At 62.7% G+C, this 52,359-nt stretch carries 63 protein-coding genes and 1 riboswitch (2 of these 64 running past the window's edge); of the genes, 39 read left to right on the top strand and 24 right to left on the bottom strand.

All coding sequences use genetic code 11. The features are described 5' to 3' along the window. A protein-coding gene (gene lnt / locus ACVC7O_RS06300) for an apolipoprotein N-acyltransferase (RefSeq protein ID WP_458325237.1) crosses the window boundary here: on the top strand, positions 1-1,066 show its 3' portion. It extends 470 nt beyond the left edge of the window; 1,066 of the gene's 1,536 nt are visible here — the last part of the coding sequence; its start codon lies beyond the left edge, outside the window; it ends in the stop codon at positions 1,064-1,066. A gap of 38 nt (positions 1,067-1,104) precedes the next feature. Continuing rightward, positions 1,105-1,154, top strand: a riboswitch (SAM-SAH riboswitch). Positions 1,155-1,158: 4 nt separating this feature from the next. Further along, positions 1,159-2,340, top strand: coding sequence for a methionine adenosyltransferase (metK, locus tag ACVC7O_RS06305; protein ID WP_458325238.1), 1,182 nt, complete (start codon positions 1,159-1,161; stop codon positions 2,338-2,340). A gap of 52 nt (positions 2,341-2,392) precedes the next feature. On the opposite strand, the gene ACVC7O_RS06310 is transcribed toward metK, so the two are convergent. Further along, positions 2,393-3,277: a response regulator gene (locus tag ACVC7O_RS06310; protein ID WP_458325239.1), complete on the bottom strand. Its 885-nt coding sequence runs from the start codon at positions 3,275-3,277 to the stop codon at positions 2,393-2,395. Between the two features lie 120 nt (positions 3,278-3,397). Between ACVC7O_RS06310 and trmB the strand changes: the two genes are divergently transcribed. The 7 genes from trmB (at position 3,398) to ACVC7O_RS06345 (ending at position 9,193) form a co-directional block, all read left to right on the top strand. Further along, positions 3,398-4,090, top strand: coding sequence for a tRNA (guanosine(46)-N7)-methyltransferase TrmB (gene trmB / locus ACVC7O_RS06315; protein ID WP_458325240.1), 693 nt, complete (start codon positions 3,398-3,400; stop codon positions 4,088-4,090). Positions 4,091-4,172: 82 nt separating this feature from the next. Beyond that, positions 4,173-5,525, top strand: a complete 1,353-nt coding sequence (gene aroA, locus ACVC7O_RS06320; RefSeq protein WP_458325241.1) for a 3-phosphoshikimate 1-carboxyvinyltransferase — start codon at positions 4,173-4,175, stop codon at positions 5,523-5,525. Next, positions 5,522-6,136, top strand: coding sequence for a (d)CMP kinase (locus ACVC7O_RS06325; RefSeq protein ID WP_458325242.1), 615 nt, complete (start codon positions 5,522-5,524; stop codon positions 6,134-6,136). The genes aroA and ACVC7O_RS06325 overlap by 4 nt, the downstream gene beginning before the upstream one ends. An 89-nt stretch (positions 6,137-6,225) precedes the next feature. Beyond that, a complete protein-coding gene (locus ACVC7O_RS06330) occupies positions 6,226-6,762 on the top strand; it encodes a hypothetical protein (RefSeq protein WP_458325243.1) in 537 nt (178 codons plus the stop codon). A 321-nt stretch (positions 6,763-7,083) separates the two neighbouring features. After that, a complete protein-coding gene (locus ACVC7O_RS06335) occupies positions 7,084-7,788 on the top strand; it encodes a VPLPA-CTERM sorting domain-containing protein (RefSeq protein ID WP_458325244.1) in 705 nt (234 codons plus the stop codon). Beyond that, entirely contained in the window at positions 7,785-8,501 is a 717-nt protein-coding gene (locus ACVC7O_RS06340; RefSeq protein WP_458325245.1) for a VPLPA-CTERM sorting domain-containing protein, read from the top strand. The genes ACVC7O_RS06335 and ACVC7O_RS06340 overlap by 4 nt, the downstream gene beginning before the upstream one ends. Beyond that, positions 8,498-9,193 carry a VPLPA-CTERM sorting domain-containing protein gene (locus ACVC7O_RS06345; protein WP_458325246.1) on the top strand — a complete coding sequence of 232 codons (696 nt, stop codon included), beginning with the start codon at positions 8,498-8,500 and terminating at the stop codon, positions 9,191-9,193. The genes ACVC7O_RS06340 and ACVC7O_RS06345 overlap by 4 nt, the downstream gene beginning before the upstream one ends. 104 nt (positions 9,194-9,297) lie before the next feature. On the opposite strand, the gene ACVC7O_RS06350 is transcribed toward ACVC7O_RS06345, so the two are convergent. Then, positions 9,298-9,723 (bottom strand): BLUF domain-containing protein, encoded by a 426-nt coding sequence (locus ACVC7O_RS06350; RefSeq protein ID WP_458325247.1) that lies wholly within the window; start codon positions 9,721-9,723, stop codon positions 9,298-9,300. A 293-nt stretch (positions 9,724-10,016) separates the two neighbouring features. On the opposite strand from ACVC7O_RS06350, the gene rpsA reads away from it, so the two are divergent. Continuing rightward, positions 10,017-11,693, top strand: a complete 1,677-nt coding sequence (rpsA, locus tag ACVC7O_RS06355) for a 30S ribosomal protein S1 (RefSeq protein WP_458325248.1) — start codon at positions 10,017-10,019, stop codon at positions 11,691-11,693. A 76-nt stretch (positions 11,694-11,769) separates the two neighbouring features. Here rpsA and ACVC7O_RS06360 read toward each other — a convergent pair whose 3' ends face one another. Then, positions 11,770-13,413, bottom strand: a complete 1,644-nt coding sequence (locus tag ACVC7O_RS06360) for an NAD(P)-binding domain-containing protein (protein WP_458325249.1) — start codon at positions 13,411-13,413, stop codon at positions 11,770-11,772. A gap of 460 nt (positions 13,414-13,873) precedes the next feature. Here ACVC7O_RS06360 and ihfB point away from each other — a divergent pair, with 460 nt between their 5' ends. The 6 genes from ihfB to ACVC7O_RS06390 are packed head-to-tail and all read left to right on the top strand — an operon-like array spanning position 13,874 to position 17,779. Beyond that, positions 13,874-14,158, top strand: coding sequence for an integration host factor subunit beta (gene ihfB / locus ACVC7O_RS06365; protein WP_138661496.1), 285 nt, complete (start codon positions 13,874-13,876; stop codon positions 14,156-14,158). Beyond that, positions 14,158-14,508, top strand: coding sequence for a lipopolysaccharide assembly protein LapA domain-containing protein (locus tag ACVC7O_RS06370; protein ID WP_458325250.1), 351 nt, complete (start codon positions 14,158-14,160; stop codon positions 14,506-14,508). Before ihfB ends, ACVC7O_RS06370 begins: the two co-directional genes overlap by 1 nt. Positions 14,509-14,552: 44 nt before the next feature. After that, entirely contained in the window at positions 14,553-15,197 is a 645-nt protein-coding gene (locus ACVC7O_RS06375) for a phosphoribosylanthranilate isomerase (RefSeq protein WP_458325251.1), read from the top strand. Further along, positions 15,194-15,643 carry a GNAT family N-acetyltransferase gene (locus ACVC7O_RS06380; protein ID WP_458325252.1) on the top strand — a complete coding sequence of 150 codons (450 nt, stop codon included), beginning with the start codon at positions 15,194-15,196 and terminating at the stop codon, positions 15,641-15,643. Before ACVC7O_RS06375 ends, ACVC7O_RS06380 begins: the two co-directional genes overlap by 4 nt. Before the next feature lie 14 nt (positions 15,644-15,657). After that, entirely contained in the window at positions 15,658-16,890 is a 1,233-nt protein-coding gene (gene trpB / locus ACVC7O_RS06385; RefSeq protein ID WP_458325253.1) for a tryptophan synthase subunit beta, read from the top strand. A 55-nt stretch (positions 16,891-16,945) separates the two neighbouring features. Continuing rightward, on the top strand, positions 16,946-17,779 hold the full coding sequence (locus ACVC7O_RS06390; protein ID WP_458325254.1) for a hypothetical protein: 834 nt from the start codon (positions 16,946-16,948) through the stop codon (positions 17,777-17,779). 5 nt (positions 17,780-17,784) lie between these two features. On the opposite strand, the gene ACVC7O_RS06395 is transcribed toward ACVC7O_RS06390, so the two are convergent. The 4 genes from ACVC7O_RS06395 to ACVC7O_RS06410 form a co-directional block, all read right to left on the bottom strand. Next, complete coding sequence (locus ACVC7O_RS06395) at positions 17,785-18,159, bottom strand: DUF2237 family protein (protein ID WP_458325255.1); 375 nt, start codon at positions 18,157-18,159, stop codon at positions 17,785-17,787. Positions 18,160-18,236: 77 nt separating this feature from the next. Next, entirely contained in the window at positions 18,237-19,286 is a 1,050-nt protein-coding gene (locus tag ACVC7O_RS06400; RefSeq protein ID WP_458326045.1) for a DUF2332 domain-containing protein, read from the bottom strand. 2 nt (positions 19,287-19,288) lie between these two features. Continuing rightward, positions 19,289-19,972 carry an aminoacyl-tRNA hydrolase gene (gene pth, locus ACVC7O_RS06405; protein ID WP_458325256.1) on the bottom strand — a complete coding sequence of 228 codons (684 nt, stop codon included), beginning with the start codon at positions 19,970-19,972 and terminating at the stop codon, positions 19,289-19,291. 104 nt (positions 19,973-20,076) lie between these two features. Continuing rightward, positions 20,077-20,730 carry a 50S ribosomal protein L25/general stress protein Ctc gene (locus ACVC7O_RS06410; RefSeq protein ID WP_458325257.1) on the bottom strand — a complete coding sequence of 218 codons (654 nt, stop codon included), beginning with the start codon at positions 20,728-20,730 and terminating at the stop codon, positions 20,077-20,079. Between the two features lie 158 nt (positions 20,731-20,888). Between ACVC7O_RS06410 and ACVC7O_RS06415 the strand changes: the two genes are divergently transcribed. Next, the gene (locus tag ACVC7O_RS06415; RefSeq protein ID WP_458325258.1) at positions 20,889-22,043 is read left to right on the top strand and encodes an MFS transporter; all 1,155 of its coding nucleotides are present in this window, start codon (positions 20,889-20,891) and stop codon (positions 22,041-22,043) included. A 157-nt stretch (positions 22,044-22,200) separates the two neighbouring features. On the opposite strand, the gene ACVC7O_RS06420 is transcribed toward ACVC7O_RS06415, so the two are convergent. Then, positions 22,201-23,367, bottom strand: coding sequence for an alpha-hydroxy acid oxidase (locus ACVC7O_RS06420; RefSeq protein WP_458325259.1), 1,167 nt, complete (start codon positions 23,365-23,367; stop codon positions 22,201-22,203). A 132-nt stretch (positions 23,368-23,499) separates the two neighbouring features. Here ACVC7O_RS06420 and ACVC7O_RS06425 point away from each other — a divergent pair, with 132 nt between their 5' ends. Both ACVC7O_RS06425 and ACVC7O_RS06430 read left to right on the top strand, forming a co-directional pair. Next, positions 23,500-24,606 (top strand): Acg family FMN-binding oxidoreductase, encoded by a 1,107-nt coding sequence (locus ACVC7O_RS06425; RefSeq protein ID WP_458325260.1) that lies wholly within the window; start codon positions 23,500-23,502, stop codon positions 24,604-24,606. Continuing rightward, positions 24,599-25,054, top strand: a complete 456-nt coding sequence (locus tag ACVC7O_RS06430) for a MarR family winged helix-turn-helix transcriptional regulator (RefSeq protein ID WP_458325261.1) — start codon at positions 24,599-24,601, stop codon at positions 25,052-25,054. Before ACVC7O_RS06425 ends, ACVC7O_RS06430 begins: the two co-directional genes overlap by 8 nt. Positions 25,055-25,167: 113 nt before the next feature. Here the strand turns inward: ACVC7O_RS06430 and trpA are convergent, their stop codons facing one another. Next, positions 25,168-25,959, bottom strand: a complete 792-nt coding sequence (gene trpA, locus ACVC7O_RS06435) for a tryptophan synthase subunit alpha (protein ID WP_458325262.1) — start codon at positions 25,957-25,959, stop codon at positions 25,168-25,170. Between the two features lie 142 nt (positions 25,960-26,101). Here trpA and ACVC7O_RS06440 point away from each other — a divergent pair, with 142 nt between their 5' ends. Both ACVC7O_RS06440 and ychF read left to right on the top strand, forming a co-directional pair. Continuing rightward, positions 26,102-26,305, top strand: coding sequence for a hypothetical protein (locus ACVC7O_RS06440; protein ID WP_458325263.1), 204 nt, complete (start codon positions 26,102-26,104; stop codon positions 26,303-26,305). Between the two features lie 47 nt (positions 26,306-26,352). Further along, entirely contained in the window at positions 26,353-27,450 is a 1,098-nt protein-coding gene (ychF, locus tag ACVC7O_RS06445) for a redox-regulated ATPase YchF (RefSeq protein WP_458325264.1), read from the top strand. 58 nt (positions 27,451-27,508) lie between these two features. Here the strand turns inward: ychF and ACVC7O_RS06450 are convergent, their stop codons facing one another. Beyond that, a complete protein-coding gene (locus tag ACVC7O_RS06450; RefSeq protein WP_458325265.1) occupies positions 27,509-27,916 on the bottom strand; it encodes a hypothetical protein in 408 nt (135 codons plus the stop codon). Positions 27,917-27,929: 13 nt separating this feature from the next. After that, the gene (locus ACVC7O_RS06455; protein WP_458325266.1) at positions 27,930-29,132 is read right to left on the bottom strand and encodes a pyridoxal phosphate-dependent aminotransferase; all 1,203 of its coding nucleotides are present in this window, start codon (positions 29,130-29,132) and stop codon (positions 27,930-27,932) included. A gap of 88 nt (positions 29,133-29,220) precedes the next feature. On the opposite strand from ACVC7O_RS06455, the gene ACVC7O_RS06460 reads away from it, so the two are divergent. The 3 genes from ACVC7O_RS06460 to ACVC7O_RS06470 all read left to right on the top strand — a co-directional run bounded on the left by ACVC7O_RS06460 (position 29,221) and on the right by ACVC7O_RS06470 (position 30,485). Continuing rightward, positions 29,221-29,628 (top strand): helix-turn-helix domain-containing protein, encoded by a 408-nt coding sequence (locus ACVC7O_RS06460; RefSeq protein WP_458325267.1) that lies wholly within the window; start codon positions 29,221-29,223, stop codon positions 29,626-29,628. Continuing rightward, complete coding sequence (locus ACVC7O_RS06465) at positions 29,612-29,878, top strand: succinate dehydrogenase assembly factor 2 (RefSeq protein ID WP_458325268.1); 267 nt, start codon at positions 29,612-29,614, stop codon at positions 29,876-29,878. Before ACVC7O_RS06460 ends, ACVC7O_RS06465 begins: the two co-directional genes overlap by 17 nt. Positions 29,879-29,972: 94 nt before the next feature. Then, positions 29,973-30,485 carry a MarR family winged helix-turn-helix transcriptional regulator gene (locus ACVC7O_RS06470; RefSeq protein ID WP_458325269.1) on the top strand — a complete coding sequence of 171 codons (513 nt, stop codon included), beginning with the start codon at positions 29,973-29,975 and terminating at the stop codon, positions 30,483-30,485. Here ACVC7O_RS06470 and ACVC7O_RS06475 read toward each other — a convergent pair. Genes ACVC7O_RS06475 through ACVC7O_RS06485 form a run of 3 tightly spaced genes read right to left on the bottom strand, consistent with a single transcriptional unit; the run spans position 30,479 to position 32,321 of the window. Next, the gene (locus ACVC7O_RS06475) at positions 30,479-31,201 is read right to left on the bottom strand and encodes a DUF1194 domain-containing protein (protein ID WP_458325270.1); all 723 of its coding nucleotides are present in this window, start codon (positions 31,199-31,201) and stop codon (positions 30,479-30,481) included. The two genes, ACVC7O_RS06470 and ACVC7O_RS06475, sit on opposite strands and share 7 nt — an antisense overlap. Beyond that, positions 31,198-31,848, bottom strand: a complete 651-nt coding sequence (locus ACVC7O_RS06480) for a DUF1194 domain-containing protein (RefSeq protein ID WP_458325271.1) — start codon at positions 31,846-31,848, stop codon at positions 31,198-31,200. Before ACVC7O_RS06480 ends, ACVC7O_RS06475 begins: the two co-directional genes overlap by 4 nt. Before the next feature lie 44 nt (positions 31,849-31,892). Continuing rightward, positions 31,893-32,321 carry a VOC family protein gene (locus tag ACVC7O_RS06485; protein ID WP_458325272.1) on the bottom strand — a complete coding sequence of 143 codons (429 nt, stop codon included), beginning with the start codon at positions 32,319-32,321 and terminating at the stop codon, positions 31,893-31,895. A 182-nt stretch (positions 32,322-32,503) separates the two neighbouring features. Between ACVC7O_RS06485 and thyX the strand changes: the two genes are divergently transcribed. From thyX to ACVC7O_RS06505, 4 genes are all read left to right on the top strand, one after another. Further along, positions 32,504-33,418 (top strand): FAD-dependent thymidylate synthase, encoded by a 915-nt coding sequence (gene thyX, locus ACVC7O_RS06490; RefSeq protein WP_458325273.1) that lies wholly within the window; start codon positions 32,504-32,506, stop codon positions 33,416-33,418. Positions 33,419-33,539: 121 nt separating this feature from the next. Next, positions 33,540-34,049, top strand: coding sequence for a hypothetical protein (locus ACVC7O_RS06495; protein ID WP_458325274.1), 510 nt, complete (start codon positions 33,540-33,542; stop codon positions 34,047-34,049). A gap of 699 nt (positions 34,050-34,748) precedes the next feature. Next, positions 34,749-35,075, top strand: a complete 327-nt coding sequence (locus ACVC7O_RS06500) for a TraR/DksA family transcriptional regulator (RefSeq protein WP_458325275.1) — start codon at positions 34,749-34,751, stop codon at positions 35,073-35,075. A 256-nt stretch (positions 35,076-35,331) separates the two neighbouring features. Beyond that, on the top strand, positions 35,332-35,622 hold the full coding sequence (locus ACVC7O_RS06505; protein ID WP_458325276.1) for a hypothetical protein: 291 nt from the start codon (positions 35,332-35,334) through the stop codon (positions 35,620-35,622). A 114-nt stretch (positions 35,623-35,736) separates the two neighbouring features. Here the strand turns inward: ACVC7O_RS06505 and ACVC7O_RS06510 are convergent, their stop codons facing one another. After that, a complete protein-coding gene (locus tag ACVC7O_RS06510) occupies positions 35,737-35,943 on the bottom strand; it encodes a cold-shock protein (RefSeq protein ID WP_263842769.1) in 207 nt (68 codons plus the stop codon). A 187-nt stretch (positions 35,944-36,130) separates the two neighbouring features. Between ACVC7O_RS06510 and ACVC7O_RS06515 the strand changes: the two genes are divergently transcribed. Continuing rightward, a complete protein-coding gene (locus ACVC7O_RS06515) occupies positions 36,131-36,448 on the top strand; it encodes an arsenate reductase family protein (protein WP_458325277.1) in 318 nt (105 codons plus the stop codon). Positions 36,449-36,455: 7 nt separating this feature from the next. On the opposite strand, the gene ACVC7O_RS06520 is transcribed toward ACVC7O_RS06515, so the two are convergent. The 5 genes from ACVC7O_RS06520 to thrS all read right to left on the bottom strand — a co-directional run bounded on the left by ACVC7O_RS06520 (position 36,456) and on the right by thrS (position 41,174). Beyond that, positions 36,456-37,004: a DoxX family protein gene (locus tag ACVC7O_RS06520; RefSeq protein WP_458325278.1), complete on the bottom strand. Its 549-nt coding sequence runs from the start codon at positions 37,002-37,004 to the stop codon at positions 36,456-36,458. After that, positions 37,005-37,760, bottom strand: a complete 756-nt coding sequence (locus tag ACVC7O_RS06525) for an HvfC/BufC family peptide modification chaperone (protein WP_458325279.1) — start codon at positions 37,758-37,760, stop codon at positions 37,005-37,007. After that, on the bottom strand, positions 37,757-38,611 hold the full coding sequence (gene bufB / locus ACVC7O_RS06530) for an MNIO family bufferin maturase (RefSeq protein WP_458325280.1): 855 nt from the start codon (positions 38,609-38,611) through the stop codon (positions 37,757-37,759). The genes ACVC7O_RS06525 and bufB overlap by 4 nt, the downstream gene beginning before the upstream one ends. 95 nt (positions 38,612-38,706) lie before the next feature. Continuing rightward, positions 38,707-39,009, bottom strand: a complete 303-nt coding sequence (locus ACVC7O_RS06535; RefSeq protein WP_458325281.1) for a BufA1 family periplasmic bufferin-type metallophore — start codon at positions 39,007-39,009, stop codon at positions 38,707-38,709. A 206-nt stretch (positions 39,010-39,215) separates the two neighbouring features. Beyond that, entirely contained in the window at positions 39,216-41,174 is a 1,959-nt protein-coding gene (gene thrS, locus ACVC7O_RS06540) for a threonine--tRNA ligase (RefSeq protein WP_458325282.1), read from the bottom strand. Positions 41,175-41,369: 195 nt separating this feature from the next. On the opposite strand from thrS, the gene ACVC7O_RS06545 reads away from it, so the two are divergent. Beyond that, positions 41,370-41,615, top strand: a complete 246-nt coding sequence (locus tag ACVC7O_RS06545; RefSeq protein ID WP_458325283.1) for a hypothetical protein — start codon at positions 41,370-41,372, stop codon at positions 41,613-41,615. Between the two features lie 21 nt (positions 41,616-41,636). Here the strand turns inward: ACVC7O_RS06545 and ACVC7O_RS06550 are convergent, their stop codons facing one another. Together ACVC7O_RS06550 and ACVC7O_RS06555 are read right to left on the bottom strand one after the other, a co-directional pair. After that, positions 41,637-42,050: an MAPEG family protein gene (locus tag ACVC7O_RS06550; RefSeq protein WP_458325284.1), complete on the bottom strand. Its 414-nt coding sequence runs from the start codon at positions 42,048-42,050 to the stop codon at positions 41,637-41,639. 3 nt (positions 42,051-42,053) lie between these two features. Then, positions 42,054-42,815 carry an ArsR/SmtB family transcription factor gene (locus ACVC7O_RS06555; RefSeq protein WP_458325285.1) on the bottom strand — a complete coding sequence of 254 codons (762 nt, stop codon included), beginning with the start codon at positions 42,813-42,815 and terminating at the stop codon, positions 42,054-42,056. A gap of 117 nt (positions 42,816-42,932) precedes the next feature. Here ACVC7O_RS06555 and ACVC7O_RS06560 point away from each other — a divergent pair, with 117 nt between their 5' ends. The 6 genes from ACVC7O_RS06560 to ACVC7O_RS06585 all read left to right on the top strand — a co-directional run bounded on the left by ACVC7O_RS06560 (position 42,933) and on the right by ACVC7O_RS06585 (position 47,575). Then, positions 42,933-43,694, top strand: a complete 762-nt coding sequence (locus ACVC7O_RS06560) for an alpha/beta fold hydrolase (RefSeq protein WP_458325286.1) — start codon at positions 42,933-42,935, stop codon at positions 43,692-43,694. After that, positions 43,694-44,128 carry a VOC family protein gene (locus ACVC7O_RS06565; protein ID WP_458325287.1) on the top strand — a complete coding sequence of 145 codons (435 nt, stop codon included), beginning with the start codon at positions 43,694-43,696 and terminating at the stop codon, positions 44,126-44,128. Before ACVC7O_RS06560 ends, ACVC7O_RS06565 begins: the two co-directional genes overlap by 1 nt. Before the next feature lie 17 nt (positions 44,129-44,145). Continuing rightward, positions 44,146-44,760, top strand: coding sequence for a hypothetical protein (locus ACVC7O_RS06570; protein WP_458326046.1), 615 nt, complete (start codon positions 44,146-44,148; stop codon positions 44,758-44,760). A 114-nt stretch (positions 44,761-44,874) separates the two neighbouring features. Further along, complete coding sequence (locus ACVC7O_RS06575; RefSeq protein WP_458325288.1) at positions 44,875-45,963, top strand: hypothetical protein; 1,089 nt, start codon at positions 44,875-44,877, stop codon at positions 45,961-45,963. 17 nt (positions 45,964-45,980) lie between these two features. Beyond that, positions 45,981-46,748: a substrate-binding periplasmic protein gene (locus ACVC7O_RS06580; protein ID WP_458325289.1), complete on the top strand. Its 768-nt coding sequence runs from the start codon at positions 45,981-45,983 to the stop codon at positions 46,746-46,748. A 116-nt stretch (positions 46,749-46,864) separates the two neighbouring features. Then, entirely contained in the window at positions 46,865-47,575 is a 711-nt protein-coding gene (locus ACVC7O_RS06585) for an alpha/beta fold hydrolase (RefSeq protein ID WP_458325290.1), read from the top strand. A gap of 6 nt (positions 47,576-47,581) precedes the next feature. On the opposite strand, the gene phaZ is transcribed toward ACVC7O_RS06585, so the two are convergent. Beyond that, on the bottom strand, positions 47,582-48,862 hold the full coding sequence (phaZ, locus tag ACVC7O_RS06590) for a polyhydroxyalkanoate depolymerase (protein WP_458325291.1): 1,281 nt from the start codon (positions 48,860-48,862) through the stop codon (positions 47,582-47,584). Positions 48,863-48,971: 109 nt separating this feature from the next. Between phaZ and ACVC7O_RS06595 the strand changes: the two genes are divergently transcribed. From ACVC7O_RS06595 to phaR, 3 genes are all read left to right on the top strand, one after another. Then, positions 48,972-50,777, top strand: a complete 1,806-nt coding sequence (locus ACVC7O_RS06595) for a PHA/PHB synthase family protein (protein WP_458325292.1) — start codon at positions 48,972-48,974, stop codon at positions 50,775-50,777. A 140-nt stretch (positions 50,778-50,917) separates the two neighbouring features. Continuing rightward, positions 50,918-51,364 carry a phasin family protein gene (locus ACVC7O_RS06600; protein WP_299676895.1) on the top strand — a complete coding sequence of 149 codons (447 nt, stop codon included), beginning with the start codon at positions 50,918-50,920 and terminating at the stop codon, positions 51,362-51,364. Positions 51,365-51,498: 134 nt separating this feature from the next. After that, on the top strand, positions 51,499-52,053 hold the full coding sequence (phaR, locus tag ACVC7O_RS06605; protein ID WP_458325293.1) for a polyhydroxyalkanoate synthesis repressor PhaR: 555 nt from the start codon (positions 51,499-51,501) through the stop codon (positions 52,051-52,053). 3 nt (positions 52,054-52,056) lie between these two features. Here the strand turns inward: phaR and ACVC7O_RS06610 are convergent, their stop codons facing one another. Continuing rightward, positions 52,057-52,359 carry the end of a DegT/DnrJ/EryC1/StrS family aminotransferase gene (locus tag ACVC7O_RS06610; protein ID WP_458325294.1) on the bottom strand. The gene runs 885 nt beyond the window's last position, so 303 of the gene's 1,188 nt are visible here — the last part of the coding sequence; its start codon lies beyond the right edge, outside the window — the gene reads right to left on this strand; it ends in the stop codon at positions 52,057-52,059.

Genomic DNA, 52,359 nt, shown 5'->3' on the forward strand with positions numbered 1-52,359 from the left:
GCAGGCGCTAGTGAACGGCGCTGCGGGTCAGGCGCTGGCCTGGGTCGGGCCGCATGGCCTGACGCTCTGGCTCATGTCGCTGGCCTGGATCCTGTCGTTCCCGGCCATCTATCGCCGTCGCGGCGTGATGCGTCTGGGGCAGGCGGCTGTGCTCGGATGCGCCGCGCTCGCCTTCTACCTGCCGCCCTCCGCGCCGCCCGCGCCGCTCACACCGCATGTGGTGCGCCTGGTCCAGCCCAACGCCGAACAGCACCTGAAGTGGCAGCCCGACTTTGCCCGGATGTTCTTTGAGCGGCAGCTTGAGTTCACATCCGCCCCGCCCGCGCCCGGGGCCAAGGCACCCGACCTCACGATCTGGCCCGAAACGGCCGTTGCCTGGGCCTACGAGGACGCAGGTGACACGCTCGACATGATCTCGGCGGCGGCGGAGGGGCGAATGGTCGCGCTGGGGCTGTTGCGCCGGACCGAGCAGGCGCTGTTCAACAGCATGGTTGTGCTGGAGCAGGCGGGCAGGCCCGCGCAACTCTATGACAAGCATCACCTTGTCCCTTTCGGCGAATACATTCCCCTCGCGCCAATCGCTGAGCGTCTTGGATTGACCGGCCTTGCCCAGGTCTCGGCCATCGGCTTCCAGCCGGGCCCGGGCGCGCGCACACTGGATTTCGGCGCGCTCGGACGTGGGTTGCCGTTGATCTGCTACGAGGCTGTCTTCGCCCATGACGTGAACGCAGCACCCGAGCGCCCGGATTTCATCATCCAGATCACCAATGACGCCTGGTTTGGCCGCGACGTGGGCCCGCAACAGCACCTCGCGCAGGCGCGGATGCGGGCCATCGAGCAGGGCTTGCCGCTGATGCGCGCGGCCAACACCGGCATTTCGGCCATGATCGACCCGCAGGGCCGCACCTTAACCAGCCTTCCCCTGGGCGTTGCGGGGTTCATCGACGCGCCGCTGCCCCGTCCCCTCGCACCCAGCCTCTACAGCCGGACCGGAGACCTGCCATCGGCTCTGCTGTTGCTGGTCGGCCTCGCGTTTGCGGTGTTGCGCCGCACGCATGTCAGATAGCGATTGACGCCCCTCAACCGCGCACGTATGCAGCGCCGAATGCGTCACAACGGCTTCCTGACGTGGCGTCTTATGACCTAATGGAGCATCTCATGTCCCGTAAGAACTATGTTTTCACCTCCGAATCCGTGTCGGAAGGCCACCCCGACAAAGTGTGCGACCGTATCTCGGACGCTGTGCTCGATGCCTTCCTCGCTGCCGAGCCCGAGGCGCGCGTTGCCGCCGAGACCTTCGCGACCACCAACCGGGTGGTGATCGGTGGGGAAGTCGGCTTGTCGGACGGCGATGCTCTGAAAGACCACATGGGCCGGATCGAGCAGATTGCCCGCGAATGCATCAAGGATATCGGCTACGAGCAGGACAAGTTCCATCACGCCACCTGCGAGGTCACGAACCTGCTGCATGAGCAATCTGCGCATATCGCGCAAGGGGTCGATGCGCGCGACAACAAGGATGAAGGCGCGGGCGACCAGGGCATCATGTTCGGCTTTGCGACCAACGAGACACCAGAGCTCATGCCCGCACCCATCCACTATGCGCACGCCGTGCTGCGACGCCTCGCCGAAGTGCGCAAGGACGGGACCGAGCCGACCCTGCGCCCCGATGCCAAGAGCCAGCTCTCCGTGCGGTACGAAGATGGCAAACCGGTGGGCGTGACCTCCATCGTGCTGTCGACACAGCACGCGGACGAAAGCCAGACCTCCGATGACATCCGCGCCATTGTCGAGCCTTACATTCGCGACGTGCTGCCCGCAGGCTGGATCACGCCCGAGACGGAGTGGTGGGTCAACCCGACCGGGACCTTTGTCATCGGTGGGCCCGATGGCGACGCGGGGCTGACCGGGCGCAAGATCATTGTCGACACCTACGGTGGTGCGGCCCCGCATGGCGGCGGCGCGTTTTCCGGCAAGGATCCGACCAAGGTGGACCGGTCTGCTGCTTATGCCGCGCGTTACGTCGCCAAGAACGTGGTGGCCTCGGGCATGGCGCAGAAATGCACGATCCAGCTCAGCTACGCCATTGGCGTCAGCAAGCCGTTGTCGATCTACTGCGATACGTTCGGCACGGGCGAGGTTGACGACGCGGCCATCGAGCAGGCGATTGGCAAGACGATGGATCTGACGCCACGCGGCATTCGCGAGCATCTGCAGCTGAACCGGCCAATCTATGCCCGTACCGCTGCCTATGGCCACTTCGGTCGCGCAGCGGAGCCTGATGGGGGCTTCAGCTGGGAAAAGACCGATCTGGTCGACGCGCTGAAATCCGAGGTCTGATCACGCGATCCGCGCGCGGGGCCCGCTGGTCGATCATCCCATCCGGCCTTGCTCAGGTGGTTCTGCCAAACAGGCTGGGCCGTGGTTTGCGGCCTGTGGCCGCCACTGCCACGATGTCTTTGCCCGCCGATTTCAAGCGACGCGGACTTGGCTCAGCCGCAGGACCATCCGGCGCGTCCATCTCGTTCATGAGCACGGGTTTTGCAGCCGTCCGGGGGGCCGCTGGTTTGGCCATGGTCTCTGGCGAGATATCCGTGCCTTCATACTGCTCCAGATCGTCGAGAAATTCCCACAGACGCATGCAGGAATTCTCGATCCGGCCAAAACGCTCCTTGGCCTGATCCTCGCTCAAGTTGCGCGCCTCGCGCAGGTCGCGCAGCTGCCGCATCAGTCGGCTCAACACCGGCTTGATCTCATTTGCACATTCGGTCGAGAACCGCTCCAGCACCGCCTCGATCTGCTGGCGTTTGACGTCTTGCGTCTCCATGCCGATGGCGAGCGAGGATTTCTGTAGCGCGTTGATCGTCGCGCGTTTGAAGGACGCCGCTGACAGATCATCCTTGGTGATGTAATCACTGCACCCGCGCTTCAGCGCCTCGATCGCGATCTCGCTCTGGCCGTCCCCGGCCACCATGATGATCGCGGCCTGACGATTCTTCTCATCGAGGCGGATCGCATCGAGCGCCATCAACCCGTTGCCGTCGGGCAGGTTGTAATCGATCAGGATCAGGTCGAACTTGTCCCGCTGCAGCATCGTGCCCATGGTTTCCAACCGGTCGGCCTCCACCACATGGGTCTCGATCTCCAGCGCGCCGATCAGGCGTTTCAACCGTGTCCGGTCGAACCGCTGATCATCCACCACAAGAATGCTGATCAGCTTGGGCAGCGGCGTGGCCTCTGGCCGGATGCGGGCGTGTATCTTTCCAATCGCGGCCATGATGACCTCTCCTCGTGAACCGCGTCATGTGTAGCGCCTCTCCCTTAATTCTTGATGAAACGCAGGAGTTTGCGGCCCGCGGCGTTGCATGCGTGTTGTGTCCGGGCTAAAGCGCGCCGCATGAAACGCCCGCGCAGAAATTTTTACGGTCGCCTGAAAGGCAAGTCGCTGAAAGCCTCGCAAAAGGGGTACCTCGACGAGGATCTCGAGGCGCTCTCGCCCGGGGCCGTGTCGTGGGAGGCCAATCCGGACCGGACCCCGCTGGATCTTGGCGCCCTTTTCGACGGCAAACCCGTCTGGCTCGAGATCGGCTTTGGTGGGGGCGAGCATATGGTACATCAGGCGGCGCAGAACCCGGATGTCGGCATTATCGGGGCCGAGCCTTACATCAACGGCGTGGCGATGCTACTCGGCAAGATCCGCCGGGCAGGGGTGACCAATCTCGCCGTACACCCGGGCGATGTGCGCGACCTCTTCGACGTGCTGCCCGACGCCGCCATCGACCGCGCCTTCTTGCTCTACCCCGACCCTTGGCCCAAGACGCGCCACCATCGCCGCCGCTTTGTGACACCGGAGCATCTGGAGCCCTTGGTCCGCGTGCTGAAACCCGGTGCGATTTTTCGCGTGGCAACCGACATTGAAGACTACGTGCGCCAGACGCTGGAGCAGGTGCCGCGTCACGGCTTTGACTGGCTGGCGGAGCGCCCTGCGGACTGGCAACAGCCATGGGACGACTGGTTCTCGACCCGCTATGAACAGAAGGCCCTGCGCGAGGGGCGCACCCCGCATTACCTCACCTTCCGCAAGCGCTAACATCCTGGCCCGCTTGGGGCTGGACCCCGGCCAGCACAGCCGCTAAGCCTGCGCCGACTTTGCACTGACCCCGAGAGCTTCCATGTCCAGCCACGGCACCCCCATTCCGATGACGTCCCGCCTCTGCGGCCCCCTGAAAGGCGAGGCGCGGGTGCCGGGCGACAAGTCGATCTCGCACCGGTCGCTGATTCTTGGCGCACTCTGTGTGGGCGAGACCCAGATTACGGGGCTGCTGGAAGGGCAGGACGTTCTGGATACGGCCAAGGCCATGCGCGCCTTCGGGGCTGAGGTCACTGATCATGGCGGCGGCAACTGGTCGGTGCATGGGGTAGGCGTCGGCGGTTTTGCCGAGCCCGATCAGGTGATCGATTGCGGCAACTCGGGCACCGGCGTGCGGCTGATCATGGGGGCGATGGCGACCTCGCCGATCACGGCGACCTTCACGGGAGACGCCTCGCTGAACGGGCGCCCCATGGCGCGGGTGACCGACCCGCTGGCGCTCTTTGGCACCCAAGCCGTAGGCCGCGCCGGGGGGCGGTTGCCGATGACGCTTGTGGGTGCGGTTGATCCCGTGCCCGTGGAATACACCGTCCCGGTTCCTTCCGCGCAGGTGAAATCCGCCGTGCTGTTTGCCGGGTTGAACGCGCCGGGCAAGACCGTGGTCATCGAAGCGGAAGCCACGCGTGACCACACCGAACGGATGCTCGCAGGCTTTGGCGCCGAGATCACCGTCGAAGAGACCGACGCGGGCCGCGTCATCACCCTGACCGGTCAGCCGGAACTCACACCGCAGAAGATCGATGTGCCGCGCGATCCGTCCTCTGCAGCTTTCCCGGTCTGTGCCGCGCTGATCGTGCCGGGCTCGGATGTGCTGGTGCCCGGCATCGGGCTTAACCCGACGCGCGCCGGGCTCTACGCTACCCTGCGTGAGATGGGGGCTGACCTCACCTATGAGAACGAACGCACCGAAGGCGGCGAGCCGGTGGCCGACCTGCGCGCGCGCTTCTCACCGAACCTCAAGGGCATAGAAGTCCCGCCCGAGCGCGCGGCGAGCATGATCGACGAATACCCGGTGCTCTCTGTCGTCGCGAGCTTTGCGACGGGGGACACCGTCATGCGCGGCGTGAAAGAGTTGCGCGTGAAGGAGAGTGACCGCATCGACGCGATGGCCGTAGGTCTGCGCGCGAATGGCGTCACCGTCGATGAGGGCCCGGACTGGTGGATGGTCACGGGCCTCGGCCACGGCAATGTGCCCGGCGGCGCCACCTGTGCGAGCCACCTCGATCACCGTATCGCCATGTCGTTCCTGATCCTCGGCATGGCGGCACAAAAGCCGGTAAGCGTCGATGACGGTGGCCCCATCGCCACCTCCTTCCCGATCTTCGAGCCGCTGATGGGCGATCTCGGTGCCCATCTGGTGCGCACCAACGCATGAGCGCGCCCTTCACCATCGCCATCGACGGCCCCGCCGCTGCGGGCAAGGGTACGATCTCGAAGGCGGTGGCGGCGCATTACGGCTTTGCGCATCTCGACACCGGGCTGCTCTACCGCGCGGTTGGCGCAAAGCTGCTGCTGGGCATGGACCCCATCGCCGCCGCACAGACGCTGAGCGCAGATGATCTGGAGGCTGATGGCCTGCGCAGCCCCGAGGTTGCCCAGGCCGCCAGCAAGGTCGCCGTGATCCCGCAGGTTCGCGCGGCGCTGCTCGACTTCCAGCGCAGCTTCGCCCGGCGCGTGGGCGGCGCGGTGCTCGACGGGCGCGACATCGGTACGGTGATCTGCCCCGAGGCCGAGGCCAAGCTCTTCGTGACCGCCAGCGCCGAGGTGCGCGCGGACCGCCGCTTTGCCGAACTCAGCGCAAAAGGCGACGCGGTCAGCCGCGCCCAGGTGCTCGCGGATGTGAAAGAGCGTGATGCGCGCGACCGGACCCGCGCCGAGGCCCCGCTTTTACCAGCCAGGGATGCGGTCGAAATCGACACCTCCGAGATGGGCATTGACGCTGCCATAGCTGCCGCAATCGCCGCCATCGACGCCCGCCGCGGCTGATTATTGCAAGAGCTTCACCAAAGGGTGCTTGGTGTTTGACGCCACCCGGGCGTAGCCTGTCTGCACGAATTGGACGAAAGGGCATTCGCATGGCACGATTTCTTCTGGCGCTGACATTGATCACCTTCGGCACCCTGAGCCTCGCACAGGACAGCGAGACACCGGCACCCGCCGAGCCGCCGATGACCCTTGACCGGCTGGCCGAGATCATCCTCGTGATCGACGAGGAGGCGCAGCGGCGCGGCGCCACGATCCAGTTCACAGTGCAGGACATCCCGGTGATGGTCGTGGCCGACCCGCGTGCGGACCGGATGCGTGCGATGGTCCCGATCCGCTCTGCCGACAGCCTCGATGCCGGAGAGCTGATGCGCCTGATGCAAGCCAATTTCGACACGGCCCTCGATGCGCGCTACGCGGTGGCCCAGGGCCGCCTCTGGGGGGTGTTCATCCACCCGCTGTCGCCGCTGGAGCAGGACCAGTTCCTCTCCGCCATCGCGCAAACGGTGAACGTCGCACGCACCTACGGCCAGACCTATTCGGGCGGCGCGCAGGTCTTTGGCGGCGGCGATTCCAACGAGATCTACCAGGACCTGCTGGACGAGCTGCGCAAGGGCCAGGCACTCTAACACCGCCGTCCCGGTCGATCAGGCGACCTTATACCGAGGCCTCCGCCTTTAATTGGTCGGACCGCGTGAACCACGTCATGGTGACCCCGTGGCGTAGGGACCTTTGCGCTGCGCTTCACAGACCAGGACATTTCAGGACCGCGTCCCCTGGCGGCCCTGAAACTGGACGAGCCAAGACACCGATGCGCGGTTTTTTTCCTGTTTTTCGGCCGCGCACACGGTCGTACGCGCGGCCATTTGCCCCGCTCTGGATGCTCTGGTTGTGAAGACGCCAAAGGCCCCTGCGCTGCGCTTTTGTCATTGATCAGCTTGGGTAAGACTATGAAACATCTCATTGCATCAGCAATTTTCTCCGCGGCTCTCGTGACGGCGTCCACGCCGCTTGCCGCCAAAACCATCAGCTTCACAGGTGAGCTTGACCTCTACAACTACGGAGGCCCAGAGGAACCTTTCGGGGGCGTGCCAGGGTCCATCGACGTTTTCATCGAGGTTGATGAGACCGCAGAACCCGACAGCATCGAGGACGGCGGCCTGGCCCAATTGGCCAACTACTTCACAGCTGTCCAGTCCTTGACCTACGAGGTCTTCGACGGGGCGGGCGATCAGCTCGGCAGCTGGTCGGCCTTCGACGTCCAGATCCAGATGCTCGATTTTGGCGGGGGAGACGGCATCCAGTTCTTCTCGACGGATATCAGCGGGCCGGAGCCGCTCAACCGCATGCAACTTCTCTTTGAAGGGGCGCCGGGCGTCTGGTCCAACATGACGTTGGATGAAGTGACCCAAGATGCGCTCCAGAACATGACCAACGCCTGGATGGACATCAACATCCTGGTTGGTGAGGGCGCGTTCGGCGCTCGTTTTGCAATCGACTCTGATAGCATCGAGGTCGCCGAGCAAAACGATCCCATACCGTCGCCAGTGCCACTGCCTGCGGGGCTGCCGCTGCTGCTCGCTGGTCTCGGGGCCTTCGGGTGGGTGCGCCGCGGGCGCGTCGCCCGGACATCGGACAAGGCGTTGCAGGCATGACACGTTACACCACGCTTTGCGCGGCCCTGGTGGCCGCGCTGACGGCCCTCAGCACACCTCTGGCCGCCAAAACCATCAGCTTCACCGCAGCGCTTGAGTCAGAGAGCTACATGGGCACCCCCAGCCCATTCTCGGAACAACCCGCCACTCTGGACGTCGTGATCGAACTCAACGACGATCCGGGGCCGGTTGACGGCAAAGCAGACGGCAACGGCATTTCGGCCAGCTATACCGAAGCGGTCGCCTCATTCGCCTACGAGGCTTTCGGAGCGCTTGGCAATTCCATCGGAGCCTGGTCAGCCTCCAACGTCGTCTTGACCATTGATGATTTTCTGACCGGCGACAGTGCGCAGTTTTTCTCTCAGGAAACGACGGGTCCGGAACCGCTGGACTGGATGTTGCTGCTCTTTGAGGGGGATGCAAACCTCTGGGCCTCAAACGCCGTCGACAACCTCACGACCGATACACTGAAGGCAATGACGACCACGTGGATTGATCTCTATACCATCGCCGGGGATGGTGCGATCGGCGCGCGATTTGCCGTCAACCCCGACAGTATTGTTGTCACGGACCCCAATGACCCAATTGATCCAAACCCGGCGCCAGTGCCACTGCCTGCGGGCCTGCCGCTGCTGCTTTCTGGTCTCGGCGCCTTCGGGTGGGTGCGGCGCGGGCGTGTCGTCCGGACATCGGACAAGGCGGTGCAGGCATGACACGTTATCCCACGCTTTGCGCGGCCCTGGTGGCCGCGCTGACCGCCCTCAGCACACCTCTAGCCGCCAAAACCATCAGCTTCACCGGGCTCTTTGACGCCGAAAACTATCAAGGTGAGCCCAGCCCCTTCAGCGAACAACCCGTTGAACTGGGTGTGGTCATCGAGATCGATGACAGCGCGCCCGCCGATGACTTCAACGAGACGCCGGGCAACGGCTCGGCCTCGGCGTATTACAGCGCGGTCAGCTCTCTCAGCTATGAAGCCTTTGGGCCTGGCGGCGGGTCCTTGGGACAGTGGTTCGCGTCAGATGTGGAGCTTGCGATTGCGGATTTGCCCGGCACGAACATCGACACCGTCCAATTCCTATCCAATACAGCTGGCGGCCCCGGACCGATTTCAGATCTGTGGATCAGGTTCGAAGGCGACACTAACATCTTTTCGGGCAGCGGGTTGGACGTGCTGACAACGGACGCGCTACAGGCGATGCACACGGGCTCCGCCTGGCTCTTTACCGAGTTCAACGGCGCCGCTTTCGGCATCAGCTTTGACATCGACTTCAACAGTATCGAGGTTGTCGCCGATCCGCTGCCTGGTCCGGACCAGCCGACGCCCGTGCCCCTGCCTGCTGGCCTGCCTTTGCTGCTCGTCGGGCTCGGGGCGCTGGGGATGATCCACCGCAAGACGGCTTGAGGCGAGCGAGCGGCCTCTCCGTTCATGAGGCGATCACACCAGGGGCAGGCTGATGTCTGCCCCTGAGGCTCGCGCAGCCCCCGGTTCGTGGTGATTTGATCCCGTCAGCTGACCGCCTGGCGATGGCGCAGCCCGTCCGCATTGGCCGCCAGGAAGACAACCAGATCAAAGGGATCAACCCCTTTCAACTCCAGCCGGTCTTCAGACGTTTCCAGCAGTTCGGCCAGTGACAATTGATCTTGGTCCACAAAGCCCATCTGCCAGTCGGGCAGGGTGCGGCTGTCGCGCTTGCCTTCGGAGAGGATGCTCATCTCCGAATGGCGCGGGTCCTGCCGGATCCGGTTGATCGTCTCATGCAGAGCGCCTTTCGGCCCCTCGATGTATTGCAAAAAGAAGTCCCCCTCGCGATGGAGAAACCCAGTCAACTCCGCTGCGCGATTGTTGACCTGCGAGCGTTCGAGAATGTCGTTGTGCACCTTCGGATCGGCCGGGCCCTTGGCCTTGCTCTGATAAATCACGTAATGCAGCATCGCGCGTCCTCACCTTCTGGTTCCACGGGTTCAGCAAAGATTATGGCTGGGGGTCTTGAGGCACGGTTAACGCGGCCCAGGTGCACAGGCGTTCTCTGCTTGCGCCGCATGGGCAACTTGGGTATAGACGCGGCGTCGAAGCAGCGGTGACGGCTGTATGACACTAGGCGAGCAGGGTCGGTCTACAACCGGCCCTTCGTTTTTTGTCTGACCGCGCCACATATGACCAACCCGAAAGACCGGCGGAGACAACCGCGCGGCCAGAAACATCAACGTTAGGAAACACGCGCCATATGGCAAACATGATGGAAGAGTTTGAAGCACTCTTGAACGAAAGCTTCGAAATGGACACGCCCCAGGAAGGGTCTGTTGTCAAAGGCAAGGTCATCGCGATTGAAGCGGGCCAGGCCATCATCGACGTCGGCTACAAGATGGAAGGCCGCGTCGAGCTCAAAGAATTTGCAGATCCCGGCGAAGCGCCCAAGATCGACGTGGGCGACGAAGTGGAAGTCTTCCTGCGCCAGGTCGAAAGCTCCCGTGGCGAAGCGGTCATCTCCCGCGAGATGGCGCGCCGCGAAGAAGCCTGGGATCGTCTCGAAAAAGCCTATGCGGATGAAGAGCGCGTCGAAGGCGCCATCTTTGGTCGTGTCAAAGGTGGCTTTACCGTTGATCTTGGCGGCGCCGTGGCCTTCCTGCCCGGCTCGCAAGTGGATGTGCGCCCCGTGCGCGATGCGGGCCCGCTCATGGGTCTGAAACAGCCGTTCCAGATCCTGAAAATGGACCGCCGCCGCGGCAACATCGTGGTCTCGCGCCGTGCGATCCTCGAAGAGAGCCGCGCCGAGCAGCGCGCCGAAGTGATCGGCAACCTCTCCGAAGGTCAGACCGTGGACGGCGTCGTCAAGAACATCACCGAATACGGCGCCTTCGTGGACCTCGGCGGTGTCGACGGCCTGCTGCACGTGACCGACATGGCATGGCGCCGGGTCAACCACCCGTCGGAAATCCTGTCGATCGGCGAGACCATCAAGGTGCAGGTCATCAAGATCAACAAGGAAACTCACCGCATCAGCCTCGGCATGAAGCAGCTGCAGGAAGACCCGTGGGATCTGGTGGCCGCGAAATATCCGCTCGATTCCGTGCACACAGGCCGCGTGACAAACATCACCGATTATGGTGCGTTTGTTGAGCTGGAAGCCGGTGTCGAAGGCCTCGTGCACGTCTCCGAGATGTCCTGGACCAAGAAGAACGTGCATCCCGGCAAGATCGTTTCCACAAGCCAAGAAGTCGAAGTCATGGTTCTGGAAATCGACGGTGCCAAGCGCCGCGTGTCCCTGGGCCTCAAGCAGACCATGCGCAACCCGTGGGAAGTCTTCGCCGAGACACATCCCGAGGGCACAGAGGTCGAAGGCGAGGTCAAGAACATCACCGAGTTTGGTCTGTTCGTGGGTCTCGACGGCGACATCGACGGCATGGTGCACCTCTCCGATCTCAGCTGGGACCAGCGCGGCGAAGAGGCGATCCAAGACTACCGCAAGGGCGATATGGTGCAAGCGGTTGTCTCCGAAGTGGATGTCGAGAAAGAGCGCATCTCGCTCTCGATCAAGGCCGTGGGTGGCGACAAGTTCGCCGAAGCCGTGGGCGGCGTGAAACGTGGCTCCATCGTGACCGTGACCGTGACCGCCATCGAGGACGGCGGCGTCGAGGTGGAATACGAAGGTATGAAATCCTTCATCCGCCGCTCCGATCTGTCGCGTGACCGGGCCGAACAGCGCCCCGAGCGCTTCTCGGTCGGCGACAAGGTCGACGTGCGCGTCACCAATGTGGACAGCAAGGCCCGTCGTCTGGGCGTGTCGATCAAGGCGCGCGAGATCGCCGAAGAGAAAGAGGCCGTGGAACAGTATGGCTCCTCGGACTCCGGTGCATCGCTGGGTGATATCCTGGGCGCGGCGCTCAACAAGGGCGACGACTAAGGCTCAGGCCTGATACGGAATTAAGAAGGCCCCGCGGAGCACTCCGCGGGGCCTTCTTCTTGTCTGCCGGGGTCGGTTACTCCGCCGCGGTCTGCGTCGCGGTGCCTGTCCCGATCCCCTGTTCGCTGAGAAATGCGGTGATCTGGCGCCGCGCCACCTCCGACGGGGCCAGCGTCTCGCCCGCGTCCTGGAAGCTCATGCGCAGCACGGTCGCGATGTCCTGACCGCGATCTTCACGCGGGCGCCAATCGGCGTCCAGATGGTCGGCCAGATGCACCTCAGCCACCTGCACCCCATCGCGGATATGCCGGATCACCGGGTGAATGAAGGCATCGGGGGTGTCGCCAAACACGTTGTGCTGCCGCTTCACATGCATCGAGTCGCCGCCGAAATCGCCATACTCCAGCGTCACCATCAGGTGATCGCGCCCGACCGCATCGGTCTCCTGCACCCAGGCCACCGGCACATCCTGGAACCTGCGCCCCGGCTGCGCACCACCCAGCTCGATGACATCGCAAAGGAACCCCGGCTGCAGGAATACGCCGGAACAGGTGCTGATCCGCTCGATGATCGCCGTGGTCAGCGCCTCGGACTCGAGCGGCATCTGCGTGCTGGGGTACGGCGTGCCTTGTACCCGGCCCGCCACGAACTCCGCCAGGCATTTCACATTGTGCCGGAACCCGTGCACAAAGCCCGACATCGTCTTGCGATAGTCGCGCGACTGCATAATCGTGCCCGCAAAGAACAGCCCCTCGGTGCTCTCGCTCTCCCACTCCGCCGTCATCGCCGGGAACTTGTCGAAATGGCGCAGGGTGGGGCGGATGTCTTCGGCAAAGATATCGGCATCAAAGCGGAATCCCGTGCAGGCAATCACCCGATCGTAGGTCAGCACGATTTCGTGGCCTTCTGCCGCGCGCATCTCGGCTGTCACGGTATAGACGCCATCCTTGTGTTCGATCTTCGTGGCCTTTGCATCGATCACCGCGTTCTGGGATTTCAACTGATAGGTGTCGAGGAAGTTGTTGTTCACCGCCCGCAGGTGCCCCACGAAATGTGTCTGCCAGGCAAAGCGTACCGGGTTCGGGCTCATCACATGGATCGAGGCGGCGTGCTCGATCAGCGAATCCGCCGTCTCAAAGGCCGAGTTGCCCTTGCCGAGGATCAGCACCCGTTCGTTCTCGAACTGCTCGGGCGTCGGGTCGAAGTCAAAGTAATTGTCGACCAGATCAAACCCTTCGATGCCCGGATCCCAGGGCTGGGACACGCCGGTTGCCACGATCACATTGCGCGCATGATGAACGGTGCCATCGGCGCAGCGTAGCGCGAAGATGCCATCGGCCTTCGAGATCTCCACCACGTCACTGTCGCAAAGAATACGGTCTTCCATCTGCGCCGCGAAGGTCTCGGCATAGGCCACGAAATCATCCGCCGCCGGGAAATACTTCCGGCTCCAATCCTTGAAGAGCAGCCCCTCGTCGTTCAGCAGCGAATTCCAGTCATGCCGCAACCGCGTTTCCGCGTTGGACAACCCGGTATGCACCTTGTTGATCGAAATGAACTGGCGATGGCGCGGAAAGCTGCGGAAAAAACTGCACACCTTCGCTCCGCGCTCGAGGATCACGAAGTCGAGCCCCTTTTTCTGAAAGTAGTATCCCGCCTGAAGACCGGCCGGACCGGATCCGATCACGCAAACATCGCGTGGTCCACTATTCGCTGTCATGAAAAAACTTCCCTTGCGTTGGCACTATTGTGTCTACGCCCGTTTCCTTTTTGGAACTCTTGCGGGCACCCCTTTAGACCGAGATAAGCAGATTTGCGGTTTTCACGCAATGCGCGAGCGCTGCGACATCTGTTCTCCATTGCCGGTAGATTATCGGTGCCTTGCGGATGGGCAGACCCACCGCCTGAGCCGCCCCGAAATTGGTGCTGCGGACGGGCGCCACAGGCACCGCGAAGGGGCGGCGAATCAGAGCGTCCTGCTGCGCTGCGGCATCAGCATCGCGTTCCGCATCAATCCGGCGCGGCCCGGGCACATCGCGAAAAAGCGCCGGAATACAGCGTGTTCCACGGCAAAAAAGTTAAAAGCCGGTAAAAGGCCGACTTTCCGAAAGCCGGGTTTGTTTCTATAGTTGCGCAAACAAGCGCACCGAAAGCGCCGACACACAACAAGGGATGCTGCCATGATCCGTTCCGAGCTGATCCAAAAGATCGCAGATGAAAACCCCCATCTCTATCAGCGCGACGTCGAGCGGATTGTGAACACCATTTTCGAGGAAGTCACCGGGGCCATGGCCCGGGGCGACCGGGTCGAGTTGCGCGGCTTCGGCGCCTTCTCGGTCAAGAAGCGCGACGCCCGCGTGGGACGCAACCCGCGCACGGGCGAGACCGTGCATGTGGAAGAGAAATACGTGCCCTTCTTCAAGACCGGCAAGCTGTTGCGTGACCGTCTGAACGGGAAATCCTGATGCGCTACATCCGCTACGCCTGCATCGCCACCTTCGGGATTGCGCTCATTGCGGTGGCCATCGCGAACCGCGGTCTTGTGTCGCTGCAGCTGATCCCGTCTGAAGTCGCGGGCTGGTTCTCGGTGAACCCGCAGATCGAGCTGCCGCTCTTCATCGTGATCTTTGGCGGTATCGTCGTGGGCCTGCTGGTCGGCTTCGTCTGGGAATGGGTGCGCGAGCATGGCCAGCGCGCCGAAGCGGCGCGCCAGGCGCGCGAGATGCGTCGGCTCGAGCGCGAGATCGCCAAGCTCAAGGACGAAAAGCACGCCGGCAAAGACGAAGTGCTGGCTCTACTCGACGAGGCCAGCTGAGCCCCTCTCTTGTGTCTCGCCGCGTTGCGTGCTCAAACGCCGCCATGGCTGACAGGATTTCCGTCAAAATCTGCGGGCTGCGCACCGCTGAAGAGGTCACCGCCGTGGCCGCGGCTGGTGCGTCATATTGCGGCTTCACCTTCTTCGAGAAATCCCCGCGCTCCGTCACGCTGGAGAACGCGCGTGATCTTGCACTTGGCGCGCCCGTCGGCCTGGCTAAGGTCGCCCTGACCGTGAACGCCAACGATACCTTCCTCGACGCGCTGACAGCCCAGGTGCCGCTGGACATGCTGCAACTTCACGGCTCCGAGCCGCCTGAGCGCGTGGCCGAGGTCAAGGCGCGCTACGGGCTGCCGGTTATGAAGGCGGTGGGTGTGGCCGATGCCTCCGACCTGTCAAAGCTCGACAGCTACTTTCCCGTCGCCGACCAGATCCTCGTGGATGCCAAACCACCGAAAGGCGGTGAGCTTCCCGGCGGCAACGGGCTCACCTTTGACTGGCGCCTGATCGCCGGCCGCCGCTGGCCGGTGCCCTGGATGCTCGCGGGCGGGCTCACCCCGGAGAATGTGGGTGAAGCAATCAGGATGACCGGCGCCAAACAGGTGGATGTGGCCTCGGGCGTCGAGAGCGCCCCGGGGGTGAAAGACCTTGATCTCGTCCGTGGCTTCGCCGCCGCTGCACAAGCATGACCGTCACCTTCCGTCCCGCCACCCGCGACGAGGTGGCCGATGTGATCGCCCTGCTCGAAGACGACACGCTCGGCGCAACCCGCGAAGGGCTCGCACTCGCCGACTATCAAGCGGCCTTCGATCGCATGACCGAAGAGGCGGCCAACCACCTGATCGTCGGTATCCAAGCCGACCGCGTCGTCGCGACCTACCAGATCACCTTCATCTCCGGCCTCTCCCTGCGCGCCGCCCGCCGAGCCCAGATCGAAAGCGTGCGCGTGGCCTCGGACCTGCGTGGGCAGGGGATCGGGAAACAGATGATCGACGACGCCATTGTCCGCGCCGAGACCGCCGGGTGCAGCCTCATCCAACTCACCATGAACAAAAGTCGCACCGACAGCGCGCGGTTCTATCAGTCCCTCGGCTTTACCCCTTCGCACATCGGGTATAAACGCAATCTGATCTGACAGGAGTGCGCGGGATGGCAAACGATCTTTTCAATTCCTTCATGACCGGCCCGGATGAAAACGGCCGGTTTGGTGATTTTGGCGGGCGGTTCGTGTCCGAGACGCTGATGCCGCTGATCCTGGAGCTGGAAGCGCAATACGAAAAAGCGAAGACCGACGACAGCTTCTGGGCCGAGATGAACCACCTCTGGACCCATTACGTGGGCCGCCCCAGCCCGCTCTACCTCGCCGAGCGCCTGACCGACCATCTGGGTGGTGCCAAGGTCTATATGAAGCGCGACGAGCTGAACCATACGGGTGCCCACAAGATCAACAACGTGCTGGGCCAGATCATCCTCGCGCGCCGCATGGGCAAGACCCGGATAATCGCCGAGACAGGCGCGGGCCAGCACGGCGTGGCCACCGCCACCGTCTGCGCCAAGTTCGGGCTCAAATGCGTGGTCTACATGGGCGCGCATGACGTGGAACGTCAGGCGCCCAACGTCTTCCGCATGCGCCTGCTGGGCGCCGAAGTGGTGCCCGTGACCTCCGGGCGCGGTACGCTGAAAGACGCGATGAATGATGCGCTGCGCGACTGGGTCACCAATGTGCGCGACACCTTCTACTGCATCGGCACGGTCGCGGGGCCGCACCCGTACCCGGCGATGGTGCGCGACTTCCAAAGCATCATCGGCAAGGAAGTGCGCGAACAGATGGTCGCCGCCGAGGGCCGCTTCCCCGACACGGTGATTGCCGCGATTGGGGGTGGGTCGAACGCGATGGGCCTCTTCTATCCCTTCCTCGATGATAAGGAGGTCGGCATCATCGGCGTCGAAGCAGGCGGCAAGGGTGTGAATGCCAAGATGGAGCACTGTGCCTCCCTCACCGGCGGACGCCCCGGCGTGTTGCACGGCAACCGCACGTATCTCTTGCAGGACGATGACGGCCAGATCCTCGAAGGCTTCTCGATTTCCGCCGGGCTCGACTACCCGGGCATCGGCCCCGAACACGCCTGGCTGCACGACATCGGCCGCGCCGAATATGTGGCGATCACCGACAAAGAGGCGCTCGAAGCCTTCCAGCTTTGCTGTGAGCTCGAAGGCATCATCCCCGCGCTGGAGCCCTCCCACGCGCTGGCCCATGTGATGAAGATCGCACCGACCCTGCCCAAAGAACACATCCTCTGCATGAACATGTGCGGGCGCGGCGACAAGGACATCTTCACCGTCGCCAAGGCCCTCGGCTTCGAGATGGGTGAATTCGCCTGACCCGCGCTTGATTTCATCCCCGACCTTGCTAGCCTGCGCGGCAGGAGGGGTGCGGATGACACGGATTTTGGCTGCGATCACGCTGGTTTGGGCCTCGGCGCTGGCGGCTGCCGCGCAGGGTCCGGAAGATATCGTGCGCTGGGTCTACACGTCCTTGACGAGCACTGCGCCAGCCTCGCAGCAGGGGCTTGAGTACCTCTCGGCACCCGCGCAGCGGGGCGGGTTTTTCTCCCGCCGCATGGTGGCCTTTTACGACGCCAATGACACCTACGGCGATGATCTGGCGCAGGCCTGCGTCGACTTCGGCTTCGCGATCCCGGGCAATGATTACGATGCAACCGAGATCGCCAACAGCCTGCGCCTCAGCACGCAGACCGCGCCCGCACAGATCACCATCGTCGCGACATTCTCGAACTTTGGCACGCCGGCGCAGGTGGCCTATGACTTCATCCAGGAAGACGGGTTCTGGAAGATCGACGACATCGCGGGCGAAGGGTTCCGCGTCTCGCAAATCCCCTGCACGCCCAAGGCGGCCTCCACCGCAGCGGTTCAGGCAACCGCCTTCTGCTATGCGCAGGGTGATGACACCTTGCGGCTTGATCTCGCGGGCGGTGGTGCCGCACAGCTCGAAATCTCCAGCTGGCAAGCCAACGGGCACAGCTGTTCGGGACAGATGGCAGGGCAGGAGGTCGCTGGGGGCTGGGATTTCCCGGGCACGGGTGGCTGCAGGCTGCAACTGCGCGTCACGGCGGGCGGCGATGTGCAACTGTCCGATCCGGATTGGGTCTGCAAAGCCAGCATGTGTGGCCAGCGCGCGGTTCTGGATGGTTTGAGCTTTCCGCGGACCAGCCAGATCGACTGTGCCGCCTGGCAGTCCCAGATCAGGTAGCCGCCTCAGACGGTCAGCGCATAGGTCTCCAGAACCTCCAGCGGCACGATCTCCAGCGCGCGCTTGTGCGTCGCCGCCAGATGCACCTGCGGCGCGCAGCCTTCGTCATGCGCCTGCAGGAACCGGCCCGCACAGAGGCACCAGCTGTCGCCCGCCTTCAGGCCCTGAAAGCCGAACTCGGGGCGCGGTGTGCTGAGATCATTGCCCACGTATTTCGAATAGGCGAGGAACTCCTCGGTCATCACCGCGCAGACCGTGTGGCTGCCCTGGTCGGCGGAACAGGTGTTGCAATGCCCATCGCGGAAAAAGCCGGTGACCGGATCGGTCCCGCAGACCTTCAAGGCCCCGCCCAGAACGTTGACGCTGTCGTCCTTTTCCATGCCGATCTCCACTCTGGTGCCACCGTCACCTTACCATGTAGCGGCGCGGTGCCGGATTGCCATGCGACGCACTGCCCTCAGGCCGCCTGCGGCACCCCGGACCAGCGCACCCAGCGCCCATGAAAATCCGCGCGGCCCAGCGACAGCGTCACATCCCCCGGCCACAGCCGCAGGGTGAGCGCGGCGCCGATCCCGCCGGTCGTATCCCCATCGCTCTCCATCGACAGCCAGGCCAGGGGTCGGGCTTCCGTCGCCTGCGCACCTGCCGCCTCGATCAGGGCAGTGCCCCGCGCCTGCACCTCGGCCGGGAAGTATTGCCAGGCCACAGTATGCTGGATGAGATGCAGATGCCCCTCGGGCGCGTCCTTGAGGCGCTGGTCGAGCCAGTCGATCGCGTCGCCGCGGTGGATTGGCGCATCCATGACCGCCGCCGCCGCCCGAGTGAGCGCCAGCCGATGCGGCTGATCTGGCCAGAGATAGGCCGTCAGGCGCAACAGATCCTCGGGGGTCGCCGGGTCGAGCGGGTTGAGATCGGCCCCGGCGCGGGCGGCGACCACGGGCCGCAGCTGTGGCGGCATCGGGCCGTCCCAGTCCGGCGCCAGCGTCAGCACCGGATCAGTTGGCGCCAGCAGGCCGCCCGGCAGCGACAGCGCATAGTGATCCCACATCAGGTTCAGCCCGCCGCTGGCGCCCAGCTCCGACAGCACGATGGGCAGATCGAAACGCTCCGCCGCCACCGCCGCGCCCGCGATCAACGCGGCTGAACGGCGGACTTCATTGGTCTGGGGCGGGCTCTCGACCCAGTCGAGCAAAAACGCCTCATGGGCCTCGACGGCGGCCAGCACCGCCTGCAACAGCGCCGCATCACTGACCTCAGCCGGGGGATAGAGGGCCGCCAGCTCCGGCGCGCGCCCGCTGAGCACCAGCGCGTGCAGCCCGCCCGCCGTGCGCAGGGGCAGGGAGTGCCCTGCGGGGCCGATGTCCCCTTCGAACAGGGCCAGGCGTTTGGCCAGCGCGCTGGTCTCAGGCCAATGCTCGGCCAGAAGATTGAGCAACTGGCCCATGAAGGGTGAGCCCATCGTCGTGCAGCTGATTGCCTGATGTCGGAAGGCCTCCGCCAGGGTCATCGTCATCGAAACCGCTCCACCAATCTCTGCAGCGGCGAGCGTGTGTCGGGCTCGGGCTCCGGCGTGGGGGCAGGGGGCGCCGCTTTCTCGGGCGCCTTTTGGCCGGTGCCCGAGCGGGGCGGGGTCAACAGAAGCGCCACAGCGTTCATGAATTTCGACGCATCACCCGCCGCCAGATAGGGCGCCCCGTCGCTCACCCCGCGCAGCACGTCGTCAAGCCACGCCTCATCCGCCTTGGCAAAGTCGCGCAACACATAACCCGGCACCGCGTCCTTGTGCCCGGGGTGGCCGACGCCCAGACGCACCCGCGCATACTCCGGCCCGATATGCGCATGGACCGAGCGCAATCCGTTATGCCCCGCATGACCCCCACCGACCTTGTGCTTGACCTTCCCAGGCGCAAGGTCGATCTCGTCATGCAGCACCACAACATCGGCAGGCTCCAGCTTGTAGAACCGCATCGCCGCCTGCACCGACTGGCCGGAGTTGTTCATGAAGGTCTCGGGCTTCAGCAGCACTGCGCGATCCGAGCCAAACCGCCCTTCGCTCAGGCTGCCCTGATGCTTGCCCTTCCATGGCCCAAACCCGTGATCCGCCGCGATCCGGTCCAGCGCCATGAAGCCGATGTTATGCCGGTTCTTGGCGTATTTCGCGCCGGGATTGCCCAAACCCACGATCAGTTTCATGGCGATGCTCCTTGATATTGCACTGCAGCATATCAAAGCGGCGCCCCAAACGAAATACGGGGCCACACAGGGCCCCGCATCGCATATCCAAAACAGGATATATCTTATTCTTCAGTGGCTTCTGCCTCTGCTTCCGGTGCCTCTTCGGCCTCGGCGCCATCGTCCTCTTCGTCCTCGGAGGACGCAAGACCCGCCGGTGCAGAGATCTGCGCGATCACGAAATCACGGTCGATGGTCGGCTTCGCCCCTTCGGGCAGGGTGACCGAGGAGATCGTGATGTTGTCGCCGATCTCCATCTCGGAGATGTCGATGGTGATGTGATCAGGGATATCACCCGCGGTCACGATCAGCTCAACCTCCGGACGGATCAGCGTCAGCACACCGCCCTTCTTCAGGCCGGGCGAGACGTCTTCGCCTTCCACTTCCACGGCGATGAAGAGGTTGATCTTCGTGGTTCGGCGCAGACGCATGAAGTCGATATGCGTGGGCAGGTCTTTGACCACGTGGCGCTGTACGTCGCGGCAGATCACACGCACATCGTCGTGGCCTTCCACTTTCATGTTGAAGAGGGTCGACTTGAACCGGCCTTCCTTCAGCTTTTTCAGCAGCACGTTGAACGGAATGTTGATCGGCAGCGGGTCCGCGTCGCCCCCGAATACGATCCCAGGAACCATGCCATCGCGGCGCGCCTGACGAGCGGCGCCCTTGCCTGTCCCCGTCCGTTCCTGAGCCACAAGATCCGGAATTTCTCCAGCCATCTTAAGTCTCCAATATGTTTAAGGCGGGGCTCCTCCAAGGCTGTAGCCCCACGTGAAGCCGCGCGTATAGACCGGTTTGCCCTGCATGAAAAGAGGTTTTTCGCAGATGCGATCTTGCAGGTTCCGAGCACCCGTGTCACCGCTGCGACATGCGCTTGATGAGTGATCTCTGGCTGTCCCGAAAATCCCTGGCAGGCTTCGTCATCGTGGGCGTGGCCTGGTCGAGCTATTTTGCCCAGATGCCGGTGATCAAATCGGCGATCGGCGCCTCTGACGGGGTCTATGGCGGTGTCATGCTGCTCGCGTCTCTCGGGGCGCTCGCGGCCATGTGGCTCGCACCACTCACGCACCGGCTTGCAGGCCGCTGGGCCTTGCCGCTGGGCGCGATGCTGATGTCGCTGGGCATGCTGGGCGCGGGCCTTTCAACAGAGATCATCGCCTTCGGTCTCGCCATGACGCTCGCCTCGGTTGGGGCAGGGGTCACCGATGTGCTGGCCAATGTGCGCGTCTCCGAGATCGAGGCGCGCTCGGGGCGGCACCTCATGAACCTCAACCACGCGATGTTCTCCTTCACCTACGCGGGCTGCGCCTTGGCGACGGGTATCCTGCGCGAGCTTGGCTGGTCTCCCGCGCAGGTCTTCACCGTGCTGATCGCTCTCACCGTGATCGCGGGGTGGGTCATGCTCGAGGCCCGCGTCCGCGCGATGCCCGAGGAGGACACCACGCCCGATGCGCCTCTGCCGCACCTGCTGGTCTGGGGCACCGGTGCGCTGGTGCTCGTGGCCTTCCTGACCGAGGCCGCCTCCGAGGGCTGGTCCGCGCTGCATCTCGAACGCACGCTGGGCGGCGGCCCCGCAGAGGGCGCGCTTGGCCCTGCGCTCTTGGGCTTATCGATGGGAATCGGGCGGCTGTCGGGGCATTTCCTCTCTGACCGGCTGCCCACCTTGCCGTTCATCACGGTGGCGTCCGTTGTATCCGCAGGGGGGCTCTTGCTGGTCGGGGCCGCGCCCACGCTGATGATGGCCTACATCGGTTTTGCGCTGACCGGGCTGGGCATCTCCGTGGTCGCCCCGCTGGCGCTGGCGCTGATCGGGCGAATTGTCCCGCCGAAAGCCCGCCTCGCGGCGATCAGCCGCGCCTCGGCGCTTGGCTATGGCGCGTTTTTCGTGAGCCCACCCCTGATGGGGGTCACCTCCGAGCTCTTCGGCCTGCGCGCAGGCTTCTGGGTCGTTGCCGCGCTGCTGGTGCTCTGCGTCGCCGCACTCGTGCCCGTGCTGGCCGCCCGCATCGCGGCGCGCCCCCAGACGTTTTGATCCCTCCAGTCGGTTTTTGCACCGCTCAGATTGAGGCCCCGCGCAACAGGCACTGTTGCGCCGCGCCGTTCCGCCCCCACGGGGCGGCGCGAGGGCGCCACCCCTCGGAACGGCGCGTCTGTACAACTGGTTCGCTTTCAAAACGACCAGCCGGTGCTCAGTCCTGCCACCGCCCTTCAAAGTCTTCCGGGATCAGCAGGTTGTGCCGCCCCAGATCGCCCACCTTGGTCTCCCCGCAAAGCGCCATGGTCGTGTCCAGCTCCTTGTGAATCACCTCCAGCGCGCGGGTCACACCCTGCTGGCCCATGGCCCCCAGCCCGTAAATGAATGCGCGCCCGATGTAGGTGCCCTTGGCCCCCATCGCCAGCGACTTCAGCACGTCCTGGCCTGAGCGGATGCCGCCGTCCATATGCACCTCGATCTGATCGCCCACCGCCTCCAGAATAGACGGCAGCGCGCGGATCGAGCTCAGCGCGCCATCCAGTTGCCGCCCCCCGTGGTTGCTCACGATGATCGCATCGGCCCCCACCTTCAGCGCCATCTTAGCGTCGTCGGCGTCAAGAATGCCCTTCAGGATCACCTTGCCGCCCCATTCCTCCTTGAGCTGCGCAATCTTCGCCCAGTCAAGCGTCGGGTCGAAACTCTCCGCCGCCCAGACGCTCAGCGAACTGGGATCGGAGATGCCTTGCACGTGCCCCACGATATTGCCGAACTCACGTCGCTTGGCGCTCATCATCTCGATGCCCCAGGCCCATTTCGTGGCCAGATTGGCCATGGTCTTCAAGGTCAACTTCGGTGGCGTCGACAACCCGTTCTTGATGTCCTTGTGCCGCTGCCCGAGGATCTGCAGATCAAGTGTGATCACCAGCGCCGAGCAGTTCGCATCCTTCGCCCGCTGGATCAGACGGCTGATGTAGTCGGTGTCCTTCATCATGTAGAGCTGGAACCAGAAGGGCTTGGAGGTGAACCCCGCCACATCCTCGATCGAGTTGATCGACATGGTGCTGAGCGTAAACGGCACGCCAAATTTCTCCGCCGCCCGCGCCGCCTTCATCTCGCCATCCGCGTGCTGCATCCCCGTGATCCCAACGGGGGCGAGGGCCACGGGCATCGACACATCCTCGCCGATCATCTGACCGGCCGTGCTGCGCCCGGTCATGTCCACGGCCACGCGTTGGCGCAGGCGGATCTTCTCGAAATCAGAGGTGTTCTCGCGGAAGGTCTGCTCTGTCCAGCTGCCCGATTCCGCGTAGTCGAAGAACATCCGGGGCACGCGGCGTTCGTGCAGACGTTTGAGATCCTGAATATTGGTGATGACTGGCATGACGGCCCCCGTATTGGTCAAGTTTAGTTACCAATTCGCGATATGAAGATCAATCAGCGAATGGGTTCTTGATTGGTGCAATATCGTACTATATAGAAAGTGCGAAATCGCACCATATGAAAGGAGACCGCCATGCCCATGCCCCGCCGCAAAGCCCTCACCGTGATCGGAGGCGGCACCGTGCTCGCGGCCACCGCCTCTGCCGCGGGCTTTCTGGCCACCCGCACCCCGCACAGCGCGCTCGCGCCGTGGGAGGCGGCGGGGGAGTATGACGACCCGCGCCTCAACGCGCTCAGCTTTGCGCTGCTCGCGCCTAATCCGCACAATCTCCAGCCCTGGCAGGTTGGGCTCGACGGGCCGGATACGGTGCTGATCCACCGCGACCCCGCGCGCCGCCTGCCGGAGACCGATCCCTTCGACCGCCAGATCACCATCGGCCTCGGCTGCTTCATTGAGCAGCTGGTGCTCGCTGCGGGGGCAGGGGGTCACGCGGTTGATCTCACACTCTATCCGGAGGGCGAGGACGGCCCTGTCGCCCGCGCGGTCTTCACCGACGGCGGCACGGCGGATCCGCTCAGCGCCCAGATCATGGCGCGTCGCTCCTGCAAGGAACCTTTCGAGGCCACGCCGCTCACCGCGGCCCACGCCAATGAACTGGAACTCTTCGCCGACATCTATACGGATGCGCCCATGGTCGCGGCCCTGAAAACCCTCACCTGGGCCGCATGGGAGGTCGAGGCGATGACCCCGCGTACGATGCAGGAATCCGTGGATCTCATGCGCTTCGGCAAGGCCGAGATCGAGGCCAACCCCGACGGGATCGACCTCGGCGGCCCGATGCTGGAAACCCTGATGCTCGCCGGCATGCTCTCTCGCGCGGCGCAGTCCGATCCCGAGAGCCAGGGCTTTCAGCAAGGTGTCGAGATCTACCATGAGATGCTGCACGCGACGCCTGCCTACGCCGCCCTTGTCAGCCCCACCAACACCCGCGAAGACCAGATCGAGGCCGGGCGACAATGGCTTCGGCTGAACCTCAAGTGCACCGCCCTCGGCGTGGCGCTGCACCCGGTCAGCCAGTGCTTGCAGGAATACCCCGAGATGGCGGGTCATTACGCCGCCGCCCACAAACGCCTCGCGCGCCCGGGCCAGACCGTTCAAATGCTCGGGCGTTTGGGCTACGGTCCGGATGTGCCGCGCACGCCGCGCTGGCCGCTGGAGACCAAACTGCTGAATGCCTGACACTGCGCCCGCCACCTATTTCGAGGTCTTCAACGAGATCGCCATCATCGAACAGCTCAGCCGCACGCTGCTGGAAGCGCGCCTGCCCGAGGGGCTGATCGCGCCGCATTTCACGGTGCTCAACCACCTCATTCGCCTCGGCGACGGGCGTGCGCTCATCGATATGGCACGGGCCTTCCAGGTGCCCAAGACCTCGATGACCCATACGGTGAAGGTGCTGGTTGCCCGAGGCCTCGTGGAGGTGCGCGCCAACCCTGAGGACGGGCGCTCCAAGCTTGTCTGGCTCACCGACGCAGGCCGGGCGGTGCGCAATCAGGCCATCGCCGATCTGGCGCCCGACTTCGCGCGGCTGGCCGAGAGCTTCGACACCGCGCGCCTGCTCGAGGCCTTGCCGGTCCTGCGCGCGTTGCGCATCCATCTCGATGAAGACCGCAATGGGCAGGGATGAGTGCGCCGGGCAAAGGTGGCCTGAAGCCCACCTGACCTGTCTGGGCCATTCGGGTTCACACTGCGGGTTGGGGTGTGGCTTCCCTGCCGGTCGGGCCCCAGATGGCGCCTGTCTTACGCGCTATGCGCCCCGTCCGAGAGGGTTTTCACGAAGGCCAGCACATCGGCCACCGGTTCGCCCGCGCCGATCTTGCTCACGATGGCCGATCCCACCACGACGCCATCGGCCACCTCGGCAATGGCGCGCGACTTTTCGGGTGTGTTCACGCCGAAGCCCACCACCAGCGGCAGATCCGTCGCCGATTTGATGCGCGCGACTTCGGGGCCCACGTCACCAGCCTGTGCTTCTGCGGCCCCTGTAATCCCGGTGATCGACACGTAGTAGACAAAGCCGGAGGTGTTCTGCAGCACGCGCGGCAGGCGCTTGTCATCGGTGGTCGGTGTGGCCAGACGAATGAAGTTCAGCCCGGCCTCTTGTGCGGGCAGGCAAAGCTCGCTGTCCTCTTCGGGCGGCAGGTCAACGACGATCAGCCCGTCGATGCCTGCGTCTTTGGCCTCGGTCAGAAATCGCTCCACGCCCCGGCTGTAGATGGGGTTGTAATAGCCCATCAGCACAATCGGCGTCTCCTGATCATCCTCGCGGAAGGCCCGCGCCAGCTCCAGCGTGCGCGCCAGCGTCATGCCGCCTTCCAGCGCGCGCTGCCCGGCGAGCTGGATCGTCGGCCCATCGGCCATCGGGTCGGTGAAGGGCAGCCCCAACTCGATCACATCGACGCCCGCGCCCGGCAGCCCGCGCACCACCTCCAGCGAGCGGTCATAGTCTGGATCGCCGGCCATCACATAGGCCACGAAGGCTTTCTTCCCGGCCTGCGCCAGCTCTGCAAATTTCGCGTCGATGCGGCTCATGTCCCGGCCCCTTCTTGTCGTTCGGACCCGCAATGCCGAAAAGAGCGGCGGAAATCAATGCACCAAAAGCCGCGCGTTCAAGGGGGAAAGAAATTTTTGGCTTCCCTCTCAACCGGGGCGCGTGCCACCCTATATGCTGGGTATGAATTATCTACTCGCCATCCTCCTGCCGCCCCTGTCGATCCTGCTGACAGGCCGCCCGATCATCGCTGTCCTGGTGTTTCTCATCTGGATCCCGGCGCTGATCTTCTCGGGCGGGCTCACACATCCGATGTTCATCCTGCTCGCATGGTTCCTGATCTTCCACGCGCGCGAAGACCGCCGCCAGCGCGGGGACTTGTCTTGACCCAGCCAAACCCCTAGGACAGCGCCAATTCACGAAAGGACGCTAACATGGGTTTCAAGATGGGCATCGTGGGTCTGCCGAATGTGGGCAAATCCACCCTTTTCAACGCGCTGACCCGGACCGCGGCCGCACAGGCGGCGAACTTCCCGTTCTGCACCATCGAGCCCAATGTGGGTGAGGTCGCCGTGCCCGACGCGCGGCTCGACAAGCTGGCGGGCATCGCGAACTCCAAGCAGATCATCCCGACCCGCATGACCTTTGTGGACATCGCCGGGCTGGTGAAAGGCGCGTCCAAGGGCGAAGGGCTGGGCAATCAGTTCCTGGCCAACATTCGCGAGGTTGACGCCATCGCCCACGTACTGCGCTGTTTCGAGGATGGCGATGTGACCCATGTCGAGGGCCGCGTTGACCCGGTGGCTGACGCCGAGACCATCGAGACTGAGCTGATGCTCGCGGATATCGAGAGCATCGAGAAGCGCCTGCAGAACATCGTGCGTAAAGTGCGCGGCGGCGACAAGGAAGCCGTTCAGCAGGAGCGGCTGATGAAGGCGGCCCTCGCTGCGCTTGAAGAAGGCAAGCCCGCGCGCGTGGTTGAGGTGGATGATGAGGATGCGAAGGCCTGGACCATGTTGCAGCTTCTGACCACCAAGCCGGTGCTTTACGTTTGCAATGTGGGTGAGGCCGAGGCGGCGGAGGGCAATGACCACTCCGCCAAGGTGGCCGAGATGGCCGCAGCGCAGGGCAACGCCCATGTCATCATCTCCGCCCAGATCGAGGAGGAGATCAGCCAGCTGGAAGAGGACGAGGCCGCGATGTTCTTGGAGGAAATGGGGCTGGCCGAGGCGGGGCTCGACCGTCTGATCCGCGCGGGCTACGACCTGCTGCACTTGGAGACCTATTTCACCGTGGGCCCCAAGGAGGCCCGCGCCTGGACCATCCGCACGGGGACCTCTGCGCCGAAAGCCGCGGGCGTGATCCACGGGGATTTCGAGAAGGGCTTCATCCGCGCCGAGACCATCGCCTACGATGATTTCGTCACGCTTGGTGGCGAGCAGGCGGCGAAGGAAGCGGGCAAGATGCGCGCGGAAGGCAAATCCTACGTGGTCAAGGACGGCGACGTGTTGCACTTCCTCTTCAACACCTGAGCGGGCGAACAGCGAGGGCCGGCCCAAGGCCCAGCCCACCGGCATCCTCACCAGCGGATCAGTCGCCCGCTTTCGTGAGCCGGTCGGCCTTCTTGCGCACCAGCACCGAGCGCAGGTCATGCATCGCGAGCAGCAGCGTGTCGGTGATCTCGTCGAGCTGTTCCGGCGTGGCCTTCGACTGCGCCCATTGCGTCGTCAGGTTCATGTGATCGACCGCGCGGTGGATGTCGTCCATGTCCCGGCGCGCCAGCAGATCACGGCGCGCGGCCATCCACTCCTCGATGACCTGCATATCCGCCTCCGACAGCACCCGGTCACCTTGCGGCTTGATCTCGCCATTGCGGATGTTCAGCACCGCAATCTGGTCCATCTCGATCCGGCGCTGGCGGTTCTCGGTGTCCACGCGAAACACCGCGGCGCCGTTCTCACGGACGCGAAAGTAGTACTCCGGCAATGCGGTGGTCATCGGATGCCCTCGCTCAGGTCAAACCCGCACAGAAGCTCTGGATGCGGGTGCAGGCCTCTGTCAGGGCCGCATCCGACGTAGCGTAGCTGACACGGAAGTTTGGCGAAAGCCCGAAGGCCGCCCCGAAGACGACAGCGACACCGGTCTCTTCCAGAAGCGCCGTGGCAAAGGTTTCGTCATCGACGATCTCGGTCCCGCCTGCCGAGGTCTTGCCAATGCAGCCCGCAATCGACGGATAGACATAGAAGGCCCCGTCGGGCACCGGGCAGCGGATGCCTTCCGCAGCGTTGAGCATCTCGACCACCAGATCGCGGCGGCGCATGAACATCTCGTTGTTGGGCGCGATGAAGTCCTGCGTGCCGTTGAGCGCCTCGACCGCCGCCCACTGGCTGATGGAACAGGGGTTGGAGGTCGACTGCGACTGCACCTTGCGCATCGCCTTGATGAGCTCCTCTGGCCCGGCGGCATACCCAATCCGCCAGCCGGTCATCGCATAGGCCTTGCTCACCCCGTTCACCGTCAGCGTCCGGTCATACAAGCCCGGCTCCACCTGCGCAGGCGTGCAGAACTTGAAATCATCATAGACGAGATGCTCGTACATATCGTCCGTCATGACCCAGACATGCGGGTGCCGCATCAGCACATCGGTCAGCTGTTTCAGCTCCTCCCAGGTGTATCCCGCGCCGGTCGGGTTCGACGGTGAATTGAAGATCAGCCACTTGGTCTTGTCCGTGATCGCGGCCTCCAGCTGATCCGCGGTCAGCTTGAAGCCGGTCTGCAAAGACGCCTCGGCAATCACCGGCGTGCCGCCTGCGAGCAGCACCATATCCGGATAGCTCACCCAATAGGGCGCTGGGATCACAACCTCATCGCCCTTGTTCAGTGTCGCCATCAGGGCGTTGTAAAGGATTTGTTTACCACCTGTGCCCACACTGACCTGCGATGGCTCATAGCTCAGATCGTTGTCACGCTTCAGTTTATCGCAGATCGCGCGCTTCAGCTCTGGAATTCCGTCCACGGCGGTGTATTTGGTCTTGCCATCCGCGATGGCGGCCACGGCGGCGTCCTTGATGTTCTGAGGCGTGTCGAAGTCCGGCTCGCCTGCGCCAAGGCCGATCACATCGCGCCCCGCCGCCTTTAGTTCCGCGGCCTTCGTGGTCACGGCGATGGTGGGGGACGGTTTGACGCGGGCAAGTGTCGTAGACAGGAATTCCATTTCGGCCTCGGTTTGATATGACGTGGGCCGAGTAGTAGGGGGCAGGCTGCCCTCGTTCAAGCGCGATCATCGCAAAGGAGATCACGACATGCACGACACGACAGACTGGTATGGCCCCGAAACCGCAACCTTCGGTGATCGCGTGGCCGCGGCCCGCGAGATGGCGGAGATGACGCAGGCCCAGCTTGCGCGGCGTCTGGGTGTGCGCGTGTCCACGCTGCGCGCCTGGGAAAACGACCTCAGCGAGCCGCGCGCGAACCGTTTGTCGATGATGGCGGGGCTCTTGAACGTCTCGATGATGTGGCTGATCAACGGGCAGGGCGAAGGGCTCGACGCCCCGATGGAAGAGGCCAACCTGCCAGCCTCGGCGCATGACATCCTGAACGAGATGCGGGATCTGCGCATCGACATGATGGCGCGGGCCGAACAGATGGCTCGGCTGGAGAAGAAACTGCGCACGGCTCTGAAAGAAGATCTGCATGAGCGAGCTGCGTGAACACCGCATCAAGCGGCTGAAAATGCGCTCGATGCGGCGCGGGATCAAGGAAATGGACGTGATTCTGCAGCCCTTCGCCGAGGCCAATCTCGACGCGATGGATGAGGCAGGGCTCGACCTCTATGACGACCTGCTCAGCGAGAATGACCATGATCTTTATCAATGGGTTAGCGAGCAGGTTGCCCCGCCCGCGCGATACGCCGCGCTGATCACGCGGATTATCGGCGGGCTGCCGCGCGCGGGGGCCTGAGAGCGCACCGTACGGGCGTTTTGCCTGTTTTTAACGAATTATTGGCGTTTCTCGCGCATATTCCGACCAAATTGGAACGAGTCGGAGCGCGTAGATGAGCATTCAAGATCAAATTCCACCGGAGACGCCCGCCATGGCCCGCAGTCAGGGCTTCATGGTCAGTTACCTCGAGGCGTTGTCGCTGGTGGAGCGTTTGCACCGCCTGCTGCTCGATGTCATCAAGGACGAGTTCGAGCGGGTCGGGGTGCTGGAGATCAATGCGGTTCAGGCGCTGCTGCTCTTTAACATCGGTGACAACGAGGTCACCGCGGGCGAGCTGAAAAGCCGGGGTTACTACCAGGGCAGCAACGTCAGTTATAACCTCAAGAAGCTGGTCGACATGGGGTACATGCATCACCAGCGTTGCGAGATTGATCGCCGTTCGGTGCGGGTGAAGCTGACCGAAAAGGGCCAGAAGATCCGCCATGTGGTGGCCGATCTTTTCTCCCGCCATGCGGATGGGCTCGAAAACAAGGGTGTGCTGGGCCCGGATGGCATCGATGACATCACCCGGTCGCTGAAGCGCATGGAGCGCTACTGGTCGGACCAGATCCGCTACATCTACTGAAGCGCGCTGATCGCCAGCCCGTCGAGTTCACGCTTGAGCTTGGCGGTCATGGCGGCCGCATAGTCCTCAAAACCCAGGGCCGTTTGCACAAAAGCATCCGGCCCTGTGATCACGTTTGATCGGAAGTAGGACGACAGCTCGGCAATCTCGCTTTGGCGCCGGTCGCCGGTGGCGGGCGCATCGGCTCCGATCACCAGCGCATTGATGGTGATGCCGCGCGCGCCAATGGCGTCTTTCACGTCGCGCGGGCGGGGGCCGAGGTTCGACTGCCCGTCGCCCGAGATATCCAGTGTCCGCTTCCAGCAGTCCTTCTTTTGATCAAGGTATGCCGCGCCCGTCTTCATCGCCACGCCGAGGGCGGTGCCGGGCGTCGCATCGCGCCGCTCTGTCTCCGCCAGCGCAGCGCTGATCCCGGCCAGCGTGTCGGGATCCGCCACGGTGGTCCAGGGCACTAGCACGACCTGATCCTCCGGCCCGCTCCACTCGAACACCATCACGGCGATGGGCGCGCTGGGTACCGCCAGCAGGATGCGCACCACCTCAGGGTCATTCAGCGCTGTGATAAGCCCGTCGATCTGCAACCGATACTCCCGCAGGTCAACCGAGCCCGACACATCCAGCCCAAGCGCCAATGCCTGGCGGCAACCTGCCACGGCTTCGCTGCCCGTCACCGCCGCAACTGCGCCCGCCAGGCACAACGCCTGCAAGGCCCTCATCCTTTGGGATCCGAAGACAGGGCTCCGATCACTGGCGGCGACAGCTCCCGCTCCAGTTTCCGCCGCATCGCGCGCTCGTAATCCTCGAACCCCTGCGCAATCTCGAGAAACGCGCCCGGCCCATGCAGCACCTGGCTTTGATAAAACGCGATGAGCCCGGTCTCCGCCTCATAATCGGCGCCATTCACGACCAGCCCATTCACCGTGACCCCGTCGAAAGGAAATTCCGCATAGGCCAGCGCCGGGCCGAACCCCTCATTGTTCTGCCCGTCCCCCGCCATGTCCAGCGTTTGATAAAGACACCGGGGCGCACGCTCCAGAAGCCGCGCGCCATATCCCAGCGCATAGCCCATCGCCGTCGGGAAATCATTGTGGCTGCGGATGCTGCGCGCAAGCGTCTCGGCGGCGTAGAGCAACTTCGCCCGGCTGTCGATCACCGTCCAATCCAGCAACAGCTCCTGATTGTACCGCCCCGACCACTCGTAAATGGCCAGCGCCACCGGGTCATCGGTTGCAAAGAACGCCGCCTCGACCTCCGGCGCGGTCAGGGCGGACACCAGCCCGCCCCGCTGCAACCTATCCTCCGCCGCATCGACCGACGATGACACGTCCAGCGCCAGCACCAGCGCCAGCCGGCACTCGGCCATAGCTGGCCCTGACAAAATCGCCAAAGCGCAGAGGGCGGCGCGGATCACCAGTGCCCTGTGTTGTCCATGCTCGCCCAGGGCTCTGCCGGGGCCAGGTTGTCGCCCTCCTGCAAAAGCTCAATCGACACATTGTCAGGCGAGCGCACAAAGGCCATATGCCCATCCCGTGGCGGCCGATTGATCGTCACGCCGTTGTCCATCAGATGCTGGCAGACCTCATAGATATTGCCTACCCGATACGCCAGATGCCCGAAATGCCGACTGTCACTCGGCAGCCCCTCATCGCCGTCCCAGTTATAGGTCAGCTCCACCGGGCACTCTTCCTGCCCCGGAGGCGCCATGAACACCAGCGTGAAGCGCCCGCCCTCACTGTCCATCCGCCGGGTTTCCTTGAGCCCCAACAGCTCGTAAAACGCGATCGATTTCTCCAGATCCTTCACGCGCACCATCGTGTGCAGATACTTCAGGCTCATGCCGCCCCTCCATCACTCCATTGATTTGACGCAACACTAGCACGCCCGCCCGGCGATGCCAGTCACATCGCGCTGATTACCTCGCGCGAAACCCATCGGGAAAATACATCATATAGCTGTTCCGCGACGCCCCGCGCCCAGATATAGTCATCCCCGACTCATGCCCTCGAAAGGATGCCCCCATGCCGCTCTCGTCCGAGCACCAAGCTGAAATCGACGCGCAACGCGCCGAACCCACACCCACCCTGCGCGCCACCGCCCCCGGCATGGAAAAGCACCTCTACACCGCCCAGCCCGTGCTCGACCACGGATTTGTCCGCGTCATCGACTACATGGGCGACGACGCCGCGATCTGCCAGGCCGCCCGCGTCTCTTACGGGCGTGGCACCAAATCGGTACAGAATGACGAAGGGCTCATCCGCTACCTCATGCGCCACTGGCACTCCACCCCCTTCGAGATGTGCGAGGTCAAACTGCACGTGAAACTGCCCGTCTTCGTCGCCCGCCAGTGGATCCGCCACCGCACCGCCAACGTCAACGAATACTCCGCGCGCTACTCGATCCTCGACCGCGAATTCTACATTCCGGCCCCCGACGACCTCGCCGCCCAATCGGTGGTGAACAACCAGGGCCGGGGCGAAGCGCTCACCGGTGAGGAGGCCCAACGCGTCCTCCTCTACCTGCAACAGGACGCCATGCGCTGCTATGATCACTACGAGGAGATGATCAGCCAGGACGGCCAACAGGGCCTCGCGCGCGAGCTTGCCCGCATGAACCTGCCCGCCAATGTCTACACCCAATGGTACTGGAAGGTGGATTTGCACAACCTCTTCCACTTCCTGCGCCTGCGCGCCGACGCCCACGCCCAATACGAAATCCGCGTCTACGCCGAGGCCATCTGCGCCATGGTCAAGGACTGGGTCCCCGCCGCCTACGGCGCCTTCGAGGACTACCGCCTGGGCGGAGCCACCCTCTCAGGCCGCGCGCTGGAGTGCATCAAGAAGATGCTCGCCGGAGAGGAAGTGACGCAGGAGACCTCCGGCATGAGCAAAGGGGAATGGCGGGAGTTTCAGGGGGTTTTGAACGACCCCGCGTAAGCGGGGATGAAACGCTCTGGGGGAGCGTTTCAAGTGAAAAACGGTTGCGCCGGGGGCGCGGTCAAAGCGGCAAAACTGCCAAATATAATCTGGAGGTATTGGGGAAGAGTTGGACTTTTACATGATACAAATTGCCTTCTGGAACGGATTTTGGGTTTTCATCGGAGTGGTTGCTGGGGCTGGGATTCAGTATCGCTTGATGCAAAGAACTGTGGCCAAGCAAAGAGAGATGGCCTTCAAAGTCTTGAGAACTGAGGCCGAGATGAACTGCGCTGAAGTTGATAATTTTCTTTCGCAAATAACGTACTTGAAAGACCGCGTAGGCGCAGGGCAGATTGAAATAGAAAATCTGTTTGTTTCAATGCAGGCCTTTGACTATTCGGCACTCAATCCGCTCGTGAATTCCGGTCATTTTCACTCAATGCTGTCGGCAGGTGATGTACGTTCTTACCTAGAGTTTGCGCGCTTCTTCAGCAACGGCAATGCGCAGGTTGTCAACTCGCAACTTCGGACAGAGCATGATCGTGGTAAGTCAATTGATTACCTGGATTCGCTTGCGCGGAAGGCTATGCTCCTCAAGCAGTCGATGGAAGCTGTCGGGCAGAGGCCGTCCATCGGATTGACTGCGTAATGCCCGCCAAAGGCGGGCAGCGCCCGAACCGCCCCCACGGGGCGGGCGCTTCGCTTGATTCCCGCCCCTCGGTTCGGGCGCGGCGCTTCGCACAAATTGCATAGCTGATTTCAAATGCGCCTGTCACCCGGCGTCGCGCTTGCGCGCGCCGCGTTCGCGACTTCAAAAGGTCCCCCCGGACCTTTTGATCGGGGCTCCGCCCCGAACATCGCTCACCCCACCACGGGGCGGGCGCTTCGCTTCTTCCCGCCCCTCGGTTCGGGCGCCGTGTAGCACAAACCACATCACCACTTTCAAAGCGCCTCTCTCCCGGGGCTCCGCCCGTTGTCGCCTCAATTGATCCCCCGGATCAATTGCCGGGCTGCGCCCGGACCGGCTCCAACCCCACCACGGGGCGGGCGCTTCGCTTGTTTCCCGCCCCTCGGTCCGGGCACTTGGGTGCGCAGCACTCGAGGGGGAGACAGAGCGAAAGCAAAGCTTTTGCGGAGTCGACGTGGACGTCCACGAAAATCCATTCCGCTTAGATAGTCCAAAGGCAGGCCGGGCTGACGCCCGGCCTACGATCTTTTATCAGCGCCTGCGGCGCACCAGCTGCCCCCGCATCGCACCTCCCCACCAGATCACCCGGAACGGACCGTCCGCAGCAGAGCCGCGGGACGCGGGGTTTGAGCCACCCGCCATTCCGACTAAGCTCGCCGCATGATCGACCCGCGCACCGCCCTCACCACCCGCCTTGACGCCCTCGACGCGGAGGATGCAGCGGGCCTCGACGGCCAAAAGACCGTCACGCTCGACCAACAGGCGGTGGGGCGGCTCTCGCGCATGGATGCGCTGCAGAACCAGGCCATGGCGCAGGCGCAGGCCCGGCGGCGACAAGCCGAGCGGCAGCGCATCCGCGCCGCCCTCCAGCGGCTCGATGAGGGCGACTACGGCTATTGCACCGATTGCGGCGAGGAGATCGCCCCTGCGCGCCTCACCTCCGACCCCGCCATCCCGCGCTGTCTCGACTGCACGCGCGGCGGATGATGCGTTAACACTCTGGCCACGAAAGGCCCGTTTCACCGCCAAATCCGCCGGAAACCGACCCGCGCACCGACGCAATACCGACAAAATACCGACGTGATACCGACGTTGTGTTTCCCTTGTTTTCATGACGGTTTGGGCGCCGCGGAATTCTGGCGGTCGAGGTGTTGCGCGGACGCTGGATCAGCCACTTGGAAACACCTTCGCGCGGCCCGCGAATTCTTATCCACAGCCCGTCATAAAAGTGTTACAAAATGGCATGCTTCGACTCACGGCTTTGACTGTCCTCCTCTGCACGCCATTGCCAGCGCTGGCCTCACCCATTGGCGAGATCATCTGCGCGCCGTCGGAGGAATTGCGCGAACGGCTCACACTGCAATATGGCAGTGCGCGGCAGGCTAGCGGGCTGCGGGGGCGGGAGCAGGTGATGGAGGTCTGGACCGATGCGCAGGGCGATTGGACGATGGTCGTGCGCTATGCCTCGGGCACATCCTGCATTGTGGCCATGGGAGAGCATTGGACAGAGTTTGGCCCGCCTGATCCGGCGTGAGAGCCCCCTGCGTCTGGGCGCGTATCGGTCACGCGGTATGTGGGGGCAGCGCCTTGGCCAACCGGCCGACCCTCTGGTCGCCCGCGGCGTCGCACTGTCATTTTTGTTGTTTGATTATAGCAGTTTAAGATCGCTGGCCATCTGACGCCCATCGCGCCCTTCTGCCAGTTCAAAGCTCACTTTCTGGTCGTCGGCCAGACCGGTCAACCCCGATCTTTCAACCGCAGAGATATGTACGAACACATCCGAGCCGCCCCCTTCCGGGGCAATAAAGCCGTAGCCTTTTGTGGTGTTGAACCACTTCACGGTGCCATTTGGCATGCCTTCCGTGCCTCCTTTTGTCTTACCTTACCGCGCCAGATCTTCCGGGCGGCTTCTGCATGCAATTCATACGGTGTTAATCGTATGTTCTGCCCTTTAAGAGATTGCCCTTCCTCTGTAAAAATCAAGCGAAACGGGAAGAAAGCTGCTGATTTCAGCCCGGAATTTTTGGAATTGTGAGTAAATCATGCGACTATACGGATTGAAGACCTGCGATACTTGCAGAAAGGCGCTGAAGGCGTTGCCGGAGGCGACTTTGGTGGATGTGCGCGCAGAAGGCGTGCCGGAGGATGTTCTGGCGGCCGCGCTGGAGCAGTTCGGTGCGGCTCTGGTCAACACGCGGTCGACCACTTGGCGCGGCCTAGATGATGAAGCGCGCGCTGGGGAACCACTGGAGCTGCTCAAGGCGCACCCGAGCCTGATGAAACGGCCCCTGATCGTCTCAGGGACCGATATGTACCTGGGGTGGGCCAAGGACACGCAGGCCGCTTTGGGCGTGTCCTGAGGCGCGTTCAGGCGTCGGGCGCCCGGCGGCTGAGTGCGGCGTCGAGCGAGAGTGGCCCCGCGCCCTTGATCACCAGAACCAGCAGCACGAAGATCCAGAACGCGCGTTGATCCAGGATCGCGCTGTCGGGGAAGCGGTCAAACCAGGCGCCATAGGTCTCCTTGTGCTCAAACCCGCCGTGGCCGATGAGATCGGTCAGCGATTGCACGATGACGAAGCCGATCATCCCCAGAGCAGACAGGCGGGTCAGCAACCCCAGCACAATCAGCGCTGGCAGAATGAACTCGGCCCAGGTTCCGGCAACCACGACGGCCCAATGAAACAGCGATAGTTGGGTCACGTCATAGGTGACAGCCTCCATCGCCTTGGGGAAGATTTGCGCATAGGCGCCGACAGAGGGCTGGAACAGGCCCATGACCCCTTCGCCCAGCTTGGTGAGGCCTGAAACCCAGAAATACAGCAGCAGCGTGCCTGCAAAGACCAGCCGTGCGAGGGTGGCAAGCAGCCAGTCCGCCCGCGCGATGCGGTCGGTCACCGAGGCGTAGAGAGAGATCATTTAACTGTCCTTTGTCTTGTCGTCCGTCAGGGCGCTGGTTTGCAACGCAAGCGACAGTGCTTGCGCCAGGTCGAAGTCTGCTGACGCCGCGAGCGCGGCCTCATGGGCGTCTCCGAAGGTCTGACCGGCCGCAAGGCTGTCGAGCCAGGTGGCGGCGCCTCTGGGCAACAGATGAGGCGCTGGGTCGAACGCTGGGCGCGTGATCAGCACGTTCTGGGCCACGGCGCGCGGCTTTGGCGCGTCGGCCTCGAAATTCATGCGCCAGATGTCGTAGAGGGGCCAGCGGGACCGAACAGTCCGCGTGGCGGGTGCAAGCGCCAGCGTCATCCCCATCAGGGTGTCCGCGTCGCATTGCAGCCGCTCAGCGGTAAAGGCCGGGGCATCCGCTGCGTGATAGGACGCGCGGGTCGCAAGATCGAGCCGGGCGCAATCGGGCAGGTATCCGATGTGGGCGAGCGGCTCGAACTGCTCAAGAAAGCCTGGCAGGGCGCCGCCGTAGTGCATCATCAGGGGCGAACTGGGTGGGTGCGCGCGCACGTAGATGGCGGCCAGCTTTCCGAAAGTCTGCGCGCCTAACAGCTTGTAAACAAGCGGAAATGCGACCTGCAGTGCCTCGGTCAGCGATACAACGACATTGTTCCGATAGACCGAAAAACGGCGGCCCGCAGGGCCATCGGCGCCGTCCAGCAGGCCCTCCGGCACTGCCTGGGTCGGGTCCAGCAGGGCGCTGCGAAATGTCGTTTGCGTGACAGTCATTGAACCGGGGACAAAGCCTTTGCCGCGCGCTCCGCCTCGCGGCGCAGAGTGGGCCAGTCTGGCACATCGGTGTCCCATTCCACCAGCACAGGACGGGCGCCGGACGTCGCGAGCGTGATGTCGAGCAGCGCCCAGACCGGATCGACAACCGGTTTGCCGTGGCTGTCGATCAGCAACGGCGCACCGTGATCGTCGGTTTCCTCATCATGGCCGCCCACATGGATCTCACCCACCGCATGCAGCGGGAAAGCCTCGATATAGGCTTGCGCGGAGAGGCCCAGATTGGTGGCGGAGATAAACACATTGTTGACATCGAGCAGCAGCCCACAGCCCGTTCGTTTCACCAGTTCGGTCAGGAATTCGGTCTCGGACCAGGTGCTTTCGGCGAAAGCGAGATAGCTCGAAGGGTTTTCCAGCAGCATCTGACAGCGGAGCGTCGATTGCACCTGATCGATGTGCTCGGCGACGCGGGTCAGCGTGGCGTTGGTGTAGGGCAGGGGCAAAAGATCATTGAGAAATTCCGCGCCGTGGGTCGACCATGCGAGGTGCTCCGAGAAGCTTGCAGGCTGCGCCCAACCGACCAGTTTCTTCAGACGGGCAAGGTGGTCCGCGTCCAGCGCGCCTGCGCCGCCGATGCTCAGGCCAACGCCGTGCACCGAGACGGCAAACTGCTCGGAGAGCGCGCGCAACTGCGCCAGTGGCCGCCCGCCGTCGCCCATGTAGTTCTCGGCATGCACCTCGATCCACTTGACCGGGCCGGGGTCTGCGCGCAGCTCGGCAAAATGCTGCGGCTTGTAGCCGACACCGGGTGCTGCGGGCAAATGATCGAAACGGGGAGAGTTGTCCAGCATCTTGGCCCTCCGACAGAATTGAGGTCTCGGGTATCGTCAGATGAGAGTGGTCCGGCGAGCTATGCCGCCGGACGCAAGTCTTTGAATATCAAGCCTTATGCAGGCAGGTCGCGCTCCAGCTCTTCCAGCGAACCCTGGCGTGGTGTGCCGTCTGCCATGGCCGGAAGCTCGATCTCGGCGCATGTGCCCGCGTCCACGAGGGTCCAGGCGTTGCCTTGGTAGTCCACGGTCGATGTGCCGGCGCAGGTTGTGCCGGGGCCTGCCGCGCAGTCGTTCGCGCCCGCCAGCGAGATGCCGTAGCATTTTTCTTTGGCGGCAGCCTGGGCGGTGGTGACCTGTGCAGTCATCGCTGCAGCAACGGCACCGGCAATTGCGACTGTTTTCATGGTGTTCGACATGATTTCATTCCCTATTTGAGGACCATCGTGGCCAATGATAGGGCAAAAGCTAAAGGTTGGAAAACCGACTTTCCACTCACGAGCCTGTGTCTCACGGAGCCGTCAGAATTTGTTGGGCGGCACAGCGGGATTCGGGGCCCGTATTGCAAAATGTTACAGAATTCCGGCCTCACATCGCCATTTTGACGATGTGAGGTGCGGAATTGTTACAGCAGGTCCGGTGGGGTGGCGTCGCGGCCCAACGCCTCTGTTACATCCGCAAGTGGCTCCACCTTGGTCTGCTTTTCTCCAAGGCGGCGCACGGTCACGGTGCGCTCTTCGACCTCGCGCGCGCCCACGGCCAGGATCACAGGCACCTTGCCCACCGAATGCTCGCGGACCTTGTAGTTGATCTTCTCGTTGCGCACGTCCGCTTCGGCGCGCACGCCCGCGGCCTTCAGGGCCTCGACGACCTCCTGCACATAGTCATCGGCGTCGGAGATGATCGAGGCGACAACGACCTGCCGCGGCGCCAGCCAGAACGGCAGCTTGCCCGCCGAGTTCTCGATCAGGATGCCGATGAATCGCTCGAACGAGCCCAGGCAGGCGCGGTGCAGCATATAGGGCCGATGCTTTGCGCCGTCTTCGCCGATATATGTCGCGCCCAGACGTTCAGGCAGGTTCGGGTCGACCTGGAAGGTGCCGCACTGCCAAACCCGACCGATGGCGTCGGTGAGATAGAAGTCGAGCTTGGGGCCATAGAACGCGCCGTCCCCTGGCTCCAGTGTGAAATCGCGCCCGGTCGCCTTGATTGCGGCTTCCAGCGCGCCCTCCACGTGATCCCAGCTTTCGTCACTGCCCACGCGCTTTTCCGGTCGGGTGGCGAATTTGATCTCGAACTTCTCGAACCCCAGATCGGTGTAGATGTCGGCCAGGAAGTTGATGAATTTCGCGCATTCCGCCTCGATCTGATCTTCGGTGCAGAAGATATGCGCATCGTCCTGGGTGAAGCCGCGCACGCGCATGATCCCGTGCAACGCGCCCGAGGGTTCATACCGGGTACAGGCGCCGAACTCCGCCAGCCGCAGCGGCAGGTCGCGGTAGGACTTGAGGCCCTGGTTGAACACCTGCACGTGGCAGGGGCAGTTCATCGGCTTCAAGGCATTGATCGCCTTTTCGGAGGCGTGCTCTTCCTCCACCTCGACGATGAACATATGCTCCTGGTACTTCTCCCAGTGGCCCGAGGCCTCCCAGAGCTTGCGGTTCACCACCTGTGGGGTGTTGATCTCCTGATACCCCCCTGCACGTTGTTTCCGGCGCATGTAATCCTGCAGGGTGGTATAGATGGACCAGCCATTTGGGTGCCAGAACACCTGGCCCGGCGCCTCTTCCTGCATGTGATAAAGGTCCATCTCGCGGCCCAGCTTGCGGTGGTCGCGCTTGGCGGCTTCCTCCAGCATGTTGAGATGCGCGCGCAGCTTCTCCTTGCCGGTGAAGGCAACGCCATAAATGCGTTGCAGCATCGCCCGGTCGCTATCGCCACGCCAGTAGGCGCCCGCGATGGACATCAGCTTGAAGGCATCGCTCGGCACCTGACCGGTATGCTGCAAATGCGGCCCGCGGCAGAGGTCTTGCCAGTCGCCATGCCAGTACATGCGCAGCGGCTCATCGCCGGGGATCGCCTCGATCAGTTCGACCTTGTAGGGTTCACCGTTGTCCTCGTAGTGCTTGATCGCGCGGACGCGGTCCCAGACCTCGGTGCGCACCGGGTCGCGCTTGTTGATGATCTCCTTCATCTTCTTCTCGATGAGGCCGAGATCTTCGGGGGTAAAGGGCTCGGCGCGGTCGAAATCATAATACCAGCCGTGCTCGATCACAGGCCCGATGGTGACCTTGGTATCGGGCCAGATTTCCTGCACTGCGCGCGCCATGATGTGCGCAAGGTCGTGGCGCACCAATTCATTGGCCTGCTCTTCATCGGCCATGGTATGGATTGCGATGCTGGCATCGTGATCGATCGGCCAGGCCAGATCGTAATGCGCACCGTTCACGGTGGCCGAGATCGCCTTCTTGCGCAGGGAGGTCGAGATGCTGGCGGCCACATCGCCAGCGGTCACTCCAGCCTCGAAACTGCGCGCATTGCCATCGGGAAAGGTGAGAGAGATCGCGGTGTCTTTTGGAGCCATCTGCTGGCACTCCTCGTCGGTTTGGCGCCTACGAGACGCCCGGTTGCGGGTTATGTGCAGCGGCTGATGCGCCTTGATGGCGGTGAAGTCAAGCGGCCCGTCGGAGAAGTATACCGATGAATACGTTGACTGCGACATTTCGTGTGTTATTTCCGACCATACACCACATGCAGATCGACTTGGGAGCCTACATCTATGCCGCGTTACAACCGCACATTCGAGCTGAGCATTCACGATGTCGATTTGATCGAGGAGGCGCTGCGCGCCCGTGGACGCGAGCTCTGCAAGATGCGGCGCGCCTTGGCGGATGACAATCCGGCCGATATCCAGGCGATCTCGGTGATCGAGGCAGACCAACGCGAGAACGAAGAGCTCTTGGGCCGTCTGCACAATCAGAAGATTTTCTACCGTCCCGGCGCGACCCCCTATGTGAGCGGGTAGCCGCACCGAGGTAATGTGGCCTCATGCCGTGTAGGCGGCATATCCCATCAGCAGACAGCAGATCCATCCGCCGGTGAAGAGGATCGGACGCACCGGAAACCGTGCGAGTCCGGTGATCATGCCAAGCGCATGGGCGATCCTCAGTCCAAAAAATGTCACTGCCGTCCAGAACGTGAGCGCGGAGTACCCGCCGAGCCGATCCACGACCAGCACGAGAATTGCAAAGGGCAAGAGTTGCTCTAGCAGATTGAGATGCGCCCGATGCGCGCGGTGTACCCAGTCGGGGAAGCCTGCAAGGGGCGGTGGGCGGGCAAAGTCGTCGACGCCATCCTGCGGGTGCATGTTCACACCGACGATGTAAGGGATCCAGAGCGAGGCGGCGAAGACCGCAAGCCAGATCACGATGGCAAGCTCGGTTGAAAGCGCGCTCTGCATGGCTCAAGCCTCCATCTCGGCGTTGGTGAAGCGCACGGTCTTGCCCGTCTCAAGCCACGTCTTCAGCCCCGCCAGCGTGCGGTGCCAACCATCGGCCACGCCCGCCTGCTGATCGCTGGGCAGATCATAGTGCTCGAGTGTGAGCAGGCAGTTCTCGCCCTGCGGCTCGATCAGATAGACGTATCGCGACGCCTTCATATCTGCATCCGGACCCTCCCAATGGGGCTCGAAAGTGCTTTCGATGCGGGTCTTGGGTGTCAGCTTCGTCTCCGTGCAGATCAGCATCAGGCTGCTGTCGGGGAAGCGGTAGATCAGGCGATTGCCCTCGCGCTCGCAGCTGCCCACCACGAAGTTGTACGCCGCGTTGGCCTCCGGGTCGGTCAGCGCGTGCCAAAGCGCGTCCTGCGTGCAGTGAATATAGGTCTGCATCATAAAATCGGGTTTGGACATGTTGGGTGCTCCTTCAAGGTCTGTTTTGAGATTGATCACCGCTCGTGCCGCTGGTTGTTCGAGCAGGGGCTCGACCCAGCGGTCTATCGCTTCCTGCAGGGGCAGGGCGTTGAGGTAATGGTATTTGAACCGGCCTTTCTTATGGGTGACGATCAGCCTGGCCCCTTCCAGCACACCGAGGTGCTTCATCACGCCAAATCGCGACATGTCGAGCTGCCCTTGCAGGTCCAGCAGGCTTTGCCCGGGTTTGGCGCGCAGACTGTCGAGCAGTGTGCGGCGGGTGGGGTCAGCCAAGGCTTTGAATATCGAATCCATGGTTTCTTATAGGTTACTCAATAGTCACGTGACAAGATAGTAACGTATAAAAATCACAAAATGGATTGCGGACCACAGGCCTTGCGCAGATGATCGCGGCGAAAAAGGAAACGCCGCATGACCTCTCCCAGCTTCTTTGACGGGCCGCATGGACGACGGCTCGCTTACCATCTGACGCCCGGTATCGGACCGTGGGTCGTCTTCCTCGGTGGTCTCAAATCGGACATGGAGGGCACCAAGGCTCTGCACCTCGAGGCATGGGCGCGGCGCGAGGGGCGCGCCTTCCTGCGCTTTGACTATTCGGGCCATGGCGACTCCTCCGGCACCTTCGAAGAGGGCGCGATTGGCGATTGGGCGGAGGACACAGCGGCGATTGTCGCCGGGTTGACCGGGGGCCCGATTGTCCCGGTGGGCTCGTCCATGGGAGGCTGGCAGGCGCTGCTTCTCGCCCGCAATATCCCAGAGCGGTTGGCAGCTTTGGTCACCATTGCGGCAGCGCCGGACTTCACCGAAGACAGCTATTGGGCCGGGTTCTCCGAGGCACAGAGGCACCAGGTGATGGAGCAGGGACGGGTCGAGCTTCCGTCTGATTACATGGAGCCCTACGTGATCACCCGGCGTATGATTGAGGATGGGCGCAACAACCTTGTGCTGCGCAGCCCCCTGAACCTGCCGTGCCCGGTCAGATGTCTGCAAGGCACCGCAGACACCGCTGTCAGCACCGAGACGGCCTTGCGTCTGCTCGAGCACGCCACATGCCCCGATATGCGGCTGACCCTGGTCAAGGATGCGGATCACCGTTTTTCGGATGGCCCGTGCCTTGGCCTGATCGAAGAGGCCCTGACGGAGGTTCTGACCCTCGCTGCGGAGGAGACCTGATGCAACAGCGTATCAGCCTAATTACCCTGGGCGCGCGGGATGTGGAGAAGATGGCAGCCTTTTATGATGCGCTTGGCTGGGCGCGCACTGAGTCACCTGACGGTGTGATCGCCTATGATCTGATCGGTCAGACGCTTGGCCTCTATCCGCTCGACAAACTGGCCGAGGATATCGGCCTCTCCGTCGAGGACCTGGGCTATGGGGCCAGCACCTTCGGGCACAACGTGCGAGAGAAATCCAAGGTTGCGCAGATCATCGCGCGCGCGGAGGCCGCAGGCGCGCGCATTCTCAAACCGGCACAGGACGTGTTCTGGGGCGGGTATCACGGCTATTTTGCAGATCCCGAAGGTCATATCTGGGAGGTGGCATACAACCCCTTCTCGCCACTGCGTGAAGATGGGGCCTTTCGCTGGGCCGGATATGGTGAGGGCTGATGCGCAGCCCGAAGTCCATGTGGAGCCTCGAAAACCTTGGTCGCGTGCGCCTATCGAAACACTTCTACATGCGGGATTTTCTCTATTCAGAGATCGGCAATATGCATCAGGTGCGCAACGTGCCGCCCGACCCGGACCTGACCATCGAAAACGGGCGCATGCTCTGCAAGGAACTGCTCGACCCGCTGGAGGAGACCTTTGGGCGCCTCGCCATCCGCTCCGGCTATCGCTCTCCCGAACTGAACGGCTATGGCAACCGTAACAAGCTGAATTGTGCAGCCAACGACAATCCGATCGAATGCCATATCTGGGATCGCGGGCAAGGTGAAGAGGCCATCGCCGGGACGTCCCTCGCAATTCCGTGGTTCACCGATCAATACGAGGCCGGGCGGGACTGGCGCGATCTGGCGTGGTGGCTCCACGACCATCTGCCCTATTCCGAGGCCTGGTTCTTTCCCAAGCTCGCCGCCTTCAATCTCGTCTGGCGGCCAACACCGCTGCGCACCATCTCGAGCTATATCAAACCCAAGGGCATGCTGCTGCGTGCGGGTGACGCGCCTGGCGAATCCCTGGCCAAACGGCAGGCACGCTATGCCGATTTCCCGCCTTTCCGGGGGATCAAATACCCGTAGCGCGCGAATATCTGGTATGAAATGAGGTATTTATCCGCAATATGTTGATCAAACGTTGACGCGGATCGCCGCATCGGCAAGGTGTCGTCAGTTTCATCTTGGGGGAGATGATCCATGGGACGGCTCATTCTTTTTCTGATTTGTTTTGGCGCTATTCCTTCGGGGTCTGTCGCTGCTGATCACTGCGGCGGGTCATATGTGATCGTGTCGGGTGACAGCCTCTCGCGCATCGCGGACCGCCTCTACAAGGATGCCCGGCAGTGGACGCGCATTTATGTCCACAACCGCGATGCAATCGGTGAAGACCCGGACAAGATCCTCGTGGGGGATCAACTCGAGCTCATCTGCATCGATGGCCGTCCGACGGGTCTGGCAACTGGCATCTCGGACGATCCGGACCCTGCCACAACTGCAGCGTATGAGCCGTCAGTGCAGCCTGCTGCCTTCGACGCCACAACCATCCTGGAGCGCCCCATCCGCATGGTCGCAACCGAAGATCAGGCCCCCTTTTCGGATCGGTCCTTGCCGTCAGGTGGTCTCGTTTCGGAGCTGATCGCAGCGGCGTTGCAAGTCGCGCGCCCCGAAACGCCGGTCGATCGATCGACCGTCAGAGAGTTGGTCGCCCTTGACGCTTCGTCGTCGTCAAGCGATCCCACGGACGTCTTCTATCCTTGGATGCGTCCGGACTGTGCGGCACGGCCTGCGGAGCCCCTGTGCGCCGACTATCTCTACACTGATCCGCTCTTTGAGATCGTGATGATGCTCTATGTTGAAGCGTCGAGCACCACACCGCTGCTTGAGCCGATGACGATGCGCGGTATGCGCCTGTGCCGCGTCGCTGGCCTGCCGGTTTTCATGCTCGATGAGGACGGTCGAAACTGGCTGCGGGATGGTCAGGTCGAGATGTTACACGCTCGCACGCTGGAAGCGTGTTTCGATCATCTGTCGAACGGCGAGGTGGACGCCGTTGTCGCGAACGAGTTCGCGGGTCGCGCTGCGGCCAGCAAGAAGGCGGCGACCGGACACCGGCTAACAGGTTTGCCCTTTGACACTGTGACCCTGCACGCGGTGGTGTCTCGCGACACGCCCGGCGCCCAAGCGCTGTTGGCCGATATGAACGCCGGCCTGCGTGAGATCCGCCACTCGGGTGGGTACCAGAACATCCTCGACCGGCATCTCACACAGGCATGGGCCGGGTTGTGAGGTTCCGGACAATAGTGATGGCCGCACTCACCGGAGTGGCGTTCGCCGGGAAAGCCCCAGCAGACGTTAAGGTTCTGATTGCATCAGACCGCCCACCATTTGCGGCGTCAAACTGGCCGGGCGAGGGCATGATTGCGGAGCTCGTCCAACAAGCATGGGCACTCAGCCCCGGCGCCGAACCTGGCGAGATCATCTGGGCACCTTCCCGTGACGAGGCATCAGCGCAACTAGATGCCGGAGGGGTTGATCTCAGCTTTCCCTGGGACTCATCTGACTGCAATGACGAGCGCGCTGTGCGCCGGGCCTGTGTTAATGTCCATCTCTCTGACCCGATCATCGAGGTGGCCGTTTTGATGTTTGTGCGCGCGGAGCATGAATTCCCCTTCGACACCCGCGCGGATCTTTCTGGGCGAACGCTCTGCCGCGCCTCGGATGATGTCACTGGCGGCAGAGGCGAGGCCTATGGCGCAGTGGCACTGCGGCGCGCGACAGCCGCGCACTGTTTCGAGGCGCTCGTCGCTGGCGCTGTCGACGCTGTCGCCGTCGATGAGTTCTCTGGGGTGCAGCATCTGTTTGAAAGCGGCTTGACGGAGACGGTTGTCCCCCTGCCGCAGCCGTTGACCACGCAGCCTTTGTATGTTGTGGCGTCCAGGACCCATTGGCGCGGCACCGCTCTGATCTACCGCCTAAATACTGGGCTGGCTAAGCTGCGACAGACGGAAGCCTACGCCGAGACGATTGCCCGGCATGTGGGCCTGTTCTGGGATCATCTCAAACGGCACTAGCCATACAGCGGGGCCCTTGTGGTTGCGACCATAGCGGGTAAAACTGCACTGAACACCGTGAGCGGCAGGGCATCAAATGAGCAGCGGGCAGGGGCGATCCGGACGAAGAGTAATGCATGGCTGAGCCGCTGGTTCTCCTGCCGGGCCTGATGTGTGATGCGCGGCTCTTCGGCCCGCAGATTGCCGAGCTGTCGGCAGATACCGCCGTCATGGTCGCGCCTATCACGACAGGGGAACGGGTAGAAGAGATCGCCTCCGGTCTGCTCGACCAGCTGCCCGTGCGCTTTGCCTTGGCGGGCCTCAGCATGGGCGGCATTGTCGCGATGGAAATCTTGCGCCGCGCGCCGGATCGCGTGAGCCGGATCGCCCTGATGGACACCAATCCGCTGGCGGAAACGCCGCAAGTGGCCGCCGCGCGCGAGCCGCAGATCGTCGCGGCGCGGACGGGGCGGATGCTCGAGGTGATGCGCGAAGAGATGAAGCCCAACTATCTGGCACCGGGCCCGCGGCGCCAAGATGTGCTGGATCTCGTGATGGATATGGCCGATGCGCTGGGGCCCGACGTCTTTGTGCGGCAGTCCCGAGCGCTGCAACGCAGACGCGATCAGCAGAGCACCCTGCGAAAATGCAAGGTGCCGGCGCTGGTGCTTTGCGGGGCGCATGACGCGCTGTGTCCGGTGAAGCGGCACGAGGCGATGTCAGAGCTGATCCCCTATGCAACGCTGCGGGTCCTCGCGCACTCGGGGCATTTGCCGACCCTTGAGCAACCGGCTGAGACCACGCAGGCGCTGCGCGACTGGATGCGCCAGCCGCTGGTCTTGAGATAAGAAAGCTTAGGCTGCGGCGTTCTTGTTCGCCGCCTTGCGGGTCTTCTTGGCAGGTTTGCCGCTGTTGGCATCGATGAAGTCCAGCACCAGCGGGCGGATGTTCCGACGCCAGCTTTTGCCGGCGAAGATACCATAGTGGCCTGCACCTTCTTCCACATGGCTGGCCTTCTTCTCGTCAGGCAGCCCGGTGCAGAGGTCCAGCGCCGCGATGCATTGCCCTGGGGCCGAGATGTCGTCCTTCGAGCCTTCGACGGTCTTCACAGCAACCGTGGTGATCTTGCCCATGTCAACGGGTTTGCCCGCCACCGAGAAGGCATTGTTCGCGATCTCGCCGTTTTTGAAGATGCGCTCGACCGTGCTGAGATAGAACTCCGCGGTCATGTCCATCACGGCGAGATATTCGTCGTAGAACTTGTTGTGCTTGTCGTGATCAGCCGCTTCGCCCCGGGCGACGCGCGAAATCTGATCGGTGAAGGCCTTTGCGTGGGTTTCGGAGTTCATGGAGATGAACGAGGTCAGCTGAAGCAGGCCGGGATAGACCATCCGACCGACACCGGGGTATTTGAACCCGACGCGTTGGATCATCAGCTCCTCGAGCTGGCCCATGGTCATGCGATGCCCGAAATCGGTGACGTCGGTGGGCGTTGCATTCGGGTCGATCGGGCCGCCGATCAGGGTCAGGCTGCGCGGCTGCGCCTTGGGGTCTTCCTCGGCCAGATAGGCTGTTGCCGCGAGGGTCAGCGGTGCGGGCTGGCAGACCGCGATCACATGCGTATCCGGGCCCAGCTCTTTCATGAAATCGACAAGATAGAGGGTGTAATCCTCGACATCGAACTTGCCCGCACTGACCGGGATGTCGCGCGCGTTATGCCAATCTGTGATGTAGAGATCCGCATCGGGCAAAAGGCTGATGACGGTCGACCGCAGAAGCGTCGCGTAGTGGCCCGACATCGGTGCGACCAGCAGAACCTTGCGGTCTGGCGTGTCGCGCCCCGGCACTTCAAAGTGCAAAAGATCGCCAAAGTCCCGCTGCACAACGATTTCCGTGTGCACAAGATGATCCTGGCCGTCGCTAGTGGGCACCGCCGGGATGTTCCAGTCAGGCTTGACCACCATGCGCTGAAAGGTCCGCTCGGTCACTTCACCCCAGGCTCGCATCCAGGCGACGCCGGGGTTTGGAATCATCGCAAAAGCCGGATAAGCTGCCATGGCATGAGCAGTGGCGCCGAGCCATTGATTGGTGTTGCGCACGGTTTCCATCAAGTCGTATGTCGCCATGTAGCGCATAAGGGGTCTCCTTGTTACAATCCGGTCGCACCGGCACCTGCAGTCGCTTCGCCCCCTGAAAGCCTACGACGTGATGCTGCAGGTGCGAACATACGAGGGAAAGATTAACATGACAACATTTTCTGACGGCGACGTGGTCCCCTCGGGTGAAACGCTTGAGAAAATGACCGAAAACCTCAAAAAAGTTGAGGAGCTGTCAGAGAGGTTGCAGCGGGTTCTGACCAACCGCCAGACCCACAACCCGGCGCTCGATGGCCCGAATCAAGAGCTTTTTGGCCGTGCAGCGCAGGCCTATTGGGCCGAGGCGGTGAACAACCCTGCGAAGATTTTCGAACATCAGATGGCCTATTGGTCGGACACGATGAAGCAGTTTGTCGAGGCGCAGCATGAGCTGACCAAGGGCAAACTCACGGCGCCGGAAGACCCAGGGCCCTCGGACAGGCGGTTTTCAAATCCGCTGTGGGACACCCATCCCTACTTCAATTACGTGAAAAAACAGTATCTTATCAACGCCGAAGCCCTGCAGACCGCAGTTCAGGATGTGACGCATCTCGAGCCCAAGGAGAAGAGCCGGCTGGAATACTTCGCCCGCCAGATCGTCGACATGATGTCGCCGACGAACTTTCTGGCGACCAATCCCGATGCGCTGGAGAAAGCCTTGGAAACCGAAGGTCAGAGCCTGGTGAAGGGGCTTGAGAACCTGATCAACGATCTGGAGGCAAACAAAGGCGAGCTGGTCGTCAAGCTGGCCGATGAAGGGGCCTTCGAGCTTGGCCGCAACATTGCGACGACCCCGGGCAAGGTGGTGTTCCGCAACCGGATGATGGAGCTCATCCAGTACACGCCGAGCACCGAAGAGGTGCACAAGGTCCCGCTCATCATCTTCCCGCCGTGGATCAACAAGTACTACATCCTCGATCTCAAGGCGCAGAACAGTCTGGTGAAGTGGCTGGTCGATCAGGGCTACACCGTGTTCATGGTGTCCTGGATCAACCCCGACCCGACGTATCGGGACATCGGCATGGAAGACTATGTCGAGGATGGGTATCTCACCGCGATCAACGAGGTGAAGACCATCACCAAGGAGCGCCAGGTCAATGTGATCGGGTATTGCATTGCGGGCACAACCCTGGCGCTGACGCTCTCGCTGCTGAAGCAGAAAGGCGATAAGTCGGTGAAGTCGGCCACCTTCTTCACCGCGCTTACGGACTTCTCCGACCAGGGAGAATTCGCCCCCTTCCTGACCGATGATTTCATCGATGGGATCGAGGAGGAGGTTGCGGACAAGGGCGTTCTGCCGTCAGTGATCATGGCGCGAACATTCTCCTTCCTGCGCTCGAACGATCTCATCTATGGCCCGGCCATCAAGAGCTACATGATGGGTGAGACGCCGCCCGCGTTCGATCTGCTCTACTGGAACGGTGATGGCGCGAACTTGCCTGCCAAGATGGCCATGCAGTATCTGCGGGGGCTCTGCCAGCGGGATGAGTTGGCACAGAGCGGGTTCGAGCTGCTCGGGCACAAGCTGACGCTGGATGATGTGACCGTTCCGCTGTGCGCTGTCGCCTGCGAAACCGATCACATCGCCGCCTGGAAGGACAGCTATCGCGGCATCCAGCAGATGGGATCGAAAGACAAGACCTTCATCATGACCCAATCGGGCCACATCGCGGGCATCGTGAACCCGCCGACCCGGAAGAAATACGGGCACTACACCAACCCGGACCTGACACTGCCTTACGAGACATGGCAGGCGCAGGCCGACTTCCATGAGGGGTCCTGGTGGCCGCACTGGGAGAGCTGGCTGAAGAAGCGCGCGGGCAAGCTGATTCCCGCACGTATACCGGGAGAATCGAGCCGTCCTGCGCTTTGCGATGCGCCCGGCACATATGTTGCGAAGAAGGCAACTCTCTGATTCCAATATCGCTTTCCGCAGCGGCAAGAATTATGCTGCGCCGCAGAAAAAGACCTTGAAATGCTGCGGCGCAGCATGTATATTCCTTGCAGACGCAGAAAAGCGGGGATGATCCCGCAAGCGCAAGAGGAATTGAAGAGATGACCAAGACACCTGACATGACCGCGATGTTCAAAGACGTCATGGGTGCGTTTCCGATCGACACAGCCGCGATGGAAGACGCATTCAAGACAACCGCGTCCCTGAACGAAAAGCTGTCCGGCGTGGCTCTGACCGCCGCCGAAAAATCCACCGAGATTTCCAGCAAGTGGACTCAAGACACACTGGCCAAACTGGCTGAGATGTCCAAAGCCAAATCCGAACCTGTCGACTACGCGAAAGCGATGACAGACTTCGCATCGGCTTATTCGGAAACTGCTGCTGAGCACATGGCGGCCTTCGCCGAAGTCGCGAAAAAAGCACAAATGGACACAGTCGAGCTGATGATGGCTGCTGGCAAGGACATGAGCGAAGACGCTTCTGCCGCTGTCAAGAAAGCCACCAAAGAAGCAACTGCTGCGGTCAAGAAAGCAGCAACTGCAAAGTAACCAGTTCCCGGTTAGCGCCTGTTTCCTCCCTGAATGGCGCATACTTCGAGGGCGGGCTTTTTATAGGCCCGCCCTTTCTTTTTGCAAAACCCTGTCCTAAGCTGCAATGCAGCGCCGGATGAGGGAGAAGTCTCATGGCTGAAAATGATAAACCGTTGCTGATCAAGCGTTATGCCAGCCGTCGCCTCTATAATACAGAGACCAGTGACTATGTGACTTTGGAGGATATCGCGACCCTGATCCGGGAGGGACGCGAGGTCCAGATCGTCGATTTGAAGTCGGGCGATGACCTGACGCGACAGTATCTTCTCCAGATCATCGCCGAGCATGAAAGCCGCGGCGAAAGCGTTTTGCCGGTCGATGTGCTGAACGATCTTGTGCGCAGCTATATGACCCCGGGTGCGAGCATCGTGCCGCAGTTCCTTCAGGCCTCTTTCGAGATGCTGCGCGACGGTCAGAGTCAAATGATGGACAAGATGACCGCGATGAACCCGATGGCCAAGATGCCGGGGTTCGAGTTGATGCAGGCGCAGCAAAAAGCCTTCATGAAGGCGATGACGGGTGGGTTGGGCACGACCAGTGGCTGGAGCTCTCCGGACAAGGACGACGAGGATGCAGACGGCGAAGATCTCGATGCGATCAAGAAGCAACTCGCCGATCTGCAGGACAAGCTCTCAAAGCTGAAGTAACGCTCAGGCGACCGCAGGCCGTGTGTCTTCGGTCACTTTGCCGATGGCCTTCAACAAGACGGCCACGACAGCATCCAGTTCATCTTTGGTCAACCGTACCGGCAGTCGCACATCGCAGGCTCGCATCAGCATGGCGCGCGTGCGCGGCAGCTCGGGCAGGTCTTCGATGAATCGCCAGTTCCAGAACGCCCTTGCGTTGTCCGCGCTTTGGCCGAAAACCTGCACCTTCACACCCTCCGCATCTGCGGTCCGCGCGAAAGCCGCGACTGTGGCCTCGTCCAGACCGACGATGTTGAACTGAATGCT

Source organism: Roseobacter cerffii, assembly GCF_054226325.1.

Excerpts from the sequence above, each read along its gene's own strand:
- metK (WP_458325238.1), top strand. The coding sequence starts at position 1,159 with ATGTCCCGTAAGAACTATGTTTTCACCTCCGAATCCGTGTCGGAAGGC.
- ACVC7O_RS06310 (WP_458325239.1), bottom strand. The coding sequence starts at position 3,277 with ATGGCCGCGATTGGAAAGATACACGCCCGCATCCGGCCAGAGGCCACG.
- trmB (WP_458325240.1), top strand. The coding sequence starts at position 3,398 with ATGAAACGCCCGCGCAGAAATTTTTACGGTCGCCTGAAAGGCAAGTCG.
- aroA (WP_458325241.1), top strand. The coding sequence starts at position 4,173 with ATGTCCAGCCACGGCACCCCCATTCCGATGACGTCCCGCCTCTGCGGC.
- ACVC7O_RS06325 (WP_458325242.1), top strand. The coding sequence starts at position 5,522 with ATGAGCGCGCCCTTCACCATCGCCATCGACGGCCCCGCCGCTGCGGGC.
- ACVC7O_RS06330 (WP_458325243.1), top strand. The coding sequence starts at position 6,226 with ATGGCACGATTTCTTCTGGCGCTGACATTGATCACCTTCGGCACCCTG.
- ACVC7O_RS06335 (WP_458325244.1), top strand. The coding sequence starts at position 7,084 with ATGAAACATCTCATTGCATCAGCAATTTTCTCCGCGGCTCTCGTGACG.
- ACVC7O_RS06340 (WP_458325245.1), top strand. The coding sequence starts at position 7,785 with ATGACACGTTACACCACGCTTTGCGCGGCCCTGGTGGCCGCGCTGACG.
- ACVC7O_RS06345 (WP_458325246.1), top strand. The coding sequence starts at position 8,498 with ATGACACGTTATCCCACGCTTTGCGCGGCCCTGGTGGCCGCGCTGACC.
- ACVC7O_RS06350 (WP_458325247.1), bottom strand. The coding sequence starts at position 9,723 with ATGCTGCATTACGTGATTTATCAGAGCAAGGCCAAGGGCCCGGCCGAT.
- rpsA (WP_458325248.1), top strand. The coding sequence starts at position 10,017 with ATGGCAAACATGATGGAAGAGTTTGAAGCACTCTTGAACGAAAGCTTC.
- ACVC7O_RS06360 (WP_458325249.1), bottom strand. The coding sequence starts at position 13,413 with ATGACAGCGAATAGTGGACCACGCGATGTTTGCGTGATCGGATCCGGT.
- ihfB (WP_138661496.1), top strand. The coding sequence starts at position 13,874 with ATGATCCGTTCCGAGCTGATCCAAAAGATCGCAGATGAAAACCCCCAT.
- ACVC7O_RS06370 (WP_458325250.1), top strand. The coding sequence starts at position 14,158 with ATGCGCTACATCCGCTACGCCTGCATCGCCACCTTCGGGATTGCGCTC.
- ACVC7O_RS06375 (WP_458325251.1), top strand. The coding sequence starts at position 14,553 with ATGGCTGACAGGATTTCCGTCAAAATCTGCGGGCTGCGCACCGCTGAA.
- ACVC7O_RS06380 (WP_458325252.1), top strand. The coding sequence starts at position 15,194 with ATGACCGTCACCTTCCGTCCCGCCACCCGCGACGAGGTGGCCGATGTG.
- trpB (WP_458325253.1), top strand. The coding sequence starts at position 15,658 with ATGGCAAACGATCTTTTCAATTCCTTCATGACCGGCCCGGATGAAAAC.
- ACVC7O_RS06390 (WP_458325254.1), top strand. The coding sequence starts at position 16,946 with ATGACACGGATTTTGGCTGCGATCACGCTGGTTTGGGCCTCGGCGCTG.
- ACVC7O_RS06395 (WP_458325255.1), bottom strand. The coding sequence starts at position 18,159 with ATGGAAAAGGACGACAGCGTCAACGTTCTGGGCGGGGCCTTGAAGGTC.
- ACVC7O_RS06400 (WP_458326045.1), bottom strand. The coding sequence starts at position 19,286 with ATGACCCTGGCGGAGGCCTTCCGACATCAGGCAATCAGCTGCACGACG.
- pth (WP_458325256.1), bottom strand. The coding sequence starts at position 19,972 with ATGAAACTGATCGTGGGTTTGGGCAATCCCGGCGCGAAATACGCCAAG.
- ACVC7O_RS06410 (WP_458325257.1), bottom strand. The coding sequence starts at position 20,730 with ATGGCTGGAGAAATTCCGGATCTTGTGGCTCAGGAACGGACGGGGACA.
- ACVC7O_RS06415 (WP_458325258.1), top strand. The coding sequence starts at position 20,889 with ATGAGTGATCTCTGGCTGTCCCGAAAATCCCTGGCAGGCTTCGTCATC.
- ACVC7O_RS06420 (WP_458325259.1), bottom strand. The coding sequence starts at position 23,367 with ATGCCAGTCATCACCAATATTCAGGATCTCAAACGTCTGCACGAACGC.
- ACVC7O_RS06425 (WP_458325260.1), top strand. The coding sequence starts at position 23,500 with ATGCCCATGCCCCGCCGCAAAGCCCTCACCGTGATCGGAGGCGGCACC.
- ACVC7O_RS06430 (WP_458325261.1), top strand. The coding sequence starts at position 24,599 with ATGCCTGACACTGCGCCCGCCACCTATTTCGAGGTCTTCAACGAGATC.
- trpA (WP_458325262.1), bottom strand. The coding sequence starts at position 25,959 with ATGAGCCGCATCGACGCGAAATTTGCAGAGCTGGCGCAGGCCGGGAAG.
- ACVC7O_RS06440 (WP_458325263.1), top strand. The coding sequence starts at position 26,102 with ATGAATTATCTACTCGCCATCCTCCTGCCGCCCCTGTCGATCCTGCTG.
- ychF (WP_458325264.1), top strand. The coding sequence starts at position 26,353 with ATGGGTTTCAAGATGGGCATCGTGGGTCTGCCGAATGTGGGCAAATCC.
- ACVC7O_RS06450 (WP_458325265.1), bottom strand. The coding sequence starts at position 27,916 with ATGACCACCGCATTGCCGGAGTACTACTTTCGCGTCCGTGAGAACGGC.
- ACVC7O_RS06455 (WP_458325266.1), bottom strand. The coding sequence starts at position 29,132 with ATGGAATTCCTGTCTACGACACTTGCCCGCGTCAAACCGTCCCCCACC.
- ACVC7O_RS06460 (WP_458325267.1), top strand. The coding sequence starts at position 29,221 with ATGCACGACACGACAGACTGGTATGGCCCCGAAACCGCAACCTTCGGT.
- ACVC7O_RS06465 (WP_458325268.1), top strand. The coding sequence starts at position 29,612 with ATGAGCGAGCTGCGTGAACACCGCATCAAGCGGCTGAAAATGCGCTCG.
- ACVC7O_RS06470 (WP_458325269.1), top strand. The coding sequence starts at position 29,973 with ATGAGCATTCAAGATCAAATTCCACCGGAGACGCCCGCCATGGCCCGC.
- ACVC7O_RS06475 (WP_458325270.1), bottom strand. The coding sequence starts at position 31,201 with ATGAGGGCCTTGCAGGCGTTGTGCCTGGCGGGCGCAGTTGCGGCGGTG.
- ACVC7O_RS06480 (WP_458325271.1), bottom strand. The coding sequence starts at position 31,848 with ATGGCCGAGTGCCGGCTGGCGCTGGTGCTGGCGCTGGACGTGTCATCG.
- ACVC7O_RS06485 (WP_458325272.1), bottom strand. The coding sequence starts at position 32,321 with ATGAGCCTGAAGTATCTGCACACGATGGTGCGCGTGAAGGATCTGGAG.
- thyX (WP_458325273.1), top strand. The coding sequence starts at position 32,504 with ATGCCGCTCTCGTCCGAGCACCAAGCTGAAATCGACGCGCAACGCGCC.
- ACVC7O_RS06495 (WP_458325274.1), top strand. The coding sequence starts at position 33,540 with ATGATACAAATTGCCTTCTGGAACGGATTTTGGGTTTTCATCGGAGTG.
- ACVC7O_RS06500 (WP_458325275.1), top strand. The coding sequence starts at position 34,749 with ATGATCGACCCGCGCACCGCCCTCACCACCCGCCTTGACGCCCTCGAC.
- ACVC7O_RS06505 (WP_458325276.1), top strand. The coding sequence starts at position 35,332 with ATGCTTCGACTCACGGCTTTGACTGTCCTCCTCTGCACGCCATTGCCA.
- ACVC7O_RS06510 (WP_263842769.1), bottom strand. The coding sequence starts at position 35,943 with ATGCCAAATGGCACCGTGAAGTGGTTCAACACCACAAAAGGCTACGGC.
- ACVC7O_RS06515 (WP_458325277.1), top strand. The coding sequence starts at position 36,131 with ATGCGACTATACGGATTGAAGACCTGCGATACTTGCAGAAAGGCGCTG.
- ACVC7O_RS06520 (WP_458325278.1), bottom strand. The coding sequence starts at position 37,004 with ATGATCTCTCTCTACGCCTCGGTGACCGACCGCATCGCGCGGGCGGAC.
- ACVC7O_RS06525 (WP_458325279.1), bottom strand. The coding sequence starts at position 37,760 with ATGACTGTCACGCAAACGACATTTCGCAGCGCCCTGCTGGACCCGACC.
- bufB (WP_458325280.1), bottom strand. The coding sequence starts at position 38,611 with ATGCTGGACAACTCTCCCCGTTTCGATCATTTGCCCGCAGCACCCGGT.
- ACVC7O_RS06535 (WP_458325281.1), bottom strand. The coding sequence starts at position 39,009 with ATGTCGAACACCATGAAAACAGTCGCAATTGCCGGTGCCGTTGCTGCA.
- thrS (WP_458325282.1), bottom strand. The coding sequence starts at position 41,174 with ATGGCTCCAAAAGACACCGCGATCTCTCTCACCTTTCCCGATGGCAAT.
- ACVC7O_RS06545 (WP_458325283.1), top strand. The coding sequence starts at position 41,370 with ATGCCGCGTTACAACCGCACATTCGAGCTGAGCATTCACGATGTCGAT.
- ACVC7O_RS06550 (WP_458325284.1), bottom strand. The coding sequence starts at position 42,050 with ATGCAGAGCGCGCTTTCAACCGAGCTTGCCATCGTGATCTGGCTTGCG.
- ACVC7O_RS06555 (WP_458325285.1), bottom strand. The coding sequence starts at position 42,815 with ATGGATTCGATATTCAAAGCCTTGGCTGACCCCACCCGCCGCACACTG.
- ACVC7O_RS06560 (WP_458325286.1), top strand. The coding sequence starts at position 42,933 with ATGACCTCTCCCAGCTTCTTTGACGGGCCGCATGGACGACGGCTCGCT.
- ACVC7O_RS06565 (WP_458325287.1), top strand. The coding sequence starts at position 43,694 with ATGCAACAGCGTATCAGCCTAATTACCCTGGGCGCGCGGGATGTGGAG.
- ACVC7O_RS06570 (WP_458326046.1), top strand. The coding sequence starts at position 44,146 with ATGTGGAGCCTCGAAAACCTTGGTCGCGTGCGCCTATCGAAACACTTC.
- ACVC7O_RS06575 (WP_458325288.1), top strand. The coding sequence starts at position 44,875 with ATGGGACGGCTCATTCTTTTTCTGATTTGTTTTGGCGCTATTCCTTCG.
- ACVC7O_RS06580 (WP_458325289.1), top strand. The coding sequence starts at position 45,981 with ATGGCCGCACTCACCGGAGTGGCGTTCGCCGGGAAAGCCCCAGCAGAC.
- ACVC7O_RS06585 (WP_458325290.1), top strand. The coding sequence starts at position 46,865 with ATGGCTGAGCCGCTGGTTCTCCTGCCGGGCCTGATGTGTGATGCGCGG.
- phaZ (WP_458325291.1), bottom strand. The coding sequence starts at position 48,862 with ATGCGCTACATGGCGACATACGACTTGATGGAAACCGTGCGCAACACC.
- ACVC7O_RS06595 (WP_458325292.1), top strand. The coding sequence starts at position 48,972 with ATGACAACATTTTCTGACGGCGACGTGGTCCCCTCGGGTGAAACGCTT.
- ACVC7O_RS06600 (WP_299676895.1), top strand. The coding sequence starts at position 50,918 with ATGACCAAGACACCTGACATGACCGCGATGTTCAAAGACGTCATGGGT.
- phaR (WP_458325293.1), top strand. The coding sequence starts at position 51,499 with ATGGCTGAAAATGATAAACCGTTGCTGATCAAGCGTTATGCCAGCCGT.